Annotated in this window: 63 protein-coding genes and 4 pseudogenes (1 of these 67 cut by a window edge); 45 read left to right on the top strand and 22 right to left on the bottom strand. The window is 53.1% G+C overall.

The window, feature by feature from the left end:
• The 3 genes in view from rluC to sppA are tightly spaced (at most 24 nt apart) and all read left to right on the top strand, a layout consistent with a single transcriptional unit that may run on beyond the window.
• Positions 1 to 136: the end of a 23S rRNA pseudouridine(955/2504/2580) synthase RluC gene (rluC, locus tag FBY12_RS24825; protein ID WP_145256810.1), read on the top strand. Its footprint begins 827 nt before the window's first position; the window shows 136 of its 963 coding nt (coding positions 828-963); the start codon falls outside the window, past its left edge; the stop codon is at positions 134 to 136.
• Positions 123 to 782, top strand: a complete 660-nt coding sequence (locus tag FBY12_RS24820; RefSeq protein ID WP_145256807.1) for an HAD-IA family hydrolase — start codon at positions 123 to 125, stop codon at positions 780 to 782. The genes rluC and FBY12_RS24820 overlap by 14 nt, the downstream gene beginning before the upstream one ends.
• 24 nt (positions 783 to 806) lie before the next feature.
• Positions 807 to 1,793: a signal peptide peptidase SppA gene (sppA, locus tag FBY12_RS24815; RefSeq protein ID WP_145256803.1), complete on the top strand. Its 987-nt coding sequence runs from the start codon at positions 807 to 809 to the stop codon at positions 1,791 to 1,793.
• A 185-nt stretch (positions 1,794 to 1,978) separates the two neighbouring features.
• On the opposite strand, the gene FBY12_RS24810 is transcribed toward sppA, so the two are convergent.
• Entirely contained in the window at positions 1,979 to 2,557 is a 579-nt protein-coding gene (locus FBY12_RS24810; protein ID WP_109520912.1) for a nucleoside triphosphate pyrophosphatase, read from the bottom strand.
• Between the two features lie 105 nt (positions 2,558 to 2,662).
• On the opposite strand from FBY12_RS24810, the gene FBY12_RS24805 reads away from it, so the two are divergent.
• The 14 genes from FBY12_RS24805 to FBY12_RS24740 all read left to right on the top strand — a co-directional run bounded on the left by FBY12_RS24805 (position 2,663) and on the right by FBY12_RS24740 (position 17,331).
• Positions 2,663 to 3,190 carry a YceD family protein gene (locus FBY12_RS24805; protein WP_092279262.1) on the top strand — a complete coding sequence of 176 codons (528 nt, stop codon included), beginning with the start codon at positions 2,663 to 2,665 and terminating at the stop codon, positions 3,188 to 3,190.
• Positions 3,191 to 3,203: 13 nt separating this feature from the next.
• On the top strand, positions 3,204 to 3,386 hold the full coding sequence (gene rpmF, locus FBY12_RS24800; protein ID WP_008152339.1) for a 50S ribosomal protein L32: 183 nt from the start codon (positions 3,204 to 3,206) through the stop codon (positions 3,384 to 3,386).
• 4 nt (positions 3,387 to 3,390) lie between these two features.
• Positions 3,391 to 4,401 carry a phosphate acyltransferase PlsX gene (gene plsX / locus FBY12_RS24795; RefSeq protein ID WP_145256800.1) on the top strand — a complete coding sequence of 337 codons (1,011 nt, stop codon included), beginning with the start codon at positions 3,391 to 3,393 and terminating at the stop codon, positions 4,399 to 4,401.
• Between the two features lie 125 nt (positions 4,402 to 4,526).
• Positions 4,527 to 5,465 (top strand): ACP S-malonyltransferase, encoded by a 939-nt coding sequence (gene fabD, locus FBY12_RS24790; protein WP_121731938.1) that lies wholly within the window; start codon positions 4,527 to 4,529, stop codon positions 5,463 to 5,465.
• Between the two features lie 16 nt (positions 5,466 to 5,481).
• Positions 5,482 to 6,225, top strand: coding sequence for a 3-oxoacyl-ACP reductase FabG (gene fabG, locus FBY12_RS24785; protein WP_121731939.1), 744 nt, complete (start codon positions 5,482 to 5,484; stop codon positions 6,223 to 6,225).
• A 191-nt stretch (positions 6,226 to 6,416) separates the two neighbouring features.
• Positions 6,417 to 6,653, top strand: coding sequence for an acyl carrier protein (acpP, locus tag FBY12_RS24780; protein ID WP_121731940.1), 237 nt, complete (start codon positions 6,417 to 6,419; stop codon positions 6,651 to 6,653).
• Between the two features lie 108 nt (positions 6,654 to 6,761).
• A complete protein-coding gene (gene fabF / locus FBY12_RS24775) occupies positions 6,762 to 8,006 on the top strand; it encodes a beta-ketoacyl-ACP synthase II (RefSeq protein ID WP_121731941.1) in 1,245 nt (414 codons plus the stop codon).
• Complete coding sequence (pabC, locus tag FBY12_RS24770; RefSeq protein ID WP_145256797.1) at positions 8,006 to 8,827, top strand: aminodeoxychorismate lyase; 822 nt, start codon at positions 8,006 to 8,008, stop codon at positions 8,825 to 8,827. Before fabF ends, pabC begins: the two co-directional genes overlap by 1 nt.
• Before the next feature lie 3 nt (positions 8,828 to 8,830).
• Complete coding sequence (mltG, locus tag FBY12_RS24765; RefSeq protein ID WP_121731943.1) at positions 8,831 to 10,060, top strand: endolytic transglycosylase MltG; 1,230 nt, start codon at positions 8,831 to 8,833, stop codon at positions 10,058 to 10,060.
• Between the two features lie 257 nt (positions 10,061 to 10,317).
• Positions 10,318 to 10,953, top strand: coding sequence for a dTMP kinase (gene tmk, locus FBY12_RS24760; RefSeq protein ID WP_145256794.1), 636 nt, complete (start codon positions 10,318 to 10,320; stop codon positions 10,951 to 10,953).
• A gap of 13 nt (positions 10,954 to 10,966) precedes the next feature.
• Positions 10,967 to 12,958, top strand: a complete 1,992-nt coding sequence (locus tag FBY12_RS24755; RefSeq protein WP_145256791.1) for a hypothetical protein — start codon at positions 10,967 to 10,969, stop codon at positions 12,956 to 12,958.
• A gap of 3 nt (positions 12,959 to 12,961) precedes the next feature.
• Positions 12,962 to 15,022, top strand: coding sequence for a tyrosine-type recombinase/integrase (locus FBY12_RS24750; RefSeq protein WP_145256788.1), 2,061 nt, complete (start codon positions 12,962 to 12,964; stop codon positions 15,020 to 15,022).
• 43 nt (positions 15,023 to 15,065) lie between these two features.
• A complete protein-coding gene (locus FBY12_RS24745; protein WP_145256785.1) occupies positions 15,066 to 16,040 on the top strand; it encodes a hypothetical protein in 975 nt (324 codons plus the stop codon).
• 1 nt (position 16,041) lies between these two features.
• A complete protein-coding gene (locus tag FBY12_RS24740) occupies positions 16,042 to 17,331 on the top strand; it encodes a site-specific integrase (RefSeq protein ID WP_145256783.1) in 1,290 nt (429 codons plus the stop codon).
• Positions 17,332 to 17,950: 619 nt separating this feature from the next.
• On the opposite strand, the gene FBY12_RS27715 is transcribed toward FBY12_RS24740, so the two are convergent.
• Positions 17,951 to 18,442 carry a transcriptional regulator gene (locus FBY12_RS27715; RefSeq protein WP_256663358.1) on the bottom strand — a complete coding sequence of 164 codons (492 nt, stop codon included), beginning with the start codon at positions 18,440 to 18,442 and terminating at the stop codon, positions 17,951 to 17,953.
• A 226-nt stretch (positions 18,443 to 18,668) separates the two neighbouring features.
• Here FBY12_RS27715 and FBY12_RS28245 point away from each other — a divergent pair, with 226 nt between their 5' ends.
• The 3 genes from FBY12_RS28245 to FBY12_RS24725 all read left to right on the top strand — a co-directional run bounded on the left by FBY12_RS28245 (position 18,669) and on the right by FBY12_RS24725 (position 20,010).
• The gene (locus tag FBY12_RS28245) at positions 18,669 to 19,061 is read left to right on the top strand and encodes a hypothetical protein (RefSeq protein ID WP_371927547.1); all 393 of its coding nucleotides are present in this window, start codon (positions 18,669 to 18,671) and stop codon (positions 19,059 to 19,061) included.
• 55 nt (positions 19,062 to 19,116) lie between these two features.
• Positions 19,117 to 19,539: a hypothetical protein gene (locus FBY12_RS24730; protein WP_306092832.1), complete on the top strand. Its 423-nt coding sequence runs from the start codon at positions 19,117 to 19,119 to the stop codon at positions 19,537 to 19,539.
• A 90-nt stretch (positions 19,540 to 19,629) separates the two neighbouring features.
• Positions 19,630 to 20,010 (top strand): hypothetical protein, encoded by a 381-nt coding sequence (locus tag FBY12_RS24725; RefSeq protein WP_145256777.1) that lies wholly within the window; start codon positions 19,630 to 19,632, stop codon positions 20,008 to 20,010.
• 193 nt (positions 20,011 to 20,203) lie between these two features.
• Here FBY12_RS24725 and FBY12_RS24720 read toward each other — a convergent pair whose 3' ends face one another.
• The 8 genes from FBY12_RS24720 to FBY12_RS24690 form a co-directional block, all read right to left on the bottom strand.
• A complete protein-coding gene (locus FBY12_RS24720; protein WP_145256774.1) occupies positions 20,204 to 20,836 on the bottom strand; it encodes a hypothetical protein in 633 nt (210 codons plus the stop codon).
• 139 nt (positions 20,837 to 20,975) lie between these two features.
• The gene (locus tag FBY12_RS24715) at positions 20,976 to 21,677 is read right to left on the bottom strand and encodes a hypothetical protein (protein WP_145256771.1); all 702 of its coding nucleotides are present in this window, start codon (positions 21,675 to 21,677) and stop codon (positions 20,976 to 20,978) included.
• Positions 21,678 to 22,224: 547 nt separating this feature from the next.
• Positions 22,225 to 22,566, bottom strand: a complete 342-nt coding sequence (locus FBY12_RS28000; protein ID WP_256663357.1) for a hypothetical protein — start codon at positions 22,564 to 22,566, stop codon at positions 22,225 to 22,227.
• A gap of 377 nt (positions 22,567 to 22,943) precedes the next feature.
• The gene (locus FBY12_RS24705) at positions 22,944 to 24,113 is read right to left on the bottom strand and encodes a DUF3800 domain-containing protein (protein WP_145256767.1); all 1,170 of its coding nucleotides are present in this window, start codon (positions 24,111 to 24,113) and stop codon (positions 22,944 to 22,946) included.
• Positions 24,114 to 24,173: 60 nt separating this feature from the next.
• Positions 24,174 to 24,542 (bottom strand): hypothetical protein, encoded by a 369-nt coding sequence (locus FBY12_RS24700; protein ID WP_145256764.1) that lies wholly within the window; start codon positions 24,540 to 24,542, stop codon positions 24,174 to 24,176.
• Between the two features lie 531 nt (positions 24,543 to 25,073).
• Positions 25,074 to 25,202: a hypothetical protein gene (locus FBY12_RS27995; protein WP_256588646.1), complete on the bottom strand. Its 129-nt coding sequence runs from the start codon at positions 25,200 to 25,202 to the stop codon at positions 25,074 to 25,076.
• A 244-nt stretch (positions 25,203 to 25,446) separates the two neighbouring features.
• Complete coding sequence (umuC, locus tag FBY12_RS24695) at positions 25,447 to 26,727, bottom strand: translesion error-prone DNA polymerase V subunit UmuC (protein WP_145256761.1); 1,281 nt, start codon at positions 26,725 to 26,727, stop codon at positions 25,447 to 25,449.
• Positions 26,714 to 27,145 carry a LexA family transcriptional regulator gene (locus FBY12_RS24690; RefSeq protein WP_145256759.1) on the bottom strand — a complete coding sequence of 144 codons (432 nt, stop codon included), beginning with the start codon at positions 27,143 to 27,145 and terminating at the stop codon, positions 26,714 to 26,716. Before FBY12_RS24690 ends, umuC begins: the two co-directional genes overlap by 14 nt.
• Before the next feature lie 99 nt (positions 27,146 to 27,244).
• Here FBY12_RS24690 and FBY12_RS24685 point away from each other — a divergent pair, with 99 nt between their 5' ends.
• The 4 genes from FBY12_RS24685 (at position 27,245) to FBY12_RS24670 (ending at position 30,636) form a co-directional block, all read left to right on the top strand.
• Positions 27,245 to 27,955 (top strand): SOS response-associated peptidase family protein, encoded by a 711-nt coding sequence (locus tag FBY12_RS24685; protein ID WP_145256755.1) that lies wholly within the window; start codon positions 27,245 to 27,247, stop codon positions 27,953 to 27,955.
• A 296-nt stretch (positions 27,956 to 28,251) separates the two neighbouring features.
• A complete protein-coding gene (locus tag FBY12_RS24680) occupies positions 28,252 to 28,551 on the top strand; it encodes a hypothetical protein (protein ID WP_145256752.1) in 300 nt (99 codons plus the stop codon).
• A gap of 169 nt (positions 28,552 to 28,720) precedes the next feature.
• Positions 28,721 to 29,086 carry a histone-like nucleoid-structuring protein, MvaT/MvaU family gene (locus tag FBY12_RS24675; protein ID WP_145256749.1) on the top strand — a complete coding sequence of 122 codons (366 nt, stop codon included), beginning with the start codon at positions 28,721 to 28,723 and terminating at the stop codon, positions 29,084 to 29,086.
• 284 nt (positions 29,087 to 29,370) lie between these two features.
• A complete protein-coding gene (locus FBY12_RS24670) occupies positions 29,371 to 30,636 on the top strand; it encodes an APC family permease (protein ID WP_145257012.1) in 1,266 nt (421 codons plus the stop codon).
• A gap of 220 nt (positions 30,637 to 30,856) precedes the next feature.
• On the opposite strand, the gene FBY12_RS24665 is transcribed toward FBY12_RS24670, so the two are convergent.
• From FBY12_RS24665 to FBY12_RS28050, 4 genes and pseudogenes are all read right to left on the bottom strand, one after another.
• Complete coding sequence (locus FBY12_RS24665; protein ID WP_145256746.1) at positions 30,857 to 31,531, bottom strand: HAD family hydrolase; 675 nt, start codon at positions 31,529 to 31,531, stop codon at positions 30,857 to 30,859.
• Positions 31,532 to 31,618: 87 nt separating this feature from the next.
• Complete coding sequence (locus FBY12_RS24660; protein ID WP_145256743.1) at positions 31,619 to 31,801, bottom strand: hypothetical protein; 183 nt, start codon at positions 31,799 to 31,801, stop codon at positions 31,619 to 31,621.
• Positions 31,802 to 32,059: 258 nt separating this feature from the next.
• Positions 32,060 to 32,380, bottom strand: a complete 321-nt coding sequence (locus FBY12_RS24655) for a hypothetical protein (RefSeq protein ID WP_145256740.1) — start codon at positions 32,378 to 32,380, stop codon at positions 32,060 to 32,062.
• A gap of 290 nt (positions 32,381 to 32,670) precedes the next feature.
• Positions 32,671 to 32,929: pseudogene (locus tag FBY12_RS28050) on the bottom strand (short chain dehydrogenase); the annotation flags it as partial.
• A 184-nt stretch (positions 32,930 to 33,113) separates the two neighbouring features.
• Between FBY12_RS28050 and FBY12_RS24645 the strand changes: the two are divergent.
• Complete coding sequence (locus tag FBY12_RS24645; RefSeq protein WP_145256734.1) at positions 33,114 to 33,353, top strand: hypothetical protein; 240 nt, start codon at positions 33,114 to 33,116, stop codon at positions 33,351 to 33,353.
• A 318-nt stretch (positions 33,354 to 33,671) separates the two neighbouring features.
• On the opposite strand, the gene FBY12_RS27990 is transcribed toward FBY12_RS24645, so the two are convergent.
• Positions 33,672 to 33,803 (bottom strand): hypothetical protein, encoded by a 132-nt coding sequence (locus tag FBY12_RS27990; RefSeq protein ID WP_256663356.1) that lies wholly within the window; start codon positions 33,801 to 33,803, stop codon positions 33,672 to 33,674.
• A gap of 104 nt (positions 33,804 to 33,907) precedes the next feature.
• Complete coding sequence (locus FBY12_RS24640; protein WP_145256731.1) at positions 33,908 to 34,126, bottom strand: hypothetical protein; 219 nt, start codon at positions 34,124 to 34,126, stop codon at positions 33,908 to 33,910.
• A 262-nt stretch (positions 34,127 to 34,388) separates the two neighbouring features.
• On the opposite strand from FBY12_RS24640, the gene FBY12_RS24630 reads away from it, so the two are divergent.
• The 14 genes and pseudogenes from FBY12_RS24630 to cydB all read left to right on the top strand — a co-directional run bounded on the left by FBY12_RS24630 (position 34,389) and on the right by cydB (position 46,030).
• Positions 34,389 to 34,916, top strand: a complete 528-nt coding sequence (locus FBY12_RS24630; protein ID WP_145256728.1) for an AAA family ATPase — start codon at positions 34,389 to 34,391, stop codon at positions 34,914 to 34,916.
• A 237-nt stretch (positions 34,917 to 35,153) separates the two neighbouring features.
• Positions 35,154 to 35,975: an alpha/beta fold hydrolase gene (locus FBY12_RS24625; protein WP_145256725.1), complete on the top strand. Its 822-nt coding sequence runs from the start codon at positions 35,154 to 35,156 to the stop codon at positions 35,973 to 35,975.
• A complete protein-coding gene (locus FBY12_RS24620) occupies positions 35,965 to 37,476 on the top strand; it encodes a PAS domain-containing sensor histidine kinase (RefSeq protein ID WP_145256722.1) in 1,512 nt (503 codons plus the stop codon). Before FBY12_RS24625 ends, FBY12_RS24620 begins: the two co-directional genes overlap by 11 nt.
• Positions 37,477 to 38,466: 990 nt before the next feature.
• Positions 38,467 to 38,979: a CinA family protein gene (locus FBY12_RS24610; RefSeq protein WP_145256719.1), complete on the top strand. Its 513-nt coding sequence runs from the start codon at positions 38,467 to 38,469 to the stop codon at positions 38,977 to 38,979.
• Entirely contained in the window at positions 38,972 to 39,220 is a 249-nt protein-coding gene (locus tag FBY12_RS27980; RefSeq protein WP_256663355.1) for a hypothetical protein, read from the top strand. The genes FBY12_RS24610 and FBY12_RS27980 overlap by 8 nt, the downstream gene beginning before the upstream one ends.
• Positions 39,187 to 39,489 (top strand): hypothetical protein, encoded by a 303-nt coding sequence (locus FBY12_RS27975; RefSeq protein WP_256663354.1) that lies wholly within the window; start codon positions 39,187 to 39,189, stop codon positions 39,487 to 39,489. Before FBY12_RS27980 ends, FBY12_RS27975 begins: the two co-directional genes overlap by 34 nt.
• 7 nt (positions 39,490 to 39,496) lie before the next feature.
• Positions 39,497 to 39,943, top strand: a complete 447-nt coding sequence (locus tag FBY12_RS24600; RefSeq protein ID WP_145256716.1) for a DUF421 domain-containing protein — start codon at positions 39,497 to 39,499, stop codon at positions 39,941 to 39,943.
• 90 nt (positions 39,944 to 40,033) lie between these two features.
• The gene (locus FBY12_RS24595) at positions 40,034 to 40,261 is read left to right on the top strand and encodes a PLD nuclease N-terminal domain-containing protein (protein WP_042559210.1); all 228 of its coding nucleotides are present in this window, start codon (positions 40,034 to 40,036) and stop codon (positions 40,259 to 40,261) included.
• Positions 40,262 to 40,393: 132 nt separating this feature from the next.
• Positions 40,394 to 41,278, top strand: a complete 885-nt coding sequence (locus FBY12_RS24590; RefSeq protein WP_145256712.1) for a manganese catalase family protein — start codon at positions 40,394 to 40,396, stop codon at positions 41,276 to 41,278.
• 332 nt (positions 41,279 to 41,610) lie between these two features.
• A pseudogene (locus FBY12_RS24585) lies at positions 41,611 to 42,429 on the top strand (ZIP family metal transporter).
• A gap of 154 nt (positions 42,430 to 42,583) precedes the next feature.
• Positions 42,584 to 43,084 carry a ferritin-like domain-containing protein gene (locus FBY12_RS24580; protein ID WP_145256709.1) on the top strand — a complete coding sequence of 167 codons (501 nt, stop codon included), beginning with the start codon at positions 42,584 to 42,586 and terminating at the stop codon, positions 43,082 to 43,084.
• A 156-nt stretch (positions 43,085 to 43,240) separates the two neighbouring features.
• Entirely contained in the window at positions 43,241 to 43,465 is a 225-nt protein-coding gene (locus FBY12_RS24575; RefSeq protein ID WP_145256706.1) for a DUF2934 domain-containing protein, read from the top strand.
• 175 nt (positions 43,466 to 43,640) lie between these two features.
• Complete coding sequence (locus FBY12_RS24570) at positions 43,641 to 45,032, top strand: cytochrome ubiquinol oxidase subunit I (protein WP_145256703.1); 1,392 nt, start codon at positions 43,641 to 43,643, stop codon at positions 45,030 to 45,032.
• Complete coding sequence (cydB, locus tag FBY12_RS24565; protein WP_145256700.1) at positions 45,029 to 46,030, top strand: cytochrome d ubiquinol oxidase subunit II; 1,002 nt, start codon at positions 45,029 to 45,031, stop codon at positions 46,028 to 46,030. The genes FBY12_RS24570 and cydB overlap by 4 nt, the downstream gene beginning before the upstream one ends.
• 10 nt (positions 46,031 to 46,040) lie before the next feature.
• On the opposite strand, the pseudogene FBY12_RS24560 reads toward cydB, so the two are convergent.
• Together FBY12_RS24560 and FBY12_RS24555 are read right to left on the bottom strand one after the other, a co-directional pair.
• Positions 46,041 to 46,571 (bottom strand): annotated as a pseudogene (locus FBY12_RS24560) (cupin).
• Positions 46,572 to 46,608: 37 nt separating this feature from the next.
• The gene (locus tag FBY12_RS24555; RefSeq protein ID WP_145256697.1) at positions 46,609 to 46,866 is read right to left on the bottom strand and encodes a hypothetical protein; all 258 of its coding nucleotides are present in this window, start codon (positions 46,864 to 46,866) and stop codon (positions 46,609 to 46,611) included.
• Between the two features lie 124 nt (positions 46,867 to 46,990).
• Here FBY12_RS24555 and FBY12_RS24550 point away from each other — a divergent pair.
• Positions 46,991 to 47,161 (top strand): annotated as a pseudogene (locus FBY12_RS24550) (transporter); the annotation flags it as partial.
• Positions 47,162 to 47,662: 501 nt separating this feature from the next.
• Positions 47,663 to 47,956: a DUF1652 domain-containing protein gene (locus FBY12_RS24545; protein WP_306092831.1), complete on the top strand. Its 294-nt coding sequence runs from the start codon at positions 47,663 to 47,665 to the stop codon at positions 47,954 to 47,956.
• Positions 47,957 to 48,306: 350 nt separating this feature from the next.
• Here the strand turns inward: FBY12_RS24545 and FBY12_RS24540 are convergent, their stop codons facing one another.
• Positions 48,307 to 48,717 (bottom strand): response regulator, encoded by a 411-nt coding sequence (locus FBY12_RS24540; protein WP_042559203.1) that lies wholly within the window; start codon positions 48,715 to 48,717, stop codon positions 48,307 to 48,309.
• 267 nt (positions 48,718 to 48,984) lie between these two features.
• Positions 48,985 to 50,208 (bottom strand): zinc-dependent alcohol dehydrogenase, encoded by a 1,224-nt coding sequence (locus FBY12_RS24535; RefSeq protein WP_042559202.1) that lies wholly within the window; start codon positions 50,206 to 50,208, stop codon positions 48,985 to 48,987.
• A gap of 187 nt (positions 50,209 to 50,395) precedes the next feature.
• On the opposite strand from FBY12_RS24535, the gene FBY12_RS24530 reads away from it, so the two are divergent.
• Both FBY12_RS24530 and FBY12_RS28045 read left to right on the top strand, forming a co-directional pair.
• Positions 50,396 to 51,097: a glycosyltransferase family 2 protein gene (locus FBY12_RS24530; RefSeq protein WP_145256691.1), complete on the top strand. Its 702-nt coding sequence runs from the start codon at positions 50,396 to 50,398 to the stop codon at positions 51,095 to 51,097.
• Positions 51,098 to 51,213: 116 nt separating this feature from the next.
• A complete protein-coding gene (locus FBY12_RS28045; protein ID WP_306092830.1) occupies positions 51,214 to 51,372 on the top strand; it encodes a hypothetical protein in 159 nt (52 codons plus the stop codon).
• Positions 51,373 to 51,439: 67 nt separating this feature from the next.
• Here the strand turns inward: FBY12_RS28045 and FBY12_RS24520 are convergent, their stop codons facing one another.
• Both FBY12_RS24520 and FBY12_RS24515 read right to left on the bottom strand, forming a co-directional pair.
• A complete protein-coding gene (locus FBY12_RS24520; RefSeq protein ID WP_145256685.1) occupies positions 51,440 to 52,300 on the bottom strand; it encodes an alpha/beta fold hydrolase in 861 nt (286 codons plus the stop codon).
• A 57-nt stretch (positions 52,301 to 52,357) separates the two neighbouring features.
• Positions 52,358 to 52,567: a hypothetical protein gene (locus FBY12_RS24515; RefSeq protein WP_080896102.1), complete on the bottom strand. Its 210-nt coding sequence runs from the start codon at positions 52,565 to 52,567 to the stop codon at positions 52,358 to 52,360.
• A gap of 406 nt (positions 52,568 to 52,973) precedes the next feature.
• Between FBY12_RS24515 and FBY12_RS24510 the strand changes: the two genes are divergently transcribed.
• Positions 52,974 to 53,417: a DNA methylase gene (locus tag FBY12_RS24510; RefSeq protein WP_145256682.1), complete on the top strand. Its 444-nt coding sequence runs from the start codon at positions 52,974 to 52,976 to the stop codon at positions 53,415 to 53,417.
• Positions 53,418 to 53,462: 45 nt separating this feature from the next.
• The gene (locus FBY12_RS24505; protein WP_145256679.1) at positions 53,463 to 54,293 is read left to right on the top strand and encodes an alpha/beta fold hydrolase; all 831 of its coding nucleotides are present in this window, start codon (positions 53,463 to 53,465) and stop codon (positions 54,291 to 54,293) included.
• Positions 54,294 to 54,359 lie beyond the last annotated feature (66 nt).

Below are 54,359 nucleotides of genomic sequence, written 5' to 3'. Positions count from 1 at the left end.
TCTGGGCGGCAAGCGCCTGTTCCTCCACGCCTACATGCTGACCGTGCCGCTGCCGGATGGCGGCGAGCTGAAGTTGCAGGCGCCGGTCGACGAGATGTGGGCCAAGACTGTGGAGCGCCTGAGTGCACCCATCTGATTACAAACTGCTGATTTTCGATTGGGACGGCACGCTGGCTGATTCCATTGGTCGGATTGTCGAAGCGATGCACGTCGCCTCTGAACGCTCCGGGTTCCCGTTGCGCGACGACTTTGCGGTCAAAGGCATCATCGGCCTGGGCTTGCCCGAAGCGATTCGCATGTTGTATCCAGAAATTGCCGATGACCAGTTGATTGCGTTTCGTCAGCACTACGCCGATCACTACATCGCTGCTGAGGCCGTGCCTTCGCCGTTGTTCGAAGGCGTGGTCGAGTCGATGGCAGCGTTTCGCGAGGCTGGTTATCACTTGGCGGTGGCGACCGGCAAGGCGCGTCGCGGGCTCGACCGGGTGCTGAAGGCGCATGGTTGGGAAGAATATTTCGATATCACCCGTGCCGCCGATGAAACCGCCAGCAAACCGCACCCTCTGATGCTGGAAGAGATTCTCGCGCATTGCCGGGTTTCGCCGCAGCAGGCGCTGATGGTCGGGGATTCGTCCTTCGATCTGCAGATGGCGCGCAACGCTGGCATGGATAGCGTGGCGGTCAGTTACGGCGCGCAATCCATCGAGGCGCTCAAGCTGTTCGAGCCGCGGCTGGCGATCGATCATTTTTCCGAATTGCATGCCTGGCTTCGTCAGGCTTAATACGTTTTTGCTGGGGTGGATGGCATGACCGACGAATGGAAAGCGCCCGAGCGGGCGAGCACTGAAGGTGACGCCAAGAGCTGGCAGTTGCTGGAAAAGACTTTGCTGGCCAGTGTCCAGGAGCAGCGTCGCTCGCGGCGCTGGGGGATTTTCTTCAAGCTGCTGACGTTCGTTTATCTGATCGCGGCGTTGTTGCTGTTTACGCCGCTGATGGACATGGAAAAGAGCGCGGCGCGCAGTTCCAATTACACCGCGCTGATCGAAGTCACGGGCGTGATCGCCGACAAGGAATCCGCCAGCGCCGACAATATCGTCACCAGCCTGCGTGCAGCGTTTGAGGACGGCAAGGTCAAAGGCGTGATCCTGCGCATCAACAGCCCGGGCGGCAGTCCGGTGCAGTCGGGTTACGTTTATGACGAAATCAAGCGCCTGCGCGGTTTGCATCCGGACACCAAGGTCTACGCGGTAATTTCCGATCTGGGCGCTTCCGGTGCTTATTACATCGCCAGCGCGGCGGACCAGATCTATGCGGACAAGGCCAGTCTGGTCGGTTCGATTGGCGTGACGGCGGCCGGTTACGGTTTTGTCGGCACCATGGAAAAGCTTGGCGTTGAGCGCCGCACCTATACGTCGGGCGAGCACAAGTCGTTCCTTGATCCGTTCCAGCCGCAGAAACCTGAAGAAACGCAGTTCTGGCAGGGCGTGCTCGACACCACGCATCAGCAGTTCATCAACAGCGTAAAGAAGGGCCGTGGTGATCGACTCAAGGACAAAGAGCATCCTGAATTGTTCTCCGGGTTGGTCTGGTCGGGCGAGCAAGCGCTGCCGCTGGGTCTGATCGATGGTCTGGGCAGTGCCAGTTCGGTGGCCCGTGACGTGATTGGCGAGAAAGAACTGGTGGACTTCACCGTTCAGGAATCAACGTTCGACCGCTTCTCGAAAAAGCTCGGCGCCAGCGTGGCTGAGCACTTGGCGATGTGGATGGGTTTTAACGGTCCGTCGCTGCGCTGATTCTGTTTGCTGCATAAAAAAAACCGGCCGAGATGGCCGGTTTTTTTGTGAGCACAATCTCTGTAACAACTGTGGCGAGCGAGCTTGCTCGCGCTTGGGTGCGTAGCGCCCATAAAATTCTTGGGGCTGCTGCGCATCCCAGCGCGAGCAAGCTCGCTCGCCACAAAATCGGGGTAATTTTCACATCAGGGGATTTGCACGCCTTCGGCCAGCAGCATGTCGATCAAGCGGATCAGCGGCAAGCCGATCAGGCTGGTCGCATCAGGGCCTTCGGTGCTTTGAAACAGGCTAACCCCCAAGCCTTCAGCCTTGAAGCTGCCAGCGCAGTCGTAGGGCTGCTCGGCGCGCAGGTAGCGTTCGATGCGTTGCTGATCGAGCACGCGCATGTGCACGGTGAACGGCACGCAGTCGACCTGGCAACCCCCGGTCTGGCTGTTGAGCAGCGCGAGGCCGGTGAGGAAGGTTACGCTGGCGCCGCTGGAGGCGAGCAATTGTTCGCGGGCCTTTTCGAATGTGTGGGGTTTGCCGATAATGCGCTCGCCGAGCACGGCGACCTGATCGGAGCCGATGATCAGGTGCGCGGGATGGCTGCCCGCCAGTGCGCGTGCTTTCTGTTCGGCGAGGCGTTTTACCAGATTGATTGCCGATTCATTTTCACCATGGCTTTCGTCGATGTCCGGTGAGCTGCAGGTGAACTCGAGCTGCAGGCGGGCCAGCAATTCCCGGCGATAAACCGAGCTTGAAGCGAGTAATAAAGGCAGCATGCGCATCTCCAAAAAGCAGTGCCGAATTCTAGCGAGGCTTGCAAGTGACGGACAGGGCTGAATTTCCTTTGACATGGCTGGGTGCATCCCTATAATGCTGCGCCTATGTTGAATGACCCGATTCCACCTCACGTTGACCCGCGCAAATTGGCTGATCGTGGCACCACCCTTCAAGGTGAACTGCTGCTGGCCGATTTGGAGAGACTCTGCGACCCGCTTTCCGACACTGTCGGTACGGTGCAGGCTAAATTCGTTTTTGAACGAGATGAACGTAAATCTGTGGTCATCCACAGCTTTATCGACACCGAAGTCAAAATGGTTTGCCAGCGTTGTCTTGAGCTGGTCACCCTGCCGATCCACAGCGAATGCAGTTACGTTGTGGTGAAGGAGGGTGCGAATACCCAGTCGTTACCGAAAGGTTATGACGTGCTGGAACTGGGCGAAGATCCATTGGATCTGCAGTCACTGGTCGAGGAGGAGCTTTTGCTCGCCCTGCCCATTGTGCCTGCTCATCATCCGGAAGAATGCCAGCAGCCGGCGGGTCTCGATGAGCCCGAACCGAGCGAGGACGAGGTAACGCGGTCCAACCCGTTCAGTGTATTGGCGCAGTTAAAGCGTGACCCAAACGTTTAGGAGTTAATCAATTATGGCTGTTCAGCAGAACAAAAAATCCCGCTCTGCCCGTGACATGCGTCGTTCGCACGACGCCCTGACGGCAAGCACTCTGTCTGTAGAAAAAACCACTGGTGAAATTCACCTGCGTCACCACGTATCGCCAGAAGGCGTATACCGTGGCCGTAAAGTGATCGACAAGGGCGCTGACGAGTAATCACTTGTCTGCTCAAGTCATCGCGATTGACGCAATGGGCGGGGACTTCGGTCCCCGCAGCATTGTTCAGGCCAGCCTCGCTTGCCTGTCTGCTACACCCTCGCTGCACCTGACCCTCGTCGGTCAAACCACCCTTTTGGAAGAACTGCTCTCCAGTCACTCGGCTGTGGATCGCGCGCGCCTGTCGATTACCCCCGCGTCCGAAATCATCACCATGGACGAAAAGCCTGCGCAGGCCTTGCGTGGCAAGCCTGACTCGTCGATGCGCGTGGCGCTTGAATTGTTGCGTGATGGCAAAGTCCAGGCGTGTGTCAGCGCCGGCAATACCGGCGCGCTGATGGCGTTGTCGCGATTTGTGCTGAAGACGCTGCCCGGCATTGATCGGCCGGCGATGGTCGCGGCGATTCCGACGCAGAAGGGTTATTGCCAGTTGCTGGATCTGGGCGCCAACGTCGATTGCAGTGCCGAGCACCTGTTGCAGTTCGCGATCATGGGCTCGGTGGCGGCGGAGACGCTGGGCGTGGTGCGCCCGCGCGTGGCGCTGCTGAACATCGGCACCGAAGACATCAAGGGCAATCAGCAGGTCAAGCTCGCTGCGACCTTGCTGCAGAACGCGCGCGGCATCAATTACATCGGTTTTGTCGAAGGTGACGGTTTGTATCGCGGCGAGGCGGATGTGGTGGTGTGTGACGGCTTTGTCGGCAATATCCTGCTCAAATCCAGCGAAGGCCTGGCGACCATGATTGCCGGGCGTATCGAAGCCTTGTTCAAGCAGAACCTGGCCTCGCGCGTGGTCGGCGCATTGGCATTGCCGCTGATGAAGCGCTTGCAAGCGGACCTGGCCCCGGCGCGACACAACGGCGCGAGTTTTCTCGGTTTGCAGGGGATCGTCGTGAAAAGCCACGGCTCGGCGGGTGTGCAGGGCTTTCAGAGCGCCATTCAGCGCGCCCTGATCGAGATTCAGGAAAACCTCCCACGACGTCTGCACGGTCGTCTGGAGGATTTGTTGCCTTAGGCGTTTTCGTCGGACAATGCTTAAATGTGACCGCTCAGTTCAATTGGCCATCCAACTGTCAGTTTCTTGCGTCCCCGAAGCGGGACGTCAATTCTCCGACGACAAGATCATTAGGGGCTTGTTACATGTCTGCTTCCCTCGCATTCGTCTTTCCAGGACAGGGTTCGCAGTCCCTCGGCATGCTGGCCGAGTTGGGCGCGCAACATCCGATCGTCCTCGAAACATTCAAAGAAGCTTCCGATGCTCTCGGTTACGACCTGTGGGCGCTGACCCAGCAAGGGCCGGAAGAGCAACTCAATCAAACCGATAAAACCCAACCGGCGATCCTCACCGCTTCGATCGCCTTGTGGCGTTTGTGGCTGGCTGAAGGCGGCGCGCGTCCGGCTTATGTGGCCGGTCACAGCCTGGGCGAATACAGCGCCTTGGTCGCTGCGGGCAGCCTGAGCCTGGGCGACGCGGTGAAACTGGTCGAGCGTCGTGGCCAACTGATGCAGGAAGCCGTGCCGGCCGGGCAGGGCGGCATGGCCGCTATCCTCGGTCTGGAAGATGCCGACGTGCTGGCAGCGTGCGCCGAAGCGGCGCAGGGCGAAGTGGTCAGTGCGGTCAACTTCAACTCGCCGGGCCAAGTGGTTATCGCCGGTGCCAAGGCCGCCGTCGAGCGCGCCATCGAAGGCTGCAAGGCGCGTGGTGCCAAGCGCGCCATGCCGTTGCCGGTCAGCGTGCCGTCGCACTGTGAGCTGATGCGTCCGGCCGCCGAGCGTTTTGCCGAATCCATCGCCGCCATTGACTGGCAGGCGCCGCAGATCCCGGTGGTGCAGAACGTCAGCGCCAGCGTGCCGGCCGATCTCGAGACCCTCAAGCGCGATTTGCTTGAGCAGCTCTACAAGCCAGTGCGCTGGGTTGAGTCGGTCCAGGCGCTGGCCGCCAAAGGCGCGACCCAATTGGTCGAATGCGGCCCGGGCAAAGTGCTCGCCGGCCTGAACAAACGCTGCGCCGAAGGCGTGTCGACTTCCAACCTCAATACCCCAGACGCTTTTGCTGCCGCTCGCGCAGCGCTGGTCTGAATCAGGAGAAACTTGCATGAGTCTGCAAGGTAAAGTTGCACTGGTCACTGGCGCAAGCCGTGGTATCGGCCAGGCCATCGCCCTGGAACTGGGTCGTCAGGGCGCCATCGTGATTGGCACCGCGACCTCCGCAGCGGGTGCCGAGCGCATCGCTGCAACCCTGAAAGAAAACGCAATTCAGGGCACCGGCCTGGAACTCAATGTGACCAGCGACGCCTCCGTCGCCGCCGTGCTGGCGAGCATCACCGAGCAGTTCGGCGCGCCGGCAATTCTGGTCAACAATGCCGGCATCACCCGCGATAATCTGATGATGCGCATGAAAGACGACGAATGGAACGACGTCATCGATACCAACCTGAACAGTCTGTTCCGCCTGTCCAAGGGCGTTTTGCGTGGCATGACGAAGGCGCGTTGGGGACGAATTATCAGTATTGGTTCGGTTGTGGGTGCCATGGGCAACGCAGGCCAAGTAAACTACGCAGCCGCCAAGGCAGGTCTGGAAGGTTTCAGCCGCGCATTGGCGCGTGAAGTCGGTTCGCGTTCGATTACGGTAAACTCGGTGGCCCCAGGGTTCATCGACACCGATATGACCCGTGAACTGCCTGAAGCGCAGCGTGAATCCTTGGCGACACAGATTCCGCTGGGCCGTTTGGGGCAAGCTCAAGAGATCGCGTCTGTGGTCGCTTTTCTTGCATCCGACGGTGCGGCTTACGTTACTGGGGCTACAATCCCGGTGAACGGCGGGATGTACATGAGTTAAATGTGACGGGTTGCTTCAAAAAAATGTCATACGAGCTGTCTAAAATCCGTTATAAAGCTGCAATCTATTTATAGGCAGAGGGCTGCAGGGTTTGAGGAGTGAAGCTTTCAGTTGAAAAACCGAAAAGTCTTTCTATACACTTACCCACTGGCCAGCTGCCTGAATTTGTCCATTAGGAGTGAAAACAAGGTATGAGCACCATCGAAGAGCGCGTCAAGAAAATCGTTGCTGAGCAACTGGGCGTTAAACAAGAAGAAGTGGTCAACACTGCTTCCTTCGTTGAAGACCTGGGTGCCGACTCCCTTGACACCGTTGAGCTGGTGATGGCTCTGGAAGAGGAATTCGAGACCGAAATCCCTGACGAAGAAGCTGAGAAGATCACTACTGTACAAGCCGCAATCGATTACGTTACTAACCACCAGGCTTAATAGCTTGTAATCGTTGCTTGCTGTCATGGAAAAACCGCACTGCCATCACGGCGTGCGGTTTTTTCTTTAGGCCTCATGCAAAGTCGTCATCAGAAAAAGGAGAGTGCTGTGTCGCGTAGACGCGTCGTAGTCACCGGTATGGGTATGTTGTCGCCACTGGGCACGGATGTGCCGAGCAGCTGGCAGGGCATTCTGGCTGGCCGCAGTGGCATTGGTCTGATCGAACACACCGACCTTTCTGCCTATTCCACCCGTTTTGGCGGCTCGGTAAAGGGCTTCAATGTCGAGGAATACCTCTCGGTCAAGGAAGCGCGCAAGCTCGACCTGTTCATTCAATACGGTCTGGCCGCAGGGTTTCAGGCTGTGCGTAACGCCGGTCTGGAAGTCACTGACGCCAACCGCGAGCGCATCGGCGTGGCCATGGGTTCGGGTATTGGCGGTTTGACCAATATCGAAGAAACCAGCCGCACGCTGCATGAATCCGGCCCGCGTCGAATTTCACCATTCTTCGTGCCTGGCTCGATCATCAATATGATTTCCGGTTTCCTGTCCATCCATTTGGGTGCACAGGGGCCTAACTACGCCATCGCCACCGCATGTACCACCGGTACGCACTGCATCGGCATGGCGGCGCGCAACATCATGTACGACGAAGCCGACGTGATGATTGCCGGCGGCGCCGAGATGGCCGCGTGCGGTCTGGGCATGGGCGGCTTCGGTGCCTCCCGCGCACTGTCGACCCGCAACGACGAGCCGACCCGTGCCAGCCGTCCGTGGGACAAGGGCCGTGATGGCTTCGTGCTGTCCGACGGCGCCGGGGCACTGGTGCTCGAAGAACTGGAGCACGCCAAGGCGCGTGGCGCGACCATCTACGCCGAGCTGATCGGCTTTGGCACCAGTGGCGATGCGTACCACATGACCTCGCCACCGGCCGACGGCGCAGGCGCTGCGCGTTGCATCACCAATGCCCTGCGCGATGCCAAGATCAACAGCGATCAAGTCCAGTACATCAACGCCCACGGCACCTCGACCTCGGCCGGCGACCTCGCTGAAGCCTGTGCGATCAAGACCGTGTTCGGCGATCACGCCTACAACCTGGCGGTCAGTTCGACCAAGTCCATGACCGGTCACCTGTTGGGTGCGGCGGGCGCGGTCGAGGCGATCTTCAGTGTGCTGGCGATCAACAGCCAAGTGGCGCCGCCGACCATCAACCTCGATGAGCCGGACGAAGGCTGCGACCTCGATTTTGTGCCGCACACCGCGCGCAACATGGACATCGATGTGGTGCTGTCCAACTCCTTCGGGTTTGGCGGGACCAACGGCTCGCTGGTGTTCCGCCGGTTCGCTGGCTGATGGACTGCTGGGTCGACGGTCAACCGGCTGACGCTCTGTCGCTGAAGGATCGCGGCCTGGCTTACGGTGATGGTCTGTTCGAGACCATTGCCGTGCGCGGTGGCCAGCCGTTGCTGCTGGAGCGCCATTTGGCGCGTCTGGCCGAGGGCTGCGCTCGCCTGGCGATCAATGCCGATCAGGCGTTGATCCGCAACGAACTACTGACGTATGCCGGCGCCATGAACGAAGGCGCGGGTGTGCTCAAGCTCATCCTCACCCGTGGCGACGGTTTGCGCGGCTACGCCCCGGACCCATCCGCGCAGGCCCGACGCATTCTGCAAGGCAACCCTCCCGCAACTTACCCGGCAGTGCATGCCGAGCAGGGCGTTCGCCTGTTTCCCTGCACCACACGACTTTCCCAACAACCTTTGCTCGCCGGGCTCAAACATTTGAATCGCCTGGAGCAAGTCATCGCCCGTGCCGAATGGCAAGATGCCGAACACGCCGAAGGCTTGATGCTCGACCAAGCCGGGCGGGTCATCGAAGGCGTCTTCAGCAATCTGTTCCTGGTGCGCGACGGTGTGCTGGTGACCGCCGATCTCAAGCGTTGTGGCGTGGCCGGGGTGATGCGCGCCGAATTATTGTTTCAGGCTGAGTCATTGGCGATCCCCACGCAAATCACCGACATCAGCCTCGATCAGCTGCAATGGGCCGATGAAGTGTTCGTCTGCAACAGCGTGTATGGCATTTGGCCGGTGCGCGCCTATGCAGCACTGAGCTGGCCGGTTGGCCCGCTCACCCGTAAACTCCAAACCATTGCCCGCGCGCTACTGGATGTTTGATACGTGAGACGTAAATTTCTGCTGCTGCTGGAAACCGGACTGGTTCTGGCAGGGCTGCTGGCTGGCGCTTCGGCCTGGAAAATCAATTCGGCGCTGCACCAGCCGCTGAACATTACCCAGGAAGAACTGCTGGAAGTGCCCAAAGGCACGACACCGACCCGCACCTTCTATCGACTCGAAGCCGATGGCGTCATCAAGGACGCTTTCTGGTTGCGCGTCTATTGGCGCTTCAATCTGGCCGCAACGCCGATCCACAGTGGCGAATACCGCATGCTGCCGGGGATGACTGTCGATGGCCTGATCGATCTGTGGAAGCGCGGCGAAGTCGTGCAGTACAGCGTGACACTGGTTGAGGGCTGGAACTTCCATCAGGTCCGCGCCGCCCTGGCCAAGGACGACAAACTCAAGCAAACCCTCAATGGCCTGAACGATACGCAAGTGATGGACAAGCTCGGTCACAGCGGGATTTTCCCCGAGGGCCGCTTCTTCCCCGACACTTACAGTTTTGTGCGCGGCATGACCGACGCCGAGCTGCTGAACAAAGCCTATGAGCGCCTCGACGAAGTGCTCGCCAAGGAATGGGAAAAACGCGCCGCCGACGTGCCGTACACCGAGCCGTATCAAGCGCTGATCATGGCGTCGCTGGTCGAGAAGGAAACCGGCGTGCCGCAAGAACGCGGGCAGATTGCCGGGGTGTTCGTGCGACGGATGGCCATGGGCATGTTGCTGCAGACCGATCCGACGGTGATCTACGGCCTTGGCGACCGCTACAACGGCAAGCTGACCCGCGCCCATCTCAAGGAAGCGACGCCGTACAACACCTACATGATTTCCGGTTTGCCGCCGACACCGATTGCGATGGTTGGCCGCGAGGCGATTCATGCTGCACTGAACCCGGTGGCCGGCAACAGCTTGTATTTTGTCGCGCGCGGTGACGGCAGCCACGTGTTCTCCGATGATCTGGACGCGCACAACTCGGCGGTCCGCGAGTTTCAAATCAAGCGCCGCGCCGATTACCGCTCCAGCCCGGCCCCGGCGAGCGCGCCCGTGACGCCGGATGCCGAGACGCCGATTCCTGCAGCGTCGCCCAACACCGCGCCGGAAAGTGCGCCGCAGGTTCCGGCGCAGGAACCGGCGCCTGAGCCCGCGACCCCGCCCGCAATGAATTCGGCAGAGCCCGCGCAAGAATCTGCGCCGGAACCGGACGCCGCGGCGCCGCAAAGCACGCAATGACTCTGACTAAGGACTGCCTGTGACTGGCTTGTTTATTACCCTTGAAGGCCCGGAAGGCGCCTTATATCTCTTGGTGAGTCAACGTAAACCGGTGTTGTTATAGTCTCCTCTCGAAAAATGTAAACTACCCACATAGGGTAATTATTCTGCTGATACGGCTTACAGCCCCTTTTACACCTGCGTTTTAGTCCTTGACGCCTATCTGACTCGTCTCCATTATGTAAACCACTTAAGTCTTTCTGCAGTGGTGAATCTCAATGTCAAATGGATGCCTGATCGTCTGCGACGGTAATAACGGAGCTGGTAAATCGTCGGTGATCAAGCATCTCAGCGGGTGGTTGAGCGAGGCCGGTCATCACGTTTTAGTGACGCGTGAGCCTGGTGGAACTCCGATTGGAGAAAAGATCAGAGAGGTGGTACTTGATCCATCTACCCCTGAGCTTTGCGATACGACTGAACTACTTCTGTTTGCCGCTGCTAGGGCTCAGCACCTTCAAGAGAAAATCATTCCAGCCATTGAGGGTGGGGCGATTGTGATCTGTGACCGCTTCACACCCGCCACCATCGCATTTCAGCACTTTGGTCGAGGCCTGCCATTGGATCGCGTACTGGCGATCAATGAGATCGCTCTGGGGGGCTTCAAGCCTGACTTGAATATCATTTTAGATATCGATCCTGCGGTAGGCATGCAGCGTGTTGCCGGCCGGGGAGAGGTCTTGGACAGGATGGAGTTGCAGAAGGCTGAATTCCTATCGCGTGCTCGCCATGGCTTTCTAGTCCAAGCCCAGCAAAATCCAGACACCTTTGCGGTTGTGGACGCCTCTCAAAGCTTTGAGGCTGTTGCTGCAGACATAAGAGCTGTAGTAGAGGAGTTGCTGGCTCGCTTGGCATAACAAAGAGCCACATATGCGATACCTCTCCATGTATCACGCTGAGCTATCAGCGACGTCCGCAGATGCAAAGGTCATCCTCGCAAATTATATAGAGCATCCGCTGTTCAGTTTTACGGATGCTTTGTGCTGCGGTTTTCACTACGTGTTTATAAAATATGTACCAGATGTCAGTTATTCGAAAGGGTATGCTCTGCGTTCGGCGATAAAGGATTTTCTAGATTTCAGGCAAGACCACAATAATAAGCTCCACCCTGACCTTCATCTAAAAGGGGTTGGGGATATCGGTGTTGAACAGTTTAAGCTTTTTATGGATAGGTTGCGGCGCAATGGCCAAACTCTCTATCCTGCGAGAAGCATAAGATCCGCAGTTTTAAAAGTGGCAAACCACAACGATGATGGCCTTCCACTTTTAACGTTGCCTAGCGTACTGATTAAAACTCAAGTGAGAGAACCACTCGACGAGGCGGCCGATGCCAGTTTTTATGAATCAATGCGGTCGGAAGTTGATGATATGCGACTCATGCTTGAGTTTCGCAAGCAGGTTAAACTCGCTGAACCATATCGCTTGGAAGAAATCCGTCCTTTGATCTCAGAGCTCTTGTTGATCAGTAAAAAATCAGAATGGGTTATTGATCCTGTTCGAGCATTGAAGACTCTTATGTTGGATGGTTACCCATTTAGGGTGACTAAATCCGACTCTACAGCATTGCGCAAAAAAATCCGAAAAATACCATATGTACAATCAATTACCTGTCCTAGTGAGTTTGTACTAAGTTGCTGCCTACCTTATAGTTATTCGGTGCTCAGGAGGCAAACTCCAGATTCAATTGCTTATGATGATCTGGTGCGAATGTATTATCCTACTGCACAAAATCAAGCAACTCTGGGGCTTTTCATTCAGCGACAGTCGAGTTGGAACAAAGAGACAGTTATAGCCATCGATAAAAATCACTTTCTGCACCCTATGTCTGAGGTTGCGCATTCTGATGTGGTTCTTGTTGTGTCTGAAAAAGAAAAATCCCAATCTGCTAACAAAAACTATGCGTCTCCAAAACTCGCAAAAGCAATGTCAACCAGATCGGATAGGTACTCCATTTTTAACTTGATGGAGCTTGCTAAGACTTTGTCAGAGCCTCTCGCTGAAGTTGTGAATAGCTCGGACAGTTTCGCCCTGGATGATCCGCTGAGACGGTCGATATTCCTATGTCTATCTGAGCATGAGTCTGACTGGCAAATCAAAGAGTCCGGCCCTGATATCAGAGTAAGCTCGCTGAAAAATCAGAAATATTGGAACATTGGTGTCGCTGAGTTTTTGGGCAAACACCAACTGGTTGACGCCGGTGTGCCACTTAAAAGCGCGATTGACCTGGAGGGGCGGCTTAGGGTGACGTGGGAATACTATAACGCCAAAAAGACCAAGCACCCCTTATCGCTAACCGCCCTGCAACTCGGCCATTCCAGCCTTGAAACCACGAGTGCTCATTACGACAGTTCTGCCATGGCTATCAAGGATAGAAAGGTGCGTTATCGGAGCATTCAGGAAGAGTTGATGGAAAAATTCCGAAGTAATAAGTTTCACGGAATTGTCGGTAGCACTGTGCGGGCGAAGTCGGCTGATCCCACCTTTCGTATCTTTACGATCATGGGGCATGAGCGTGCACTGTGGGCTTGTATAGATTCCAGTAAGCCAGACTATCCAGAGGCGGTTGAGCTATTTAAGAATGAGCGTTGTACTCGCTTAGATAAGTGCTTGTTTTGCAGCCGAATCTACGTACTTGGCGACTCATTACCTTTCCTAATGGAGCGGTTATCAACGCTTCAGCGAGCTGTTGAGGCGGACGAAGGACGCCTTGAGGCGCACAAAGATGAAATTGAAATTTTGGAGTATCTCCTTAGCATTTGGGGCAACCAATCTGCAATTGCTGAAGCGCTTGTTTACATGAGGGAATACGAGGCATTACTGCCGTTCGATATGCTCTCGCTCATCGCCTACATTGAGGATTAACTTGTGTCTAAAAATAATGCTCAAGATGACGATGATTCTTTTCAGTCCATTTTGGATGAGATTGAGCGCGAAGCGTCTGATGCAGCCGATGCCTACTTTTCGGAGTTGTATGAGGCATCTCATGGAGGAGCCGAAGGAGTTTGCAAGCAGCAGCTGAGCGGGTTGGTGACGAAGCTAGCTGTGTCCCCTAATGGATGTTTCCCTGTTTCAGAGTATTCCAATTATAGCGAAATGCGATGGGTGTTGTTGCGCTCCGAAGGCTTTAAGGATATTGAGGTTTATATCGATCGTGCTCGGAGTGATTTGCAAGAGTTGAAGCGAGCTATATGTTACCACTTTATACCCCACCTACATCCGATCGGTACGATTCGAAGTTTTCGTTCAACTGAAACTTATAGTGATGGGTTTCGTTACGTACAGCGGCATATTTTTGAAGCGAATTTTTTAGACGCTTCTCCTGAACATATCGGTGTCATCACTGCAGGAGTTTTGAATGCTGCATTAGATGATGCGCGGGACTCCGGAGTGATGCGTGCTTATTGGTTGTTATTTTTTCATATCAATTTCTGGATTTTTTTGTCCGTCGAAAAGTTGATTCCTGAAGAATTTCGCTTACAGGTAGATTTGAACGATGTTGATACCATAACGCGTCGAAAAGATATCCAGGAGATTATTCGTGTATCGCTTGTAGGCTGGAAGCCTTTTTCCGAAGATGAATTGCGTGACCTGCTAACCTATTCTTTCTTTTGGATTGACAAAGCGATTCCGGTAATTAATCAGGTGTTGGAGTATTGTAAGTTTCGGCCTGAGATTGATAAAAAACATTATAGTTATGGTAAGCGCGATCTTGAATTTGAGGCAGTGATTGGTAAAGAAGTAGACGGCGTTGTGATCGTTGGGTTTTCGCACACTCCTAAAAAAATAAAACACACGGGTATTGGTGGTAAAACTCTGTCCTATGATACGAACTTGTACACATGGCGTAAGGGATATATGTACGCTGTAGATAGGGTGCGAAACGCAATCTTCATTCTCTTCGGTCTAATGACAGGGCTGCGCAGGCGTGAGCTGGCTCCGCTCCAGTTCGACGACGTTTACAAGAAGGAAAGTGACGGTCTCTGGTATGTTTCTTTTGTCAGGTATAAAACCAGCGACGATCCCAATTATTTTGGGGAGGCTGATGAGATTCCTCTCCCGGACTACTTAGGAGATGCGATAGCTTCTTACAAGAAACTTAGAGAGTTTGATAAGTACATGCTGAAGGGTTACTTATTCCAGCCTGTGATTCCGACCCATGAGATGAATCAAGTTGACAGGATGATCACTAAGGTTGCGGTTAATCTCTCTGCGGAAGTTGGTGTTGACGGCCTCCATATTCATCGCTTTCGGAAAACGATTGCTGAAATATTGATTAATAAGTCCGAACGTAATATTGATATTATTCGGATGCTTTTTGGTCATTCAAGTTATGTCATGGGGCTACGGTATATTGCGAGGAACCCCTTCTTGGTTTCATCTGTTGTCGAGACCTTGAGAGAACACTTCGCCAAAGATTTTGTCGATATTCTCCAATCTATCAATTCCGGTGTTTATGCTGGAGAGGCTGCCAATGGTCTTGCTGGTCGCATGGCTGGTAGGCCGGACATTTTTGTCGGGAAACTTTTGAAGCTTACGGTTCTCGAGTATGTCTCTCACATGTTTCAAGGCGGTGAGGCTGTCTTGGTTCAACGTACGACGCTTAGTACATTTTGTATGAGCGGCCTTATTCACGCTGGGGAGTCTCTACCTCCGTGCATCGCTGATCGGGCAAATCTAATTTATCCAGTAAGCCCGGACGTATCGAGCTGTCATATTCATTGTTCTCGCAATTTAGTGCTAGGTTCTGCTCAACGTTCTATCGAACAGAATTTAAAGTTTTATAAGACGATCAGGTCATCCTCTAGAAAACTCAGTTACGCCGCCCATTTTGAGCTGGATCAAAAGATCAGCATTAATGAGAAACTGCTTGAAGAGTTGTTGCACCCTAAACCACCTGTTATCGAGCGTGAGGTTTCGCAATCATGATCAGCCGTTCTCGTAAACGACCGAAGAGCAGGGGAAAACGATAATGACTGCAGTTAATACTGAACAGCGCCTAAAAAAAATCATCTGCGATCATTACCTTAGCGGCGCTTCAGAACGTCTTACTATGATCGAGGTTTGCGCGCGCGCGGAAATCTCTCGACAGTCTTTTCATAAATTTTATAGCCATCTCAAGCCGTATTTGACCGGGGCCAGGAATGTTGATGAGTTGCTAGTCGGAGACCAAGCTGATGCCAGCAAAACAATCATCCAGTGTCAGAAATTGGTTAGAGAGGCGCAAGCCGAGCTGCGTTATGTGAAGGAAAACCAGCAGAAGGAGCACCAGAAGCTTGAGGGGAATCTTTTAACGACCCTCATGAATGGTGACGTGTTAATCCATCACTCCCGAGAGCTTACTAACGAACTAAAGAAGAAAGCGCTCCATAACGAAATTCTCAAGCGAAATCTCTTAGAGAAGGAACTTGAGTTATCAGAAAGCCGTGGTTTGAGCAACGCTGTAAAGCAGCACGGTAAGCCTGAGTCCATGATTATGAAGTTTCAGTTAGATACTCGGGATGCTGTGGCAAGATATTCAGAGACTCAAGATCTGGCTGGTTATTACGGGGATAAAGCGCTCGCAGTTAGTAAGCTCAAGGAAAAGCTACAAAAATTCCTGAAGAAAGGTGCTGTCAGGGTTGTAATTTTTCAGAATCGTTTCATTTCCTCATTCGATAAGTTTCTCGAGAAGAACTTTCATCCAGCGGACGCTGTTGTAGTGATTGATTTGCCTCTTGCATCCAGATCCGAAATTCGGGACTTCGTCCGTGGTTTGGTCGATGCAAGGCCACTCGAGATATTCGTTCCGTATTGTGACAGCGAGGCAACGATCAAAGCCCAGCGCGGATTTTTGTATGGCCAAATTCCCGCTCCTGAATTTCGTAGTTTCGATAAAGAGCCGCTGCCTAGTATTCAGGATGGTTTTGATCGTGTAGTGGTGTCTAAAATTGCTCAAGGAGATTGAGATGCTCGAGATCTCCAGAAAGCTAATTACCTATGCGTGCCCACTGTCGGGTAAGGAAACTACTCACTACATACTGATTGCGGAAAGCGGTCAAAAGCGTGTGCTTCTAAGCCATGCTAACCTTTACCTTCGCGCTGTCACAGCACAGTCCGAGGATACATCTAATAGATACTCCCATTTAATTGCTAAGTTCTATCGATATTTGTCTACCACTGCTAAGTATGAAGAGGTAGAAATTTATCAATATCATGCGCTCGTAGATAACGATGATTTGAAAAATTGGCAGGTTCATCGAGCGATTAAGCGTCAGGCAAAACAGTCCTTGAAGCCTAGTACAGCTACGATCATTGATGAGGGTAAACTCGTCTACGGATTCTTTTACTGGTTGGATTCGGAAGGCTATTCTAGTTGCTTAAATTTCAAGCTAAAAACCTGGCAGCCTAATTTTAAGAACAATGATTTGCTCAGCTATATCAAACGTGAGGCGCGCGTTGCATTGGATGGTAAAGGCATTAAATCATTGGATCGTGAGTGGCGACAGAAGCAAAGCTATTCACTGATCACTAACCAGGAGATCAGGGATTTCGTTGGTGGGTTCCATGATCCCGTCTACGTAGCGATGTTCATGCTTGCGTTGGGCACCGCGATGCGCCCGATGGATCTATGTGATTTCCCGTATGCGGGCAATGGTTTTAATCGGCATATCCAACCACACGAAAACATGACGTTCGATGACGAAACCGTTGAATATCGAATCTATTTTAGTAAAGGCAAAAAGCACCGTACCATCAGGATTCATCAAGGGGATCTTAAAGCTTTAGCCGATAACTATACGAATACGCTTTACCCGCCCAGGGCAAAGTTATACGCCAAAAAGTATGGTAAGCCTTGCCCACCTTCTATTTTGTTTTTGAATGCCGCTGGGGAGCCTGTGACACCTAGGATGGTCGCCACTCGCTCCACTGCTGCGAAAGTGCGGGCTATAAGCAATGGTTCGAAAATGCGCTCTGATGTTTGCTTCTATGACAGCAGACATTGGTGGCCAACCATGTTTTTGATCAAGCGATTTGGGCCGGGATTGCTGGGGGAACTCAGTGAAGTAAAAGACATCGCTGCGATGCAGGTGCTGAAGGCGCAGATGGGCCACGCTCACTTGCATACTACCTACGATCACTATGTTGATGTGGCCCGTGTTCTGTTGCTAGCGCACGAAGGTTATGTGAACGAGCTTTATATCAACGCGGATCAGACAGTCAGTGAGTTTCTCAGCGCGCCAGTATTCAAAAATTAATTTCGGGAACTTGGTGCTGTGATTTGGCGACCACCTTTCCCTGGATGGTATCGCCAAGTGGCCGAAGCCGTTTTCAAGAAAAAGTGGCCTGTGGCTTCGATCCAGATTGTGTGTTGTCGACCTGCAGATCTGTTGACCACAGCCTATTGATAGTCGTCCATGTGTATCCGAGTTCGCGCGCAGCTTCAGGACGGCTGTAGCCCTATGCCTTCAATAGCTGAATCTGTTTCTTCCCGCCCGGGCTTCAGCCATTACTTGTGCTGCCTCAGTAATGAAGCAAAGCCTGCTTCGCGAGACCTTCGGCGACTTTCCTGACTCGTAGTTTGAGGATGGTTAACATTGTTTCTGCTTAAGGCTTGCCACCTTCGGGGGTACTGCTGGTGTGAACCAAACCCTGACTGCGTCAGGTTTTGCCCCTCCGGGCGTTCATCCTCAAGCCTTTAGCCCAGAGGGTCGGCGCGCTCCGCTTGCGCTACAGCTTACCTTGCAACAAATCACGAGCGGCGTGAAGCTGTGCGGTGCAGAAATGCCCGCGCTTTGGATACGGTGGAACTGTCGTTCACCTCAATCCCGTGCGCTCCGATATCTGCAGTCTGGAGCACTTTCTCGAAGGCAAATATCACGCGGAATCACCTTGATCGGACGTGGTTGTTTTCAGATATCTGCGGACAGTGGATTTCGACAGCCCCAGTCTCTCTGCAATCTCGGACACCGGTACTCCGGCACCACTCAGGCGATCCGCTTCAGCCGCTTTTTGCGCTGCATCCGATCGGACGGGTCGACCAGGCGGTAGTTTTCCGGCTCGTGCCATTGACTCCATTTCCTCTTCAACACTCTCTTTTCTGATTCTGTTCATCTGTTTGGAGACGCGTTTAAGACCCTCCCCGAACGGCTCATTAGATTGCAGGGACGTCGCCATGAGAACGAGTGAGGCCGGCTCAACTTCCATTAGCGCTGCAAGACGAATGAGCACATCAATCGTGATGTTAACTTCACCACGCTCTATCCGGCCCCAGTAGGAACGGTCAATTGTGATCAGGTTTTCCTGCGTAAAGCCCTTTCTTCGACGCAGTGCTCGTACTACTACGGCAAGGGCTTCTGCGGCCTCCATGATATTTCCCCAAGCAAATCGAGGATGAGGCCATATTGCGCCGCACCATAACACGGACTATCATCCGTATTATGGTGCGATCAGCACTTTTAGGCTGGCTTCCCGTGATCCGATCGATGTCTCCAAGCCAACGTAACTGGCGTGCGGAGAGACTCTTTGGGAGGGGCGAGCGCAAACAAGCGGGATTGAATTGTCAATTTCTGGGTTATTAATTGAGGTAAATCGTATGGCTAGCGTCCAAGAGCCCGACTTTATGAAAGGGCCGAGAACGGGCCTTGAAGGCTTGGCGGGCACTTCTGAGGCTCGAGCATTAGCGGTGGAGCGCTTTCCTAAAAAACCTTACTGCCTAGTTCGAGATTGGACAATATTTCGCATTGAGGTCACACGCGACGAACTCTTCAAATGTCATGCATCGGGACAGCTACCGATGATCTTGTTTGCTCACAACGTGGCCGAAGACAGTCAAGGTCGTTTCGAACGGGGTGATTGGGTTCGTTCAAGCATGTGCACTGGTATGCACGACGGTGTTGTGTTCGAAACTAGAAACACAATTTACGTGTTGATCGGCCCTGGCCATGAACAGCCCGCAAGTCTGAATGACGTTTTTTCCCTCTTTTAACTGCGCTCTCTATCGAGGCTTAGGACTTACGATGTTTAGAACACACGACGCCGACATGCTAGGTCTACCCGGTATGTTCGGTGAGGGTCAGTGCCAATGGCATCAAGTATCAAAAGTGCTTCGTAATCACTGGTATCACATAACTGTTCAGGCCAAGACCAAGGGACAGGTATCAGAAGCGGTTCTGATGGTCGACAGCGAACCTCGACTTCAGCAAATCCTCATTTCCCAAGACGCTGAAATGGTCATCACAGAAGTGCAGGTAGTCACTCCGGGTCACATGAATGGCACGTCAGGTTGGCGCATGGAGGCGCTGAGGAAAGTGACGCTTGGAGAGGACGAAAATGAGTGCCTTGTTTGCCTTCTAGAGATCGAAACGGGTTCCAAATATCACACATCTCACCAGCCAGGTTTCAGAAGCGATGCGCTGAATAACCTTCGCCCAATCTTTCTCTCAAGCATGATTCGATCAGCCTGAAATTCGCCAAGAATCCCCCACGATACCAGCGCCTCTGGTTGCGTGTGAAATTCCTGATAACGCATATGGACTGCCCATTGGAGCGCAAAGATGCTCGACACAATTGATGTCAATTTTCACGGAAAGCGCCATACAGATTTCGATCTCAAACGAATCATTAAAGCTCAGGAGCAAGGCTTTGATGTGCCGGTGACGGCTTACCTTTGCGGTGTTTCCATCAGGTCGCGCGCAGGCATCGGGGTTGTTTTTGGCCACAAGCGTAAAGACCAGTATGGGCGGTTTGGCGATGGCCACCTGATCAGGACTTCTGACGTGTTGAAGGTCGAACGTGAGGGGCGATTCTGGGTAATGACGACCGAGAATTCTCGCTATGTACTTGCCACGTTTCAGCGAGGTAATGGTCGTTCGAGCCTGCGAGAGTTCTTGCGCCTCTCTCGAACGCTCCATCCAACACCTCGGGTTCTGCAGTGATTTTCCGTCGGTCTATCGGCAATACATTTTCCTACCCAACCTGATTTTCGGGAATGTAAACACCACCTCAAATTCGTAGCCGTTAGATCTATGAATTATACCCTACGGAGCCTTTCTACAGGGCTCGTTTGCCAGCAATGTCAGGGGCTGAGAATTATCCCGCGAGGTATTTTCTTTGCCATATAGCGAGCATCTATATTGTTAGGCGCCGGCGCTCGTTGCCGTTGATTACATGGCACGGTTTGCACAACGCTTGGAGAGTTGCGGTCTGGTGAGCGTCATTGAGGAGCTGTAAAGCAGAGTGTCCTGTCGGCAATGAGAACGGCTCTTTGTCCAGCCAGTCAAAGCGGGAAAATATTTCCTCAATCTGGGAAGTGCTGAGCGTCTGAATGATCTGGGCGACCATAACTTTGAACTCGGGGGCCACATGGTCAACTTCGGTCGTCGGACTGTTCTTGCATCGTTCGCATAAAGGATGCATCGCTTTGTAGCTAGAAATTATAGGATGCGCAGCATCCCGGAGTGCGCGATCCAGCCAAGCCATTTCGTCTCGAGGGTTGATGCATTGCGTCCATGAGACTCCGTGCCAGCCATGACCCGGAAAGTAGCCTTGGAAATCGTAAACTGCTCCTGGGCGGGGTAGCTTTCGAAAGCGGGTAGGGCGCAGATCTTGCGCTGCACAGTGGTAATGTTTCTGATGAATTAGGTCGGCGATGATGGAGGACTCAAACTCTTGTCCGAAATTGACCTCCGCGATCCTCCCCTGGATCATCTCTTTCAGTTGCGTCTTCGTCATTCCCTGGAAGAACTCTTTGCCTCGACTCATTGTAATTCCTTGAGTACGGTGTATTCGAGCAGTGCAGCGAGTAGCCAGTCACCGGGATAAGGGGCTTGCAATGGAGGTCGGCTCAGAGCGCGAACGGTAGTTGTGAGGCTCGTTGGCCACCCGCCAAGGCAAGGTTCGATCAACCACCTGCGTGAGCAGGGCACAATTGGTCTGATAGCGAGTCATCGTCTCTACACGCAAGCCTCACTGCCTCGGCGACACTGAGAGCGCGGGTAGGTATCCAAAGATTATCCATGACCAGATACCTCTGTTGTGTGACTTGATTGCGCAGCTTGAGGGCTTTCAAAATGTCATCAATGACTTTCAACGTAGCGTTTGCAGGCTCTGTCTCGAACGTGATGTCGAACACCGCCGCATCCAACTGCAGGTAGTTTTTGCTGTTCGTCGGAGGCATTATAAACGGGGTGACTTTATCAGCAGGTAAAATCCACCCGTTCAGTTCGTCGAACTCAGTCACTGGAATCCAGCCTCTGTTGCCACCTGGAAGCTCGTACCCCCCTGAGCCGGAAGCTTTAGCGACAACTGTGCGAGTGGCATGGGCAATGGGCTTCTGCGGTGGGTAATCTACTTTGAAACGCTTAACGATTTGGTCTGCTGGACTATCGTTTCTTAGGTCGAAGTCGTAATAGCGGCCATGGGGTTTAACGAACGATAGCGTTACGTCTCCTACCAAAAAATTGTAGGCTGTTGTCATCAGTAAACTGAAAAGTCCAAGCGATGCCAGAGCAGCGAAAGCTTTGGTAAACCATCGTTTTGGGCGACCATAAGGCGCTGGTCGTTTGAACGATTTTGGTGTTTTTGCCGTGCGTCGATTTGCCAAGATTTCGAATCCATTACTGGGTGAGTTTCATCCCTGTTGCCTCAAGCGCCAGGCGCGCTCGCGGTATTGAAATGAAAGTCTATCAGCTGGGTCGCGAGAAGCTAGGTTGCCGGCTTTCACGGCACGTGGAGTCAACGAGCTGCTTTCCTTTTTGTCATGAAATCTATCAGATCTTTCACAACGACATTAGCGGCGTTGTCGCTTGATAGCTCGGAGGCTCGAATCCTTCTGCCTCTACGCCTTCCCACGTCAAAGGAACCAAGCGCTTATCAGCATCGGCAGGTGATTCGCGATGATAGGTATCTCCGTCGACCTCAATAATGAAAGTCAGACCTTTGAACACCACTACGAAATCGGGCTCGAGACGATTGTAGGCTTTGCCTATCCGTACGAAGACTGGAAGCGGAGCGACTGCGAGCTGTGCTCGTGTCATTGCCGTGAATAGAGTGACCTCAGCCTGAGAGCGAAATAGAAGCCCCTGATGTTCCCTCGAGGCAATATTGTCGCTTCGCACTCGTCCCTGGTTGGTGACACCTTCACCTTTCACTTATCGGATAGCTTCTTCTCGCCAATTTTCGGAGGCTTCCCCAATACGTGGGGCAATGGTCACCCCGTTTAGGGCCTCGTCATGGAGGGTTGAGTAGAACGGGGTCACTACGTCATAAATCGCTTTACCGGTAGCTTCGCGTTCTACATCTGTCATGGCGTAGTACAGGGGGATTGGAAGTGCCACCATGAGCTGCCAATAATTGACACCGAAATCGGTGTTGATCAACTCAGCTGTGCATTCGCCTGATACCAAAACGGCAATTGCACGAGCATCTCCAAGCAGTTTGAATGCCTCGACCGCCCCTGCTGCCAGATCTTCCATGTTGAACGGTGAAAACATCAAGTGCCTCCTAGCCTATGACGAAAAGGTGAGCATCTCGCCCGCAGAACTTTAAGTTGATTCATTACGGTATAGCTCCCCCAAGGGTTTTAGCCTTTCCACGCATGCAGCGAGCAGGTTTGATGCCTAGCAACGTGGCTGACGAACTCGCCGTGCTGAGTTCTTCGCTCGTCCCATCGGTTCTTTGAGCTCTTGGGTCGAGGGCGTAGCTCAGAGGTAGTCAGCACGAGCCTCTGCTTCGCCCTAGAAACGCCTACGAAGAAAACGCATCGCTCTTCTGCAAGCTTGCCCCAGAAAGCCTGTGTTTCAACTCCAAGGAGGATTGCCTATGCTACCGAGTGTTGCAGGCTCGTTATGTTCAGATCTTTTTCTAGATATCAGTCATCCGCAAATGCCTCAAGCGCGGCAAGCAGCCTGGCTAGCTCAGTAAGGTTGGCAGAGACGATGTCATATTCTCCTCGACTGCTCAGCCGATACACATCGCGCGCTTTTTTAACGCGTTCGAGAAGAGGAACGACGATGCCGGATGCCCGCTCTAAGAAGTCGTTGATGTCTGCACGCGTCTGGGGAATTTTGTAGCCCTTCGCCGCACTTGTGATGATGACGTCCGCATCGCGTAGTTTGGCAATGCCGCTGGAACGGATTCTCTGGCCGTTGACCTCTCCCAGTCCGCTGTCTTTTAGATGGGCCATGATCTCCGTAGTCAGTACGTAGTCCTTGGTGACAAATTCGCTCTGGAATCTCAAGAACCGCAAGATGCTTAGCTGCAGTCGCTCATCTTCATCGGGGTGGTCACCAACCCGCTCGCTAAAACGGTCGGCCTGGCGGAGAGCCTCCTGGTGTACCTGGTAGTCAGCATATCCAGACTCATTCGTAGGCGGTGGCAGAAGAGACTGGTACTTGGATGGCCACTCAAGCATTCCAAGAGTCAGGCTGCGTAGGATCTTTTTGTAGGCAAGAACTGCTTCTTCCGATGCTTTCTCTTCGTAGATCTGAGCGACTGAGCCAGCAAAAAAATCTGCAACCTGAACCAAAACGTTGTCCTTACTGGCCATCGTCTGGAAGGCATCCTTATCGCCAAATAGGTCGTCTACGAATCGTTCTGCAACGTAGCTTTTGAGGCTCTCCTGAAATTCCTGGCCACCATGCTCGTCTACGATCATCTGGAGGTCAGGGTAGGCGCAGAACAAACGTTCATAGAGCAACCCGTTCACGTATTTTGTGAACGAGGTCTTGATGCGGAGGCCGCCGTCTTTGTGAATTCGGGACTTATCAACGACGGTGAAATAGAGCTTGAATGGCAGCTCGGATAGCTCATTTAGGATCCGGGCGCGACGATCTGAATCCTTGGGCTTCAGATTGCTGGATTTGATCTCGCCCGTTTGAAAATGGCGCATGCGGAGTGCTTCAGCTTGGGCATAAGCAGCTTTCAGGTCTTTCTCTGCCACCAGAATGGAGCACACGATGAAGAAGCCTGAGCTTCCTCCCTTTGACGTATCAAGGTCGGAATTCCCGGACTCATCCACGAAGGCATATGTTCTGTCCATGAGCTTACTCCATCAACAACGTACTCAGCGCGGTGGGTCGTCCAATGGCAAGGTGCGAACTTAGTTCGTCGCAGTGGTAGTGCCTGGAGCGGGGCCTTCGCTGAACGTGTAGTTGATGACCACGTCATTTCGGATCAAGACGTCGAGGGTCTTCTGAGTGCCCGTAGTCGTCACCTTCATGGTGACCACGTAGCTCTGGGCATGGGCTGAGCCATTGGTGTAGGTGTAGATCCACTTTTCGTCAGTCTCGCTGACTGCGCTCTTGGCGTAGGGCTCACCAAACAGCGACTTCAACTCAGAGGTGGTGGTTTTGCCTTTGGTGATGCTGGCGACACTGGCCGAAGGAAAGTCTCGTCCTGCGGTGTAGTGGGACGTAGCGCAACCGCCAAGTGCGACACAGATTCCTATTACTGCGATGAGCTTTTTCATACCCTTCCTTGATCGTAGAAAGCTCCAAATCTAGCTTGCATCGAGGCTAAAAGCCATCGTCTCCTTGATCACCTGTGCTCGCTCTCGCCGACAGGGCACCACACACATAAATAAATGCACTCGAGGCCGGGCAGACCATAAAAACTCCGAACCATTGAGCTCTAAATCGTGGGAGCAAGGGTGCCTTCATGTAAGAGCGGTACTTTCGGTTAGCAACCGGCTGGTTTTCGTTTATGAGCATGTCTGCTACGGCTATATACGGCCAAAAGCGGTCATTTAGCTTCTTCGCGAAACAGGAGCAGTTCAACCGTATTGAAAAATACTGTACGCACTCAACCAGGAGGGTATCTTGATGAGTCAGTGTAATTCAACTCTCAGGCAGTGCCGCAATGATGCTATTCAATATGTCGTTGTAGCGATCATAGAAAGGGCACTGATCGTCAGATAAAGCGAAATTACAGACTATGCATTCACACCCAATAAGCTTCAATGACAAAAGCTACCATTAAAGTAGCTTCTGCCAGCGACAAGCTATTTTTTTGTAGACTTGCTAGGCTTCAAGTCAGGATTGTTACTTGGCGTGTCTTTATTGTCACGACGACGCTTATCAACTTCGCCGGTTGATTTGGCAATCGGTTTGGGGCCTGGTTTAAGCGCCATAAAATCTCTCCTTGATGTTGGTTTTATTTTAGTTGCTGCGGGATCATCCTATTGGTACGGACGGATACTTTCAATAGGCAAGAGATACTTGATTTTAGGTATGTGAAAACTCGAATTTAGCTTTGGCTCATCTACTGGAAATCTAACGACAGGTAACGTGTTGATTTTACGTTCATTGATTACATCTTGCAGGTAGCACTGCACCTCCAGAATCATTCGAGCATCGCCAGACCGCACCTGTCTGCTACCTAGCCTTTACCGTCCACAACTGATCTACCTTCGTCGTATAGCTCTGACTCATCAACTCCCGGCGCATTGCCCAATCGGGCGCCGCCGGCACGCTGGCTAGCCGGATAACTCCCTTTCCCCAACGGCCATTGATTTCATCCAGAACGCTCATCACCTTGTCGGCCGTCATTGGCTGCGAATGCGCGAACAAATCGTCAGTGAACTCGCCAGGTTGTCGGAGATCCATCAGCAGAACCTCCGCTTTGCTGTACTTGAAGCCCGGTCTATACAGACGATTGACGGCTTCGGTCGCAGCCTTGGTCATGAGTCGAACGTCGTTTGTCGGGTAGGGTAGTTCGAGGAGTGCGCCGTTCGCGTACTTCGCTTCTTCGGGATTGAACATGCCTGTCCTAATGCTCACGCGGATCTTCTTGCACAGCGAGTTTTGCGCTCGGAGCTTTTCCGTCGCGCGTTGGGTGTATGTAGCGACAGCTTCCTTGATCGGCTCGATCTGGGTGAGTCGCGTGCCGAACATCCTGCTACAGCAAATCTCCTGCTTGGGTGGGTCAGCCTCACCTAATTCCAAACATGAGGTGCCGGCAAGCTCGCGAGCAGTCTTCTCGATCACCACACTGAATTTCTGGCGAAGCATCCACGGATCGGCTTTCGCTAAATCCATGGCCGACTTGATGCCCATCACTTCCAGGTGAGCTTTCATGCGCCTGCCGATGCCCCAGACTTCTCCAACATCGGTATTGCGCAGCGTCCAGTCCCGCTTGAACGGATCGCACAGATCGACCACGCCGCCGGTGATATCCAGCAGACGTTTGGCGGTGTGGTTGGCGAGTTTGGCCAGTGTCTTGGTGCGGGCAATACCAACCCCGACAGGGATGCCCGTACGCTTGAGAAGGGTAGAGCGCATTTGCCGACCAAACGCAGATAGATCTCCAGGGAGACCAGTGAGATCGGCGAACGCCTCATCAATACTGTAGACCTCGAGTGCCGGCACCAACGATTCGATGATCGTCATGACGCGTTCGCTCATGTCGCCGTAAAGCGCGTAATTACTGCTGAACGCTACGATCCCGTTCCTACGCAGGTGGTCTTTGATTTGGAAGTACGGCTGGCCCATTTTCACGAAAGGCTTGGCGTCGTAGCTGCGCGCGATCACACAACCGTCGTTGTTGGACAGCACCACGATAGGTGTCTTTGCCAGGTCGGGTCTGAACACTCGCTCGCAGCTCGCATAGAAGCTGTTGCAATCAATCAGGGCAAAGACTGGCTCAAGTGTTTTCATGATCGCGCACGCTGTATTTCACCACCCCCCAGATCACCAGCTCATCGCCCTCCATCACATGCCTTGCCGGATATTTTGGATTCTCTGACAAAAGCATCACGGCGTTCTCCCGCAAAAGCAGGCGTTTGCAGAATGGCTCGGAATTGAGCGCTGCGATGACGATATCGCCACTGACCGCATCGATGCTCCGATCAACGACCACCAGATCCCCTGAATAGATGCCGGCGCCCTGCATGCTGTCTCCATCAATTCTCACCAAGTACACGTGCGGCGCGCGGATATCGAACAGCTCATCGAGGGAAATGTGTTTTTCGATGTGATCAGCCGCAGGGGAGGGGAAGCCCGCCGGCACCCTGGATGAATATAAGGGCAGCCTCCTGCCGCCAGATGCGAGAGGGCCGAGGATGGTGATGCTCATGATGCAAGCCTTTTTGAGGTTAACTGTACATGCATACAGTTAACGATTTGGTTCGCTTGTGGTCAATCTCATAGGCACGACAATTCGACGGGTGACACCATGTGCGGACGCTACTCGATCTACGAATCGATGGATTACTACCTCAAGGAGCTTGCGCCAAAGCAGTTGGTGATCAACGGCTATGACCTTTGGCCCGTCGAGCGGTACAACGTCGCACCGTCTACGCGGGTGGAAATTATCCGGCCAGAGGGAGAGGGGTTGAGTGTCGATAAGGTGAAATGGGGATGGGCGCCGTTTTGGGCGAAGGGAAAGCGGCCTGACCCAATAAACGCTAGGGTCGAGACCGTCATGACCGGGAAATTTTTCAATCAGCTCTGGCCAAATGGGCGTGTACTCGCGCCGGCGAACGGTTGGTTTGAATGGGTTAAAGACCCCGATGATGCAAAGAAAAAGCAGCCCTATTTCATCACGTTGAAAGAGCAGATTCCGATGTTCTTTGCCGGCTTGGCTGAGGTGCACGGGGGTTTGGAACCAGATGATCGCGACGGTTTCGTCATCATCACCGCTGCGAGTGACCAAGGCATGGTCGATATCCATGACCGCAAACCTCTGGTTCTGGCACCTGAGCACGCCCGGGAATGGATTGATCCTGAGACTTCAGTTGAACGAGCGAAAGAAATCGCGATGGAACATTGCCGACCAGTTACCGATTTTCATTGGTACACGGTTCGCAAGGATGTGGGTAACGTTCGTAATCAAGGCCCGCATCTGATTCAGCCCCTCTCACTGGTCGAAGACGTGGATGACTGACTTCAGCCGCAGTCTGAGAGTCGGCGTATCGGCAGCTGCACGCCAGCGAACAGAAGTATTGGCATGAGGAGGGAAGTAGGGCTTTTCCATGCGCGGCCCATCTGCATGTAAAAGCAGTCGGATTAGTCATGGAATTCCCGTCGCCTATTCGTACTTGCCGGCATCAATCGTTGAGTGTCCGACATCAATTCGGGAGGTATTTCATCACCATCTAGCCGGGTCACCTGCCGGCAGTTGGAACAACCCCCTGTGCCCGGAAGTCTACCTGTAACTGCTTATTGGTAAGGTACAGAGCAATGGATAAGACAATCACCGTCGATCAACTGGCCACCACCGACTTAAGATCAATCAACGAGATATGGCTCGGCGAGACTCATACCCAACTATGCCTATGGCGTGGCGAACAAGTCTACACCCACGAGATGATGAGCGAGGGCACTCACGATCAAAATGTCCGACGCCTGTGCTTGCAATTGGTCAACCCTGACGATCAAGCCGCAGTTGTCAGCGTTGAGTTGATCGTGCGCGAACAGCTAAAAAGAATGGGGAAGGAGGGGGAGTTTTACCCGGCTGAGGAGGCGGATACTCATCTATAAGAAAAGGAGTATCGGCCATTCTCAAGGAATCAATCCTAGACCTACTGTCGCTTGGAAACAGATATTAATATCGGCTGGCCGGGTATAAGGCTTCAGGCGCGACTTCTTGTAAGTGCGGGCCGTGATTTATGGTGTAACCTTCAGGTATTACTCACATCGAGAATTTTTTATGTCTAAACTTGCCGAATTCCGCCAGCTTGAAAAACACCTCGCCGAACAGCTCCAGGCTCTCGAAGCCCTCAAGGGCGATGCTGGTCTCAAGAAAGAAATCGAGTTCGAATCGAAGCTGCGCGATTTGCTCGCAAAATACGGCTACAGCCTTAAGGACGTGATCAACCTGCTTGATCCGCAAGCAGGTCGTCGCGTACCAGCAGGCGAACGTAAAGCTGGAGCCCGAAAGCCTCGCGAAGTGAAGGTTTATAAGAACCCTAATACTGGTGAGACGATTGAGACCAAGGGTGGAAACCATAAGGGTCTCAAAGAGTGGAAAGCGAAACATGGCTCCGACACGGTCGAATCCTGGCTGACCAAGTGATATTGATTTGAATACAAAAGGGGCCTGATACGGCCCTTTTTTGTTATCGATTTTAGCAACTTGAGGTTGATTCCAAAGCTCTAATCAGTTTGTGGGGGCGCCACTTTCTACTCGTCACTTTGGCAAGATATGTGAACTTTAGTGAGACGCGAATTTCCATTTGCTTGGGAGTAAAGCAGCCTAGCTCCCAGCCCGGTAATCGGCTCTCGCAACCTCAAGCCAGGAAGTTGAACGTGAAGACCTCGCCCCCGAAGACCTCGTTGCGCCGCGCCGTTACCGGCCCGATGCTTTTTCTGTTTATTCTCGGAGATGTTCTCGGGGCGGGCGTTTATGCTCTTGCCGGGACAATTGCGGGGGAGGTAGGTGGCGCGATATGGGTGCCTCTGCTTATCGCTCTGTTTTTCGCGATGCTGACTGCCGGTTCTTATGCAGAGTTGGTGACAAAATATCCCCACGCGGGCGCCGCATCGGTTTTCGCAGAGAAGGCGTTCCGGTCTCCGCTCATTTCTTTTCTCGTTGGGTTTTGCATGCTATCCGCAGCTGTCACAAGCGCGGCGGGTTTATCGCTGGCGTTTGCGGGTGATTACCTGGCGGCGTTCATCCATGTGCCGCCTCACATTGCGGCGCTGCTGTTCCTTATCGTTATCGCGCTCCTGAATGCAAGGGGGATTAAAGAGTCCTTGGGAGCCAACCTCGTGATGACAGTCATTGAGCTGTCAGGTCTTCTAGTGGTCGTTGTTGCCGCTGCTTGGTATTTCAGTACAGGCGAAGCGGATTTAGGTCGCAGCCTGGAATTCAAGCCGGGGATCAGCCCGATGTTTGCGGTTTTGGGTGCTGCGTTGATCGCGTTCTATTCCTTCGTAGGATTCGAAACATCCGCCAATCTCGCGGAAGAAATTCGAGACGTTCGAAAAGTTTACCCCCGCGCATTGTTTGCCGCATTGCTAACCGCCGGAGTCGTCTACATGGCTGTCGGCGTCGCGGCATCTTCCGTACTGCCCATGGAAAAACTTGTGGCGACCTCGGCTCCTCTTCTTGAAGTGGTTCGGGCGTCAGGTTTAAACATTCCGCCTCGCGTCTTCGCCTTCATTGCACTGATCGCGGTAGCCAACGGCGCGCTGTTAACCATGATAATGGCGAGTCGCCTTACTTATGGCATGGCCTGTATAGGACTGTTGCCGACCGCCTTGAGCAAGGTGCTGCCTCGGCGACGCACCCCTTGGATCGCGGTCATCGCTACCACCCTGGTAGCAATCGCACTCACGCTGACGGGAACGCTAGCTACATTGGCCGAAACCGTCGTCCTGCTCCTGCTGTTTGTATTTCTCAGCACTAATTTGTCCGTGTTAATCCTGCGCCGTGACGAGGTCGCGGAAAATCACTTGCGGGTGCCGACGTGGGTTCCGGTACTTGCTATCGTCTCGTGCCTGATACTGCTCAGCCAGCAAAGTCTGGAAACATGGATGCGGGGAGGGGGCTTGATCCTGATAGGCATGTTGCTTTTTGTCTGTTCAAGAGTGGCAGTGCCGGCGCCAGTGGAGCCGGGCTGATATTGTAAGCGCTTCGCCTACTATCGCAGCGTAAAACTTGGTGAAGTTATACGAGTGCCTTGTAGGGCGCGCAGTTTTATCGGGGTGCGTCCAATGCCTCGGATCGTCGATTCTGAGGAGCACTGGAACATAACCCGATCAATCGTCTCGCATGGCTGGATGCGTGAACGTCACCGCGAGCGGGGAGCACAGCATCTCAATCCGCGTGCCTACAACTGTTTCACGGACGGGAAGCAACCTCGTCCAGGTGCCGCAGCAGTGCCAGAGGATCCTCGTAGACGCGGAGTGCACCTGCACGTTCAAGCTCTCCTGTGTCGTAACCACCAGAAAGCAGCCCTATACCGGTGGCCTTACAGCGGCGTGCGGCTAGCATGTCCCAGATGGCGTCGCCGATCACCAAGCAATCTTCGATGGGTACATTGAGTTTGCTTGCAGCGGCGAGGAAAAGGTCTGGATCGGGCTTGCCATACTTCACGTCATCACGGGTGATGAGATTGACCTTCGAGATATCCAAGCCCAATGCCTTCAGATTTATTGCTGCAGTATCCATGCCACCGCTGGTCGCAATACACCACTTGAGCTGCTCGCGGTTCAAGGTATCGAGAAGCTCGACAGCGCCAGGGAGAGCGGTTATCTGGCCCTGCAGATCCTTGTAGGCTTTATCATGTTTATCGCTGAGCCTTTTGGCCTGGTCTGGTTTGATTTCCAAGCCGGTCTCACGGGCTAACATCTTGAGCATCAGCCCGCCGCTCATACCGATTTTTCTGTGAATTCGCCACATGGCCAACGGTATGTCTTCAGAATCGAGCGCGGTTTTCCACGCAAAAACATTCTGGTAAACGCTATCAGTCAACGTGCCATCCAGATCAAATATGAATGAGGTTTGCTGGCGCATACGTGACACCTCCATTAGGCAAAGTTCAAGTAGTAGACGTCGCGTATTGAGAATATTGGTCGCATCGAAAACGAAGCGGAGCTGGTTTTAATCCTTAAGTCTTTCCAAGTCGGCTGGGCCAGGTTCTACACGTGGTTCGTCGCCAAGGAACTCATCTTCCCTAACAACTCGTTCGTCATCTGTTAAACCTGTTTCAGACACGTCTGAGACGAGAACAGAATCCTCCAGTGCTTTGCTCTTTTTTGATGAAGTGGAGCTTTTTTCAGTCATGAGATTTCTCCTCGACCCTCAAAATTCAAAGTGCTCAATTTTTCGAAAGCACATGGTCTGAGTCGTTCCGTCTTTTCCAGATATCGAAGCGGAGAAACCGCAGCGCATGAGTGCCACTGCGGTTTCCATCGCATTACTTCCGCTTTTTCATCGAGGTTGTTTAACACGTACAGGTTGTGGTTTAAGTGCAAAAAGCACCCTTGAAGGTCTTTTTTATTAGCCGGCAAGGCATATTGAATATGCACCTTGAGCCAAGGGTTAATCAGACTCATAAAGCGAGCTGAACCATTCGGCATACGGGGAATTGATGACCAGCCGCCGGTTGAAGTCCGGGCTTCCATCTGTCCACCAAACAGGGCCCCGCTCACCAAGCGCTACTTTGGCCACTCGTACCTTTTCCCGAGCGCGCTTTAGCTGCGATGCGTCTTCCGATTCTTTTGCTTTCTTCACCTCGCGTCGCGCTGCCATGAGGGCATCGACAAGACGCTGGCGCACGTCCTCTTCTAATGACGGGTTTGAACAGCGCCACAGCTGCCCTTTGACAACGAAGTAACGACCGTCAGGGGTCACTGGATGCATTTCTCACTCCCATCTTTCAAAGGGCGCTTCTCCAGAATTCACGAAGGACGACTACCTTAGCTTTCGGACAGGAAGGCGTTTGGCTTGTTTGACCCCAAACAGTATTCCCAGTAATAGCGCTGCGCCCGCCGCAAGGAGTATGGGATAGGGATGTTTACCTGACATCCATACGCCCTCTACTCCGTGCTTATCGCTTGGTGAAGTAGGGCGATGCCCCGATGTCGATGGATTACGACTGATCGGAATGTCAGAGGGATCGATCTCTGCTTCGTAGGGCATTTCGTTCAAAGGTAAACGCGCACCGTCTGCAAGAATGAGGGTAAGGTCTTCTACAGTGCCGGCGAGTCGATTGGGGAATACTGGCTCACCAGTGGGGTCAAGCTCATCGTAATAAAACTGCTGACCTTCCAACCAACCTATGGCCGTCATCAATTCGGGGCCAAGGTAATATTTCCCGTCGAGGAAGAAGCCTGGGAAATGTCGTGTGCGTTCCAGACTTTCTACGATGTAACGCTCACCCGCCTTCATACCGGTTGCTGGGTCAATCATGATGATGTCCTCAGATTTGCTCATCTTGCGATAGAGGACGGGGTCTGGAGCAACGTTCCATCGAAATGACTGAAAGGGTGAATGGAAGGATGGCGACGGTCGGTAAGCCAATTAATCGAACACTCGAAAAGCGAACCCTCTCCAAGCTACATGCCCCCACCATTGAGGATACTGAGAGGTGTGTATGAATCACGATACCAAGCTTCAAGGCGGTATGGGTGAGGATGACCCAATGCCTACGTCACCCGATCCGTTGAGCCCTGGGCGCACTGAAGTTGACCCAATGAAGGAGGAGGGGATTGACGAACTGCCGGATAATGAAGGTGAGCGTCCGCTTGATGATGACGATGTCGGGCTAGACCCTGAGCGTGTGCGGGAGGAGACGGATAATGCGGTGATGGACAATCAGCAGGATCCGCGCTAACCCTCCGACACCCCTTTCCTCAATCATCGAGTGAGTTGGTCAGGGTCGGACAGCTCGAACGGCGAGCGTGTAGGCCTTTACAAGTGATTCCATATTTGGCGCAAAAAAAAGCCCGCGATGGGGGGCGGGCTGGGAATCACTAAAGGAGCTGTTACAACCGTATACCTGCAAATGTGAAATTATCGTGATAGGCGTAGCACGGTTGGTTCGGTGGAAAAGTCAGGTTGCGTTGCCGGAGCTATCGTCTGCATGTGACCCAGAAGTTGGTCTTCGAGCTTTGGGAGGGCTACCTCTGTGGTGGGCCAATCGGTTGCGCGATTAGGATCTTCCGCCGGTGGGGAGCTTTTGATGCAGATATGCGATTTGCTCCCCCACAAAATGAGCCGAGTAAGCAGCAGTTGAGATAATTACCGCAAGCCCGACACTGGCAATCTTCTTGAAAGCAGACATGGCACTTCCTTACCTGGCTACGTGCGTCAATTGGAAGCGACGAGCAAGATCCATGATGCGAATTAGGGGATCGCTCAGAAAGGATGTGCAGGATGCGTGGATGCCTATGAATCACGTAATCGCATGATGGCATCCGTGATGCCTTGGGCATTTGTGTCGAGCGTCTCCATAGCCGCGATTGCGTTGGCGACCGCATTTCCCGCTCCGTTTTCAGATAACCACTGAGTCACCTCTTCAATCGCTGCGCAAATTGCATGTTGGTTGTGAAGTAGCAGTGTGAGAGCGTCTGCTGCTGCTATGTTCGCTTCAGAGCTATCTGGCATGGGGATCTTCCTTGAGCTTTCGGTGCGGGGAGCCTAGCTGAACCGTCGTCTTTCAGTGAACTCTTCGTGCAATCCGCAGGCGTAGTCATGGACATTCGTGTCGGAGCTAACGGCGCGCTGGCGCGGATGGTGGCGGTGTTCATAGTGGCTAGGCCGTACTGTGCTCATCTAATCACCGACCGTCGGGCGAATGGTATGAAAATGCTGCTGCATAACTGGCAGCCACCTGGACTTGATCAACTCACTTACCGAAGGACATAGAATGCTTATAGTCTTCAGCGGCCTCCCAGGTACTGGAAAAACGACCATCGCAACTGACCTTGCCACCAGAAGAAGTGCCGTGTTTTTGCGGGTCGATACGATTGAGCAGGCTATCCGAAATTCCGGTGTTCTGGCACAGGACGTGGGGCGAAGTGGTTACATGGTCGCTTGTGAGCTTGCGCTGAGTAATCTCCGTCTGGGGCACACGGTCATCGTTGACTGCGTAAATCCAGTGCTCGAGAGCCGAATGGCGTGGAACGACGTCGTGTTAGAGGCTGGTGTTCGATTAGTGAATATTGAGGTGATTTGCTCGGATAAGAATGAACATCGGCGTCGGGTAGAAACGAGGCTTGGTGATATTCCGGGGCTTACCCCGCCAACATGGCAGTCTGTGTTGAATCACGAGTATCAAGCGTGGGCCGAAGCTCCGTTTCGCATAGACACCGCGCTAACTTCGCCGGTGCAGGCAGTATCGATGGTCACCGAACGCTTGCTGTCCAATGAGTACCCTCGGCTAAGCCCAACCTGACAAGATGTGGTACTGGAGACTCACTGCTAACCATCCGCTCGAATGAATTCATAGGCATATTGTTTGTCTGAAGCTTACCTCTGCTTCGTTGGCCCCCCTTACCTGTAAGCATTCAATGAACGTCGTCCTTCACTAGGTAGCCAGCGATCAACGCAATCCGTGTCGGCGTCAGCTTTGCGACGTAGACTCCTAAAACCCGCTTGAACCAATCTATTGCACATCGACGCAGGATCAAACATGTCTGTACAAATTCGCAACAACGTTCGCGTTCGAGGTTCGGGCCCTGCCACTTTGGTTTTTGCGCACGGTTTTGGTTGCGATCAGAATATGTGGAGACTGGTTGAGCCTGCTTTTTCAGAAAGTTATCAAACGATTCTTTTCGACGTTGTGGGGTGTGGTAAGTCTGACCTTTCGGCTTATGAGGTTGCGAGATATTCAACCTTGAAAGGTTACGCACAGGACATCGTCGAAATCATTAATGAGTTTGCCAGCGGGCCGGTCATATTCGTGGGACATTCAGTCAGTGCTATGGCTGGAGTAATCGCTGCCAATATGCGTCCGGGCCTTATCGGAGCGCATGTGATGGTTGGGCCTTCTCCCTCCTACATCAACGATGGGGATTACTTTGGCGGATTCAGCCGGGAAGACATCGACTCTCTCTTGGAGACTCTGGAAAGCAATTACCTTGGCTGGTCGAGTTCCATGGCTCCCGCCATCATGGGCGCGCCTGGCCAACCACACCTTGGCGTCGAGTTGACTAACAGTTTCTGTCAGACAGATCCCGACATTGCAAAGCGATTCGCGAGGGTGACCTTCCTTTCGGACAATCGTAGTGATGTTGCTAGGTTGCAGGCGCCGGCGCTGATTATTCAGTCGTCCGAGGACATCATCGCGCCTGTAGAGGTTGGTCAATACCTTCATAAGGTGATCCCAGATAATCGACTTGAGGTGATTGAAAACATGGGTCACTGTCCGCACCTCAGTGCACCGGATCTCTGCATCAGTGCGATTCAAAGCTTTATTGGAAGCATTCAGAGTCGAATTGCTGATGCAGGCTGATGCCGACTCGCTTCCTGGTACTGACTCACTTTATGAGTACGCTCCCTGTGCCCTTATTGTCACGAGTAAGGCCGGAGTAATCCTCCGGGTGAACAGCACTTTTTGCGAATGGCTGGGATTCCCGAAAGACCAGTTAATTGGTCATCGTAAATTACAAGAATTGCTTACCATCGGGGGGCGAATTTTTCATCAGACTCATTGGATTCCTTTATTGGAAATGCAAGGTTCCATTTCCGAGGTAAAGCTTGAGTTTGCAACGTCTGAAGGAAAAAAAGTGCCGATGATTCTCAACGTGAGAAGACGAGAGCACTCGGGCGGCATTTTCGATGAGGTTTCGGCATTTGTGGTGATCGAGAGGCACCGATTCGAGCAAGAAGTATTGATTTCCAAGCGGCAGGCGGAGGATTCACTCGAAGCGCACTTAGCGCTCCAGCGAGATCTTTCGGTAGCCGATGCCAGGCTTCGGATTGCGTTAGAGTCTGCCCAGATGCATGTCTGGGATGTCGACCCAGTGACACGCGAGCGCCGTTACGATGAGAGCGTCGCGCGCCTACTTGGTTACTCATCGAGCCAGTTTATTTCCGCAGCCGCTTACTCAAGCTTCATTGAGCCCCAAGACCAGCACCGGGAAGCCGAACTCTTTTCGGCGGCTCTTGAGTCGGAAAATCAGGAGTATCGCTGCATCTACCGATTGAACGGAGCTGACGGCGTTCAGCGAACCGTGCTCTCGACTGGTCGCGCCGCGTTCGATCCCGATAATAAGCTTGTTCAGTTTGTTGGCATCCTTCATGACATTACCGACGTAAAACGTGAGCAAGCAGCGGCTGAAGACCGCGCCCTTTTTTCCGAGCAAATGATTGGGATCGTAAGTCACGACCTACGTAATCCTCTCTCGGTGATATCAATAGCCATGGAAATGCTTGAACGCCAGGGGTTGACGCCGAAGCAGCAAAAATTCGTTCGTCACGCTCAGGACGCGGCGCTAAGAGCGCGCAGGCTCATCAACGATTTGTTGGACTTCACGCAGGCGCGAATAGGGCGTGGTATCGGAATTACGAAAACGACCACCGATCTTCATCTGCTCATTGCAGGAACCGTAGAGCAACTCCGAATCGTTTATTCCAAACGAGAACTTGTCCATTCAACACATGGCAATGGTTTATGTATCGCGGATGGCGATAGGCTTGCGCAATTGACAGGTAACTTAATTTCTAACGCAATCACTTACGGTGCGGAAGACCGTCCCGTGACGGTTACATCCTCCATTACGGCGCTGGGCTTTGAGTTGATGGTGCACAACTGGGGTTCACCGATTCCTCCAGACTTCCTTGCCACTGTCTTCAGTCCGATGACTCGTGGTGTCAACCTCCCTCAAGACACCCGCAGCGTAGGTCTAGGGCTTTTCATCGTTAGCGAAATAGTGAAGGCACATAGCGGCACGGTTTCAGTCACCTCTAATACTGATACCGGGACAACATTCAAGGCTATGTTCCCGATATAGACGCGGAAACTCACAGACCTCCTTGATCAAATTCCAGCGGCCACAATCAACGGATGGTGATGTGCCTTAACTATTTGCCTTTCCTACGTCTATTGGGCTGCTTTGAACGTTGATGAGTCAGAAACGCGCGCCCGCTCCGCAACGGCATATCGCACCTGGCCTTCTCAGGACGAAGCAGGGGGGATGGGCAAATGACTGGGCCGGGGGCTGAACTGCCCGAGACAGTCTGCACCACACCGCCGACCCGATGAAGGCCGGATATTAATCTTTGATACGCAAGGCTGGCCGGCTTGGCGAAAATGCATGCGACACCAGCGAAAACCTCAGCCATGCCATGCGCGATGCAGGCGACCGGTTGAATCCCAGCACTACGTATTGGGTCAGCAGCTTAATCAAGTGCTCAGAGAGCAGCCGTCAACTGTCGCAGCGGAAGATATCGCACTGGGTGCAGTCAGTGACGCGGCATTGCCCACAACATCGACTGAGCAACGCTACATGGGTCGTACCAATATGGGAGCAAAGGCCGAGGTGCCGAAGCACTCTGCGACCACCCCAAGTGCCGATCTCTTTCGCGGATTAGGGACTTCTTGATGTCGGGCAAACGGGAGGCCTGCTACAAGGCCTGATTTCTATTTTGAATGATCGGGTTCGGTAGGACGGTTTTTCGTCAGACCTTTTGAACCTAATTCGAAATCGATTGCTCAACCGGGAAATGTTCGGGGTGAGTGAAGTGAATGCTTTCAAGGATCACCTGACGCCCGAGAAAAAATCGAGACTACAAGCCTTGGATGCTTGGCATCGTGCGTTGGAAAATTGAGAACTGCATGAACTGCCCAGATGCTATTCACGACCAACTATCGCGCCTGTCTGGTGAGATGGATCATTCGGTTAGGTTTACTCTGACCGAACGGCGCGACCTGCGGACAGATGCTAACGAAGGGTATCGGCGTGCAGTCGCCGGTACGGATTATCACTGAGGTTATTCAGCTCATGTCTATCGCCGACGACACTGTTCAATTCCTGCGCGCCAACGATTTGGTGCTGACCACAGCGGAGTCCTGTACTGCCGGTAAAATTGTGACGCTGTTATCCGAGGTCGAAGGCAGCGGCAACTTCATCGAGTGCGGGTACGTAGTGTATTCGCCCCAGGCAAAACAGCGACTGCTACATGTCAACCCGCAGACCATCGAAACGTTCAATCTCACCAGCGTGGAGGTGGCGCGGGAGATGGCGACAGGCGCTTTGCGCGACAGCACCGCCAATGTTGCTGTTGCTACATCGGGGATTCTCGGCCCGGACGATGTAGACGGTATCCCTGCTGGCACGATCTGCTTTGCCTGGGCCTTTCAAACGGCTGATGAGTGTCACGTGTTCAGCCACCAACATAGGTTTCGCGGCGGACGCTGTGAAGTGCAAAAGCAGGCCACTGAGTATGCGTTGCAGTGGTTGCCACATTTCCATAGGCGTTTCCTGCAGGATGAGAAGGTGAGCTCTGATGAGTGATGACCTCGACCATCCGGAATTGCGCAGCCGGAAATATCCTATACGCGAGGACATGGCTTATCAGTTGAAGGTTTGGCGCTTCGAGCGCGTCGGCTGGTACGTGTTGATGTCACTCGTGGTGCTGGGACTGGTGGGGTATTTTCCAAAGGTGTGTTCAGCTCCCGAGATGTACGCAGCGACGATGGCAAGGTCAGGGTGGAATACGAAATGTTTCATCGCAATGTATCGGCCAATTCCATGAAAATCGCTGTGAACGCAACGCCCGACTCGACAGTGGAAGTGGAGTTAGCAGGTCAGTTGCTGGAGGGATTCAGTATCGAGGCGCTGCAACCTGCACCTCTGCGCTCAAGAAGCTCTTCAGGGGGCATCAGACTCTGGCTACAGACTGACCACGATGGTCAAGCGATGCTGTACATCACGCTGCGCGGGGATGGCCTTGGCTTTTTCCGGAGTCAAATCTTTCCACCAGGCGCCAACGGCGTAAAGCTTGTTCAGTTCATTTTTCCTTAGGTGATTTATGGATTCGGTTTTACGAGCAGGTGCCATGTACCTAACGCTCTTGGTGCTATTTAAGGTCGCTGGCCGGAGCTCTTTGGCAGAGCTAACTACATTCGATTTTGTGCTGCTGATGATGATGGGTGAGGCGACTCAGCAAGCTCTGCTGGGCGATGATTTTTCAATCACCAATTCAATCCTTGTCATCGTTACTCTGATTGCCATCGATGTTGGCCTGTCCCTACTCAAACAGCGGTCTGTCTGGATTTCAAGGCTGATTGATGGTGAGCCAACGATCATCGTCGAGAACGGGAAACTTCTCCATAAGCGCCTTTGTCGTGCTCGATTGTTAGAAATGGATGTCATGGAAGCTGCGCGTTCCAGCCAGGGCATCGAGAAACTGGAAGAGATCAAGTTCGCAATCCTAGAGCGCAACGGCAAGATCTCCGTCATTGCCCGAGATGACTAAATCGCGTGAGTCAATATGCACTTGCGGAATTATTTGAACACCTCTGGATTCCGGGGGCCTAAGCGTTATCAATCTTAGGAGGGCTTAACCATGTCGGAAGCTACCAGCTATTTTGCAATTGCCGTCGCGGTGATCATTTTGCTCGTTGATCTGTGGGCTATCGTAAGCGTGTTTCGTAGCGACAAGACGGTGGGAGTCAAAGCCGGTTGGGCTATCGGGCTCATCATCTTCCCTGTCATTGGTTTAATCGTTTGGGGTGTTGCGGGGCCTCGTGGGATCAAGGAAGGCCCTTCGTCGCCAGAACACAGTAAGGGGTAGTCAGCATCCGTCTGTCGTTAGCGCAGAAGGTTTTTGAAATTTACCCAGATGCATTTGCTTCAGATGATTGTGGGTTGTCATTCGGTCTCTTACCGAGTGAATCGCAACCCGTATTCGCCTGAGGAGAATGTCATGTTTCTACATAACAAACGACTTCAATACACCGTGCGGGTTGCCCAGCCAAATCCTGGGTTAGCAAATTTATTACTGGAGCAGTTTGGGGGAGCTCAGGGCGAGCTTGCAGCCGCCTCACGCTACTTCACCCAAGCCTTGGCAGAAGATGATCCAGGCAGAAAAGATCTGCTTATGGATATCGCCACCGAGGAGCTCAGTCACCTTGAGATCGTCGGTTCGATCATCGTGATGTTAAACAAGGGTGCCAAAGGACAAATGGCTGAAGGTGTGGAGGAAGAAGGAGAGCTGTATCGCGCCATTAATGGTGCCGGCAACGACTCTCACATCACCAGTTTGTTGTACGGCGCGGGTGCTCCGTTGACTAACTCAGCGGGCGTACCTTGGTCGGCAGCTTACGTCGACACCATCGGCGAACCCACAGCAGACATGCGCTCAAATATCGCCGCTGAGGCGAGAGCGAAAATTGTCTATGAACGGTTGATGAATGTTACCGATGATCCGGGTGTGAAAGACGCCCTAGGATTTCTGATGACGCGTGAAATAGCCCACCAGTTATCTTTCGAAAAAGCGCTGCACGCCATCCAACCAAATTTCCCTCAGGGCAAACTGCCGGGCATGCCGGAGTTCACCAACGTCTACTTCAACATGTCACAGGGCGAAGGCAGCACTCGCGGCCCTTGGAACGAAGGGGACGATTGGGACTTCGTGGAAGATCCGGTGCCTGCAGTGGATGGTGGGGACGGCACCGCCTCTGTGCAATTGAGCGCTGAGGACGAGGCGCTGCTCATGGATATGAAAGCAAGGACGATGTCCGACCCAGACAGCAATCCGATCACAGGGGCGGACTTAGGGGCGGGGGTACAAGGCGAACCTCAACCTTGAAGAGCAGCCGCACGTCCTCTGGCGTGCGGTCTTCCATCTATTCAGAGGGGAATCACACCATGGTTAACAAAAAATCAGCGCGTCGGAATTTAACTGGCCCTGAGATGCTCTTTGCCACCAGCGTCGCTTTTGAACGTGACGCGCAACGGGTATCCAGGCAATTCCTACGGTCGCTTTCCGTATCTACTGAAAAGTACGATTCAAAAAAATAGGAGGTATCCGTGCCCGATCCGTTGACCTCATCAAGCGCACCGCCTCGCTCCTGGTTCGCCCGGTTCTCCGGAACTGGGTGGGGCGGGCGCGCGTTCTGGTCAATTTTGATTTGCGTAACAATGTTCTTAATCATATGCGGGTATGGCGGCTTTGTCGGCGCCAACAAACAAAATCTGCACTTCGCTTTTCTCGGTGGCATGTCAGGTTTCGCCGCAACGGCCATGGGAGCTGTTTTAGCGATTGCGTTACGAGACATCGCCGCCCGTACTCAAGACATCATGCTGGTCTTCGCCGCCGGCATGATGCTGGCCGCCAGTTCTTTCTCGCTCATTCTCCCTGGTATCGAAGCAGCTCAGGCCCTTTTCGGAAACCAGTTGCTCGCAGCGTGCGTAGTTGTTGCGGGATTGGGATTGGGCGTAACGCTGATGGTTGGCCTAGATCGTTTCGTCCCTCATGAACACGAGAAAAGCGGGACGCCGGGGGCCAGACGCGCAGCGTATCAACCGTGTTTGGTTGTTCGTCTTGGCAATCACTCTGCATAACCTGCCCGAAGGCATGGCTATTGGAGTGAGCTTCGCCAATGGCGATATGAAGGTCGGACTGCCACTAACCACTGCCATTGCCATTCAAGACATTCCGAAGGTCTAGCCGTCGCCTTGGCGTTGCGGGTGACGGGCATCTCCGCACTGCGCGCGGCACTGATTGCAGTGGGTTCGGGGTTGATGGAGCCGATTGGCGCCATCGTCGGCTTGGGTATTTCCAGCAGCTTCGCATTGGGCTACCCCATTGCCCTCGGCTTAGCAGCGGGTGCCATGATTTTTGTGGTGTCTCACGAGGTCATTCCGGAGACTCATCGCAACGGTCATGAAACTCCCGCGACCTTGGGACTGATGCTCGGTTTCGGTGTGATGATGTTTCTCGACCCTGCTTTGGGTTAGCTTCCAGCCTTTTGTCTGTCCCCCAAAAAAAATTCGGAACACGTCTCAAACGAGGTTGGTCAATCTTCATGTAATGCAAGTTTTGCAATGCATGTTGATCCCATTCGGACGCCCATCGGGGCGACGCCAATACTGACCAGAAGGAAGTTTGGAAATGGCTAGAAAAACTGTCGAAGACTTGTTTATCCATGAACTCTCTGACGTTTACAGTGCGGAAAAACAAATCACCAAAGCATTGCCGCGCTTGGCGAAAGCAGCGACTAATCCACTCCTGGCAGACGCGTTTACGTCCCACTTGGAGGAGACTCATGGGCAAATTGAACGCATTGATCAGTTGGTAGAACTCACCGGTATCAAACTGAAACGTATGAAGTGCGTGGCCATGGAGGGACTTGTCGAAGAGTCGAAAGAGCTGTTGGAAGAGATCGATAAGGGAGCTGTTCTCGACGCAGCATTGATTGGTGCAGCGCAAAAGGTGGAGCACTACGAAATTGCTGCCTACGGCACCCTGATAGCAATGGCAAAGCATCTAAAGCTCGACGACGCGGCAGCTTTATTAGCAGCAACGCTTGCCGAAGAAAAAGGTGCGGACGAAAAGCTGACTAAGATTGCGGAGCAAGGTGGTAATCAAGCAGCGACCATGGATCCTAAATAAAAACGGTATCAGCAAACGTCCTGGTCGACGGAGGCATGGTTCCGTCGACCAGCTTCGATAGGAAAATTATGACTCATCCGAGCTCTATCCAGTTCTAGCGAACTAAGGAGCTGAATTTTCCTGACGAGCCCCAGGATAGCCAAGCAGGAGAAAAAGATGATTGATGAATCGGTTATTCGCGAAAGAGCGTATGCACTTTGGGTAAAAGATGCTTGCCCAGAGGGCGCTGACTTTTTTTATTGGTTTCTTGCTCAAGAGCAGCTTGAGACGGCGCTCAAGCGAACTTCCGTCCAGAGTGATGAAAACGATAAATTTTTTAATAAAGTTGGTAAGACAAAATATGAAGTAAATTTACGTTCCAGGAAGCGAGAGTCGGCGTGAGAACGATTTCCCCTACTTTTTTTGACCGCCAATTAGTCAGGAAGAGCCGACGGGCAATATTTTCGGACAAGTGCTACGCCTGTATCCACGCATCCATTTGGCTCTTCGCGCAGCTAAGCTACGAGCTTGCGTTGCGAAAATTTCCGTAAATGCAGGCCAATCATTAGAGGGCTGTATGGATGCGATTGATTCGGCGCTTATGGCAGCGCGTGCCCAGTTCGCGATTGCCATAAGCTTTCATATCGTGCTGGCAGCCTTCACCATTGGCTTGGCCAATTTTCTCATGGTGCTGGAGGCACTGTGGCTGTGGCGCAGGCGTAGGATCTACTTGGATGTCTACCTTTACTGGCTAAAGGTGTTTGCGCTCAACGTTGCGGTAGGCACAGCGTCGGGTGTGATTTTGGAGTACCAATTCGGATTGAATTGGTCACGCCTCTCGGCCCAAGCGGGAGACATTCTAGGGCCGTTGATGTTCTACGAGGTACTGGCGGCATTTTTCCTGGAAGCGGGTTTTCTCGGTATCATGTTGTTCGGGTTGAAGAGGGTGGGCCCTAGGCTGCATTTTTTCGCCACCTGCGCCGTCGCAATTGGATCTTTGATCAGCGCCTTTTGGATCCTGTCAGCCAACTCCTGGATGCAAACACCCGCCGGCTATTCAATTGGAGTCGATGGACGTTTTATTGCCGAAAACTGGTGGGCGATCATCTTCAATCCTTCGTTCCCTTACCGGCTTGTGCATATGACATTGGCCGCGATTATAGGCAGCGCCTCGCTGGTAGCCGGTGTTAGCGCTTGGCAGTTGTTGCGTGTGCCACAGAACCCGCGAGCCCGGCTTGCCTACTCTATGGCGTTGTGGGTGGTTGCGTTGCTGACGCCTGTGCAACTACTGGTGGGCGATCTGCATGGTGAGCACAGCCTTAAAGTTCAGCCGCAAAAGGTTGCCGCCATCGAAGGTTCCTGGACACGACCAGCGAAAGGAGAGGGGGAACCATTACGTTTATTCGCCATTCCAGATATGGCTGAGCGACGCAACCATTGGGAAGTAGCGATTCCGCGCGTAGCGTCTTTGTACTTGCGACATGACCTGACCGGCACTATTAAAGCGCTTGATGAATTCCCGCCTGAGGACATACCACCTGTGCCGCCCGTGTTCTTCGCTTTCCGTGTCATGGTCGGATTGGGACTATTGATGCTGGGGCAGGGGTTAATCAGTCTGGTATTACGCTGGCGGCATCGCTTGTACTCAGCGCGTTGGATGTTCCGAGGGAGTGCGCTGATGGCGCCCGCTGGATTTCTGGCAATGCTGAGTGGTTGGGTTGTAACAGAGGTTGGCCGTCAGCCCTTTACTGTCTATGGGTTGATGCGAACTGCTGACAGTCTGTCTTCGGTATCTCGTCAGCAGGTGGTAGGGGCAACGTGGACAATCCTGTCGTTTTATCTGGTGATCTTCGGCGTGGGTTTCTGGGTACTGCTGCGACTTTTGCGGGAGCCACCTCTCGAAGACGAGCCTGGGCCTCAACCCTCTTTGGCGGACGAGACGGGTGATCCTGAGGGCGAACATCGATGATGGACAATGACTGGATAACACTACTGTCCGCTGCGGCGCTGGCGTTTTCGGTATTGAACTACGTGCTGTTGGATGGCACTGATCTTGGTGTGGGGGTGCTGCTGGGCCTTACTCGTTGCAGCAAGCACCGACGTGCCATGGCGGTGACTATCCTTCCGATTTGGGACGCTAACGAAACGTGGCTAGTGCTCGGTGGTGGCGGTCTGCTGGCGTTGTTTTCGCTGGCTTATGCCGTCCTGCTGCCGGCGCTTTATTGGCCGTTTATCACTATGTTTCTGGCGTTGATTCTTCGCGCGGTCGCGCTGGAATTTCGCGATTACTCGAAAAGCTATCGTATGAAGCGCATGGTCGATGGGTTGCTGCTGATCGGTTCACTGCTAGCTGGGGCAACTCAGGGAATTGTGTTGGGAACGCTAGTTCAAGGCGTACCTAATCAAGACGGGCAATACAGCGGTAACGGCTGGGAATGGTTGGGCTTGTTTCCGTTGTATTGTGGCGCGGTGCTCGTCGTGGCCTATACATGGTTAGGCGCGTGCTGGCTGTATTGGCGCACTGTAGAGGATCTGCAACATCGGTCAGGTCGGCAGGCAAAGGCGTTGGCCATCGTGACCATGATACTTTTGGCCGTATTGGTGATCTGGACAGCGACGCTGGATGCTCAATATGTGCATCGTCTTTCAAATAGGCTTGTCTGGTTGCCAGCGGCAATATTGCTCGCTGCATTGCTGATCAGCTTTACCTTGAGCTTTCGAAGCCGCCGGCAATATCTGCCGCTATTCGCCGCACTGGGAATTTTCATCTTGGCATTCGCGTTGATGGTCGCAGCGCTCTTTCCATTGATTGTCCCGCCTAACCTGACCTTGCAAGAAGCAGCCTCAAGTCCCACCAGTCAGATTTTTATGCTGGTCGGGTTCGCCATGCTGATCCCGGTGACGCTCCTCTACAACACCTACGGCTTCAGAGTCTTCAGCGGAAAGGTTCGCGCCATTCGTGATTGACTGCAATATCTCAACCTTGGCCAGCCCAATACCGGTGTACGGCGCCTTGCGAGCCTTGCACCGGATCCTGGTCGGGAAACGGCAGCGTGTCGATGCTCGCCAGTTGAGCATTGGTGGGGGCCTCTCGGCAGATATCTGCACGTTGCCCCGGCGGATGGGTACCGACTACCAGAAAATCTTCACTTGAATCTAAATTGCAATGGCCGGTGCCGGCAGGCAATAGCAATACGTCGCCTGCACTGACTTCAAGTACATGACCCTCCGAGCCGCCCAGCATCAGCCGAGCTCCACCGCTGGCGATGCCAAGCACTTCATGACCTTCGGTATGGTAGTGGTGGTAGCTGTAAATCCCATATCGCCATTGTGATGGCTAGCCATTGGCGATGAAGGTTTGCTCGAACCGCGCAGCTGGGTCGTCGCCCTGAATTGCAATCGCGTTGGGGTAAATGAGTACCGGTAAGCGCGGGTTGTTGGGAACCCATTGGTTGCGTTCAAACAGCAGGGTTTGAACGTTAGCTGTCTCAGCTCGCAGTTTGTTCATTCAAGGTTCTCCGAAACCCTGATGTGGCAAGGGAATTTCATACATCGATCTGCAACTCCAAATCAGCATTTTCCAGTCTGCGCGCGTGGGCCACCGTCCCGTTCAAGCGTTCTCCCGAAGAGAGAATCATGGTCAAGGAGTGAGCCTTGTGTAGATCATCAGGTACTGGGGATAGCACCTGCACTTGGAAGGCACCTGATGTGATGGGAGTGATGAGTACGTCGCAATCAATAGTTTTGGCGATAGGGCCGAAAAGTGTGTCGTTTAAGTAATTCAAACGTGCGCGCTTAGTCATGGATATGTCCTCTGACGCCAGGTTTTTAAAGCATCATTTTAGTGCTCCATTTGTATGCTAGACGACACCCACGACAGATGAGTTCAACCCCATGGAGTCATGGTTCCTTGCTGATGCCTTCATCCGTGCGCTCCGGGCGTCCCTGGACGCGACCTGCAATCGTGGCGGAGAGACCAAGATCGATGGAGACTGGCAGGACAACAAGCAGGAAAACGGCCTGCTTGGTGCCAGCGTCGGTTTCATGCTATCGCCTCAATTCGGTGGACTGATTGCGTATTCCGATACGGTTTCCGAAGCCTTGGTGGTAATAGCGGGCAGTGTTATGTGTACGTCAATGACCGAATGCGGTCGGTGTGTTCGCTGGATGCTTACCACCTATCCTCCTGATATCGTCGAGAAGAATGGTGACGATCAGTACGGTGATTGCAGTGGCGGGGTGCCTCGCTCACCAATGGGTTATTGGCGATTGTTATGCTACGGGCAGTCCCTTAAGAAACTCAGCCAAAACGGTTCAAGATTGGCGCTGCGGTTGAACCCGATATGCGTCAGGCGAGTTTCCAGCACGATCAAAAGGGCGCTTTTCGGTGAGACTTCTCTCTCCCATTGGACTCGATGACTTTTGATTGGGTGGTCTGAACGGTGGTAGCAAGAAAGATAAGCTTGAGGCGGACGAAGCCTCGAAAAATATGCGACGGGCCGACGGCAAGTGTAACGTTTCAGCAAAGTCATCGTGAAATGTCCTGTCGATTAATCCGTCGTGGAATCTTTGACTACCTCCCCATATGAACAATACTTAATGGAAACTGCTTCCAGGACGAATACCATGATCTCCGCCCTTGAGATCCGATATATGATTGAGTGTGGCTTTGTACCATTGTCCTGCACATGCACGACAAATGCGGATGGCTCGTTGATGATTAAGGTTATTGATCCTTCAACAGGCAGTGTGGAGCTTTTGGTGACGGGGGTTTCGACGCCAGCGCTCACGTCTAGCAGGGCGATTGCCAGTCTAATTGGCGAGCTACGCAGCGAGATGGCGGCACGCAAAACCAGGTTCGAATGGAGCGAGCGCAGAGCCCAAGAGCGTTGAGCAGATTCATGCACAAGGATAGCAGTCCAAAACTGCCTTTGATGTCAAACTGGTATCAGCCATACTAAGGCTTCATTTTCATGGAGCCCGTTCCGTGTCCTCCGATAGAACACAGCAACTTGAGCAAGCACTTCTAGCCGTCATCGCGGAGCCACAAAGATGGGTGTGAGCTGTGATGCACTATGTGCAGAAGCGGTTGGCGGCCTGATGGCAGATCGTTACTGGCAGTGGTCGCTCACGGAGCATGAAAACGGCGCTGCTGATGAGATAGAGGAGGCACTCACCAAGCTTCTGATGAGAGGAGTTACAAAGTCGAGCCCGACCTACCTCCGCATCTCCGATCCTGTAAGTCAGGCTTTGTGAATCGCGATACCAGGTTGTAATAACGTCGCCATAGCGATCACGAAATCATCCAGCGACCACGGCTTGTGCAGATAGATGCTAGAGGCTGGAACAGCTTCTGGATCTATCAAATATCCAGAGGTCAGGATTGCTGCAATTGATGGCCATCGACTACTTACCATCTCGATGAATTCGATCCCCTGGATCTGGCCGGGTACGCCATGGTCTGCGATCACCAAACGACACTGTTCATGAGTTTGAAGCAAATAGGTTAACGCATCATCTGCAGTCTCAAAGGAGATCGCCTTCCCGCCGACCTCCGATACGATTTCTTCCATCAGCGCTCGCAAGGTCGGATCGTCCTCGATGACGATCACCGATCCTTCAATAGGCAAAAAACCTTCCCACTGTACGATCAATCCGAGATCCCTTAGCCGAGCGCACCTGTCGGCGTTTGATGAGTCAGTTTGTGAGTGTATTCGCATTTCAGGATTTTGTGGCCCCTTGCGAATCTATTGATGACCCAGATCACAGATCGTCTCCAGTACCTGAACGAACTGGAGAGTCGAGGCCGACCAAGGTGGAAAACCGCTGCCTTTTTTTTGGATCGCTCCCCCAAATGAAAAAAGGACGAGAGTTTTCGGTATAAAACCGAACCATCTCGTCCTTTTCACTTACCGGTAGACTTAGGTAGTCAACAGTGTTGCGCTGCTATCGCTCTCCGGAATATCGATGTGGCTATCGCCGGGTGTCAGAATGACTTTTCGGCAGTCCTCTTCTTTTTTATCAAAGATTTTATATCCCTCAGCGGCCTGTTCCAGTGACATGCGATGGCTGATGATGACTTCCGGTGAAAGACGACCTGTTTCGATATGGTCGAGGAGCTCAGGTAGGAAGCGATGCACATGAGTCTGACCCATTTTGAAGGTCAGCCCCTTGTCAAATGCGTCTCCGAACAGGAAGCCATGGATGAACCCTGAATAAACGCCAGGAACACTTACGATGCCGCCGCGTCGAACGGCGGCGATGCACTGACGTAAAGCCTTGCCGCTGCTGCCCTCAAGCTTGAGTGTCGCGAGAACGGTTTCCGTCGTACTACCTTTTGCTTCAAACCCCACCGCATCCACGACGCCATCAACACCCCGCATTCCTTTGGTTTGTCGAATAATCGTATCTGCGGGATCGTCGTCTTCATCGAAGTTGATCGGAATTACACCGTATGTTTTCTGCGCGTATGCCAAGCGGTAAGGATGGTGATCGACCATGAAAATTTGGTCGGCACCGAGCATCCTTGCACAGGCCGCACTCAACAACCCTACGGGGCCTGCACCATAGATGGCGATGCTGGAGCCATTACCAATCCCCGCATTCGTTACGGCCTGATAAGCAGTTGGAAGGATGTCTGATAGGAAAAGAACCTTTTCATCCGAAAGCGTCCCCGGAACTTTAAACGGCCCGGTGTTGGCTTTTGGTACGCGCACGTATTCGGCTTGCCCGCCAGGCACCCCGCCGTACATGTGACTGAAGCCGAACAGCGCGGCTCCTGGTGGTATGGCCTTTTTATTTATGATCGCTCCGCGCCCCGTATTTGTTGTTTCGCAGGCCGCGAACAGATCCATTGCGCAGAAGAAACAGCTACCGCAGGCGATTACAAACGGAATTACCACACGGTCGCCGGGTTGCACGGCGGTCACAGCTGAGCCTGCCTCTTCAACGATTCCCATAAACTCATGGCCGAAGATATCGCCATGCTCGACAGTTGGAATCTTTCCCCGATAGAGGTGGAGGTCAGATCCGCATATCGCCGTTGCGGTAACCCGAAGAATGATGTCATCGCTTTCTTCAATAACCGGATCGGGAACCGTGTCGACTTTGACGCTGTGCGCGCCGTGATAGGTGAGTGCTCTCATGACGTCTTACCTACTTCAGCTGGATGGTAAGTGGGAGAGGAGGATCGGGGAAAGTAAGTTCAGAGCGATACAGACGCAAATGACTAGCGGTCGCCTATACACGCTCGCTTGTAATTTTTTAAACCTAATGGAGCGAAATTAGGTCGACTGCTGGAGTCTGTAACTCAGATAGTCGGAGGTGACGTTAATGATCGGTGTTGTCATACCTGGCCACAATGAAGAGCATCACATCTCTGCGTGTCTAACATCTGTTCTGTCCGCCGCTGCACATCCTGCATTGGCAGGCCAGCGAGTCTGTGTAGTCGTCGTTTTAGACGACTGTGCTGATCAGACCGGACAGATCGTTGCAACACACGGTGTTAGCGGGATCGAGGTTTGCTTTCAGAACGTGGGCAAGGCGAGAGCAACCGGTGCAGATCATCTTCTAGCCGCTGGCGCGGAGTGGCTTTCCTTCACCGATGCTGACACCGTAGTGCCACATGATTGGCTGGCGCGTCAGATTGAGCTTAAGGCTTATGCAGTTTGTGGGACAGTCGAGGTGGATAGCTGGAATATCCATGGAGATTTGGTTCGGTCAAAGTACATGAAGCTTTACCAGTTTATCGAGAATCACCGGCACATCCACGGCGCCAATCTTGGACTGAGTGCCGAGTCCTACCGGAACGCTGGCGGGTTCCAGCATCTCACTGCACACGAAGACGTCCATTTGGTTGCTGACCTGAAGCGGGTTGGTGCTCATATCGTTTGGACAGCCACGAATCCGGTAATAACCAGCGCCCGCAAGGATTACAAATGTCGCGGAGGGTTTGGAGAGTATCTAGTCAATCTGGGTGCCTCACTGGGATTGCCTGCGCTTGATCCACAGGTTAGCGCCAGCGTCTCTCTTTGAAAGTGCTGTCGGAAGGAGGTGGCTAGTTGGAGTACATCGATTACCTGCAATGGCCAGCCATGGTAGTGACGGTAGCCTCAGCGTGGTTTATCGGTTCGCAACGAGCGTATAGGCGCATGATCGCCTTTTGGGGATTTATCACCAGTAATGCGCATTGGGTGATCTGGGGGTTTCACGCCGACGCTTACGCGCTGATCCTGCTCGAATGCATACTTTTGGGGATGAATGCCCGAGGCTTCAGGAAGAACCTCAATGCTTCCGAGTCATCAACCTAAGACATATAGCTCGAATGACTTTGACCCTACGTAGCCCGAAGCGATTACGGATTAGTGTACTGAGAGATCATTGTTCACGCAGGAACTCGATTATTTCTCTCGCGAGCTCGTCGGGCACTTCCTCCGCCATGTGATGCCCACAGTCGAGCCCACGACCACGTTGTCGTGTTGTCCACGGTTCCCACATGCCTAAAACATCGCCGTACAGAAGCTCAAGATCATCACGTAGTGACCATAAAATCATAGTCGGGCACTCGACCCTGCGGCTCTCGCGGCGGTCGACTTCATCGTGAATACGGTCGATTCCAAGGCCTGCTCGATAATCTTCGACCATGCCATGAACGGTTGCTGGATCATGGATAGCTGCTTGATAGTCTCTGTAGGCGTCTGTACCCATCGCCTCGGCTGTGCCGCCGTACCATCGATCAGGGTCGGCCAGGATTGCCTGCTCCGGTTTTTCGAGTTGCCCGAAGAAGAACCAATGCCACCATTTCGTCGCAAACTGGGCGTTACAGCGCTCGAGAGCTTCAAGTATCGGTACGCCGTCCAATATGCCTAGATGTGTGACGGCCTCGGGATGATCCATAGCCGTGCGAAAGGCGGTGTAACTACCTCGATCATGGCCAATCACGGCGAACCGCTGATAACCCAGATGTCGCATTAGGGCGATGCAATCCCGGGCCTTGGCGCGCTTGGAGGAGCCTGCATGATCGGATGTATCCTCAGGCTTTGATGACTGGCCAAAGCCTCTTAGATCAGGGCAGACAACATAATGATTTTTTGCCAAGAGTGGAGCAACGCGATGCCAGGTCGCATGAGTCCTAGGATGCCCATGGAGTAATAAGACGGGAGAGCCGCTCCCACCATGCCTGACTCTGAGGGTTGCCTCTGGGAGTTTTACGATATCGAGCGAAAAGTTATCGAACATTCCAATGTCCTTGGCGGTGTCCACTGCTCTTCGATTAGCAATGACCCTGCTGGCTGACTATGTTTCATTGGGGCTTGAGTTTTTCTTGAGCCCTCGAAGGTTCATCAGGAAAAGACAAACCTGTAATACGATCAATGCATACGCGCCTGCGTAAAATCCCCAAATCACCCATAAAACGTTGCTCACACTGAAGCATACAAATCCGATCATCCGCCGTCCTGGCCGCTGCGACCCGATTAGCCATGCGGCGAGAACGGTAACAACCATCGCTGGCCATTGAATCCAGTCCAGATAAGCCAATTTGTCCCCCCGGTACAGTTCAGCGAAGTAAATCGCTAGGTCGATGCCACCTAGTCAATGGGCTTTTGATCGTTGGATGAGCTTTTCGATTTGCCGAGAATGTAGCAAGGATGAAGCTGACCATTTGGGTGGGTTGTGACGACCACAGATATCAATGACCAGCCTTCGCGAAGCTTAAGGTTTGCATCGTGGGCTGATAGCGATTCCATGACTTGAACTGTCTCGGATATGTGCATTTCGTCTATCTCAAATCCTAGGGGTCAAACATTAGGCGTCGCACAAGAGGAAGGGTTCCTTTATTGGTGCCTCGCTCAGTTGGATCATTCGCGCTAGCGCCGGGTCTACATTGAGACGTTGCTTGAAGGGTGATCAAGTGAGCAAAATCGTCAGCGCACATGACTTACAAATTGACCTTCAAAGTGCGAACGAACCCGGTTTGTTCAAATGGCTGATCGCCAGTTTGCTGATGGGCAAAAGAATCCAGGGGCCGATTGCCGCCAAGGCGTACCAGGTGATCGTCGTGAAACACCATCGGGATACGCCGCACAAGTTGGCGAGCTGCACTCACCGCCAGTTGGTCATGATGCTTGGTGAGGCTCACTACGTCCGTTACGACGAGACCACCGCGTCGCGGTTATTGGCATTGGCTAACAAGATGAATGCTGAATATCACGGCAAGGTCAGCAACATCGTCGCGGCAAGCGCAGATCGTAACGCCTTCGAAAAGCGGTTATCTGAATTTGAAGGGATTGGGCCGAAAACCATTGAGATTTTTATGAGGGAAGCAGCTGCATTGCTCTTCAGACCCTCCTGCTAACTCTCACCTACAATGACTCCCGGTTGCGTGCAGCATGGAGAAATCATGACAAACCACAGGCTAACCACGCTGGGCTTGCAGCTGAACGTTTCGATCTGCGGTCAAGGCTCGCCGGTGCTTTTGCTCAATGGTCTGGGGGGCTTGATTCGTACCTTCGATCCGCTGCGCGATGAACTGGACGACTTCATGACCATCACACTGGACGTGCCAGGGGTCGGCAAGTCGCAAATGCCCCGTTGGCCCATTCGCCTGCCACGCCATGCCGACGTGATTGCAGAGATGCTCCAGCAATTGGGAATCGACCAGGTCGATGTGTTCGGGGTGAGTTGGGGAGGTGCATTGGCTCAAGAATTCGCTCTTCGTTACCCGAGCATGGTACGCAGGCTGATCCTCGCGGCAACCTCTCCCGGCCCAGTGCTGTTGATGAAGCCTGCTCACGTTATGGATTTTTTCCGTACGAGTAAAAACGCCAAAATGCGCAAGCAAGATAGCTCCCGCAATTCAATTCACACATTGCTGCGGTTCGGTGTGATGAAAGGCATGCTCTCTGTTAATCCGCGAACCTACTATTTCCAGCTCGCAGCCTTGATTGGATGGACAAGCCTGCTCCGGTTGTCCCGGCTGCCTCAACGCACGCTGGTTCTTACCGGCGACCGCGATCCATTATTACAGCCGTACAACGCCCATATCCTGCGCCGCACAATTCGACGTTCAGAACTTCGCATTCTGAAGGGCGAGGGGCACTTCTTTGTGGTGACCAGCGCTAGACGAACTGCCGTCTTGATCCGCGAATTTCTTACCCGACAGTATGAGGATGAAGAGATGGCACCGAGGTTCGCAAACCGAAACGCCAAGGTTAGCCTGGAGCGCACCTAGGTCGGTTAATCCGCTCTTTGAAGTCGTTGTTAGGGGGGGCTCACACGAGTCGTAGGCAGCATTGGA

The sequence above is a fragment of the Pseudomonas sp. SJZ131 genome (genome assembly GCF_007828705.1).
Classification (GTDB): Bacteria; Pseudomonadota; Gammaproteobacteria; order Pseudomonadales; family Pseudomonadaceae; genus Aquipseudomonas; species Aquipseudomonas prosekii.
Note: the sequence above shows the minus strand (reverse complement) of the source record. Positions and strands in the feature narration are given on the sequence as shown.

What these genes read in the sequence shown, in the direction of transcription:
- sppA (WP_145256803.1), top strand. Translation starts at nt 807, where the DNA reads ATGACCGACGAATGGAAAGCGCCCGAGCGGGCGAGCACTGAAGGTGAC.
- FBY12_RS24810 (WP_109520912.1), bottom strand. Translation starts at nt 2,557, where the DNA reads ATGCTGCCTTTATTACTCGCTTCAAGCTCGGTTTATCGCCGGGAATTG.
- FBY12_RS24805 (WP_092279262.1), top strand. Translation starts at nt 2,663, where the DNA reads ATGTTGAATGACCCGATTCCACCTCACGTTGACCCGCGCAAATTGGCT.
- rpmF (WP_008152339.1), top strand. Translation starts at nt 3,204, where the DNA reads ATGGCTGTTCAGCAGAACAAAAAATCCCGCTCTGCCCGTGACATGCGT.
- fabD (WP_121731938.1), top strand. Translation starts at nt 4,527, where the DNA reads ATGTCTGCTTCCCTCGCATTCGTCTTTCCAGGACAGGGTTCGCAGTCC.
- fabG (WP_121731939.1), top strand. Translation starts at nt 5,482, where the DNA reads ATGAGTCTGCAAGGTAAAGTTGCACTGGTCACTGGCGCAAGCCGTGGT.
- acpP (WP_121731940.1), top strand. Translation starts at nt 6,417, where the DNA reads ATGAGCACCATCGAAGAGCGCGTCAAGAAAATCGTTGCTGAGCAACTG.
- pabC (WP_145256797.1), top strand. Translation starts at nt 8,006, where the DNA reads ATGGACTGCTGGGTCGACGGTCAACCGGCTGACGCTCTGTCGCTGAAG.
- tmk (WP_145256794.1), top strand. Translation starts at nt 10,318, where the DNA reads ATGTCAAATGGATGCCTGATCGTCTGCGACGGTAATAACGGAGCTGGT.
- FBY12_RS24755 (WP_145256791.1), top strand. Translation starts at nt 10,967, where the DNA reads ATGCGATACCTCTCCATGTATCACGCTGAGCTATCAGCGACGTCCGCA.
- FBY12_RS24745 (WP_145256785.1), top strand. Translation starts at nt 15,066, where the DNA reads ATGACTGCAGTTAATACTGAACAGCGCCTAAAAAAAATCATCTGCGAT.
- FBY12_RS24740 (WP_145256783.1), top strand. Translation starts at nt 16,042, where the DNA reads ATGCTCGAGATCTCCAGAAAGCTAATTACCTATGCGTGCCCACTGTCG.
- FBY12_RS27715 (WP_256663358.1), bottom strand. Translation starts at nt 18,442, where the DNA reads ATGGAGGCCGCAGAAGCCCTTGCCGTAGTAGTACGAGCACTGCGTCGA.
- FBY12_RS28245 (WP_371927547.1), top strand. Translation starts at nt 18,669, where the DNA reads ATGGCTAGCGTCCAAGAGCCCGACTTTATGAAAGGGCCGAGAACGGGC.
- FBY12_RS24730 (WP_306092832.1), top strand. Translation starts at nt 19,117, where the DNA reads ATGCTAGGTCTACCCGGTATGTTCGGTGAGGGTCAGTGCCAATGGCAT.
- FBY12_RS24725 (WP_145256777.1), top strand. Translation starts at nt 19,630, where the DNA reads ATGCTCGACACAATTGATGTCAATTTTCACGGAAAGCGCCATACAGAT.
- FBY12_RS24720 (WP_145256774.1), bottom strand. Translation starts at nt 20,836, where the DNA reads ATGAGTCGAGGCAAAGAGTTCTTCCAGGGAATGACGAAGACGCAACTG.
- FBY12_RS28000 (WP_256663357.1), bottom strand. Translation starts at nt 22,566, where the DNA reads ATGTTTTCACCGTTCAACATGGAAGATCTGGCAGCAGGGGCGGTCGAG.
- FBY12_RS24705 (WP_145256767.1), bottom strand. Translation starts at nt 24,113, where the DNA reads ATGGACAGAACATATGCCTTCGTGGATGAGTCCGGGAATTCCGACCTT.
- FBY12_RS24700 (WP_145256764.1), bottom strand. Translation starts at nt 24,542, where the DNA reads ATGAAAAAGCTCATCGCAGTAATAGGAATCTGTGTCGCACTTGGCGGT.
- FBY12_RS27995 (WP_256588646.1), bottom strand. Translation starts at nt 25,202, where the DNA reads ATGGCGCTTAAACCAGGCCCCAAACCGATTGCCAAATCAACCGGCGAA.
- umuC (WP_145256761.1), bottom strand. Translation starts at nt 26,727, where the DNA reads ATGAAAACACTTGAGCCAGTCTTTGCCCTGATTGATTGCAACAGCTTC.
- FBY12_RS24690 (WP_145256759.1), bottom strand. Translation starts at nt 27,145, where the DNA reads ATGAGCATCACCATCCTCGGCCCTCTCGCATCTGGCGGCAGGAGGCTG.
- FBY12_RS24685 (WP_145256755.1), top strand. Translation starts at nt 27,245, where the DNA reads ATGTGCGGACGCTACTCGATCTACGAATCGATGGATTACTACCTCAAG.
- FBY12_RS24680 (WP_145256752.1), top strand. Translation starts at nt 28,252, where the DNA reads ATGGATAAGACAATCACCGTCGATCAACTGGCCACCACCGACTTAAGA.
- FBY12_RS24675 (WP_145256749.1), top strand. Translation starts at nt 28,721, where the DNA reads ATGTCTAAACTTGCCGAATTCCGCCAGCTTGAAAAACACCTCGCCGAA.
- FBY12_RS24670 (WP_145257012.1), top strand. Translation starts at nt 29,371, where the DNA reads ATGCTTTTTCTGTTTATTCTCGGAGATGTTCTCGGGGCGGGCGTTTAT.
- FBY12_RS24665 (WP_145256746.1), bottom strand. Translation starts at nt 31,531, where the DNA reads ATGCGCCAGCAAACCTCATTCATATTTGATCTGGATGGCACGTTGACT.
- FBY12_RS24660 (WP_145256743.1), bottom strand. Translation starts at nt 31,801, where the DNA reads ATGACTGAAAAAAGCTCCACTTCATCAAAAAAGAGCAAAGCACTGGAG.
- FBY12_RS24655 (WP_145256740.1), bottom strand. Translation starts at nt 32,380, where the DNA reads ATGCATCCAGTGACCCCTGACGGTCGTTACTTCGTTGTCAAAGGGCAG.
- FBY12_RS24645 (WP_145256734.1), top strand. Translation starts at nt 33,114, where the DNA reads ATGAATCACGATACCAAGCTTCAAGGCGGTATGGGTGAGGATGACCCA.
- FBY12_RS27990 (WP_256663356.1), bottom strand. Translation starts at nt 33,803, where the DNA reads ATGTCTGCTTTCAAGAAGATTGCCAGTGTCGGGCTTGCGGTAATTATC.
- FBY12_RS24640 (WP_145256731.1), bottom strand. Translation starts at nt 34,126, where the DNA reads ATGCCAGATAGCTCTGAAGCGAACATAGCAGCAGCAGACGCTCTCACA.
- FBY12_RS24630 (WP_145256728.1), top strand. Translation starts at nt 34,389, where the DNA reads ATGCTTATAGTCTTCAGCGGCCTCCCAGGTACTGGAAAAACGACCATC.
- FBY12_RS24625 (WP_145256725.1), top strand. Translation starts at nt 35,154, where the DNA reads ATGTCTGTACAAATTCGCAACAACGTTCGCGTTCGAGGTTCGGGCCCT.
- FBY12_RS24620 (WP_145256722.1), top strand. Translation starts at nt 35,965, where the DNA reads ATGCAGGCTGATGCCGACTCGCTTCCTGGTACTGACTCACTTTATGAG.
- FBY12_RS24610 (WP_145256719.1), top strand. Translation starts at nt 38,467, where the DNA reads ATGTCTATCGCCGACGACACTGTTCAATTCCTGCGCGCCAACGATTTG.
- FBY12_RS27980 (WP_256663355.1), top strand. Translation starts at nt 38,972, where the DNA reads ATGAGTGATGACCTCGACCATCCGGAATTGCGCAGCCGGAAATATCCT.
- FBY12_RS27975 (WP_256663354.1), top strand. Translation starts at nt 39,187, where the DNA reads ATGTTTCATCGCAATGTATCGGCCAATTCCATGAAAATCGCTGTGAAC.
- FBY12_RS24600 (WP_145256716.1), top strand. Translation starts at nt 39,497, where the DNA reads ATGGATTCGGTTTTACGAGCAGGTGCCATGTACCTAACGCTCTTGGTG.
- FBY12_RS24595 (WP_042559210.1), top strand. Translation starts at nt 40,034, where the DNA reads ATGTCGGAAGCTACCAGCTATTTTGCAATTGCCGTCGCGGTGATCATT.
- FBY12_RS24590 (WP_145256712.1), top strand. Translation starts at nt 40,394, where the DNA reads ATGTTTCTACATAACAAACGACTTCAATACACCGTGCGGGTTGCCCAG.
- FBY12_RS24580 (WP_145256709.1), top strand. Translation starts at nt 42,584, where the DNA reads ATGGCTAGAAAAACTGTCGAAGACTTGTTTATCCATGAACTCTCTGAC.
- FBY12_RS24575 (WP_145256706.1), top strand. Translation starts at nt 43,241, where the DNA reads ATGATTGATGAATCGGTTATTCGCGAAAGAGCGTATGCACTTTGGGTA.
- FBY12_RS24570 (WP_145256703.1), top strand. Translation starts at nt 43,641, where the DNA reads ATGGATGCGATTGATTCGGCGCTTATGGCAGCGCGTGCCCAGTTCGCG.
- cydB (WP_145256700.1), top strand. Translation starts at nt 45,029, where the DNA reads ATGATGGACAATGACTGGATAACACTACTGTCCGCTGCGGCGCTGGCG.
- FBY12_RS24555 (WP_145256697.1), bottom strand. Translation starts at nt 46,866, where the DNA reads ATGACTAAGCGCGCACGTTTGAATTACTTAAACGACACACTTTTCGGC.
- FBY12_RS24545 (WP_306092831.1), top strand. Translation starts at nt 47,663, where the DNA reads ATGGAAACTGCTTCCAGGACGAATACCATGATCTCCGCCCTTGAGATC.
- FBY12_RS24535 (WP_042559202.1), bottom strand. Translation starts at nt 50,208, where the DNA reads ATGAGAGCACTCACCTATCACGGCGCGCACAGCGTCAAAGTCGACACG.
- FBY12_RS24530 (WP_145256691.1), top strand. Translation starts at nt 50,396, where the DNA reads ATGATCGGTGTTGTCATACCTGGCCACAATGAAGAGCATCACATCTCT.
- FBY12_RS28045 (WP_306092830.1), top strand. Translation starts at nt 51,214, where the DNA reads ATGATCGCCTTTTGGGGATTTATCACCAGTAATGCGCATTGGGTGATC.
- FBY12_RS24520 (WP_145256685.1), bottom strand. Translation starts at nt 52,300, where the DNA reads ATGTTCGATAACTTTTCGCTCGATATCGTAAAACTCCCAGAGGCAACC.
- FBY12_RS24515 (WP_080896102.1), bottom strand. Translation starts at nt 52,567, where the DNA reads ATGGTTGTTACCGTTCTCGCCGCATGGCTAATCGGGTCGCAGCGGCCA.
- FBY12_RS24505 (WP_145256679.1), top strand. Translation starts at nt 53,463, where the DNA reads ATGACAAACCACAGGCTAACCACGCTGGGCTTGCAGCTGAACGTTTCG.